The 57,135-nt window shown below is 67.1% G+C and carries 49 protein-coding genes (1 of these 49 only partly in view); 33 read left to right on the top strand and 16 right to left on the bottom strand.

What is annotated here, in order from left to right:
• Window positions 1-351, top strand: partial view of a polyphosphate kinase 1 gene (ppk1, locus tag IP92_RS19775; RefSeq protein WP_145878263.1) — the final stretch only. It extends 1,737 nt beyond the left edge of the window; only the last 351 of its 2,088 coding nucleotides appear in the window; the start codon falls outside the window, past its left edge; its stop codon occupies window positions 349-351.
• Window positions 352-374: 23 nt separating this feature from the next.
• Entirely contained in the window at window positions 375-842 is a 468-nt protein-coding gene (gene sixA, locus IP92_RS19770; protein WP_145878261.1) for a phosphohistidine phosphatase SixA, read from the top strand.
• Between the two features lie 290 nt (window positions 843-1,132).
• Here the strand turns inward: sixA and IP92_RS19765 are convergent, their stop codons facing one another.
• From IP92_RS19765 to alr, 5 genes are all read right to left on the bottom strand, one after another.
• On the bottom strand, window positions 1,133-1,612 hold the full coding sequence (locus IP92_RS19765) for a hypothetical protein (RefSeq protein ID WP_145878259.1): 480 nt from the start codon (window positions 1,610-1,612) through the stop codon (window positions 1,133-1,135).
• Window positions 1,613-1,701: 89 nt separating this feature from the next.
• Entirely contained in the window at window positions 1,702-3,081 is a 1,380-nt protein-coding gene (gene fliD / locus IP92_RS19760; RefSeq protein WP_145878256.1) for a flagellar filament capping protein FliD, read from the bottom strand.
• A gap of 90 nt (window positions 3,082-3,171) precedes the next feature.
• Window positions 3,172-3,468, bottom strand: a complete 297-nt coding sequence (locus tag IP92_RS19755) for a PilZ domain-containing protein (protein ID WP_229418866.1) — start codon at window positions 3,466-3,468, stop codon at window positions 3,172-3,174.
• 145 nt (window positions 3,469-3,613) lie between these two features.
• Window positions 3,614-4,987 carry a DNA repair protein RadA gene (gene radA / locus IP92_RS19750; protein ID WP_145878252.1) on the bottom strand — a complete coding sequence of 458 codons (1,374 nt, stop codon included), beginning with the start codon at window positions 4,985-4,987 and terminating at the stop codon, window positions 3,614-3,616.
• Window positions 4,987-6,075, bottom strand: coding sequence for an alanine racemase (gene alr, locus IP92_RS19745; protein WP_145878250.1), 1,089 nt, complete (start codon window positions 6,073-6,075; stop codon window positions 4,987-4,989). Before alr ends, radA begins: the two co-directional genes overlap by 1 nt.
• 222 nt (window positions 6,076-6,297) lie before the next feature.
• Here alr and lplT point away from each other — a divergent pair, with 222 nt between their 5' ends.
• Complete coding sequence (gene lplT / locus IP92_RS19740; protein WP_145878247.1) at window positions 6,298-7,545, top strand: lysophospholipid transporter LplT; 1,248 nt, start codon at window positions 6,298-6,300, stop codon at window positions 7,543-7,545.
• A gap of 18 nt (window positions 7,546-7,563) precedes the next feature.
• Here the strand turns inward: lplT and IP92_RS19735 are convergent, their stop codons facing one another.
• Genes IP92_RS19735 through tsaB form a run of 4 tightly spaced genes read right to left on the bottom strand, consistent with a single transcriptional unit; the run spans window position 7,564 to window position 10,691 of the window.
• The gene (locus IP92_RS19735; RefSeq protein WP_145878245.1) at window positions 7,564-8,550 is read right to left on the bottom strand and encodes a DUF1853 family protein; all 987 of its coding nucleotides are present in this window, start codon (window positions 8,548-8,550) and stop codon (window positions 7,564-7,566) included.
• Window positions 8,534-9,508: a uracil-DNA glycosylase gene (locus IP92_RS19730; protein WP_145878242.1), complete on the bottom strand. Its 975-nt coding sequence runs from the start codon at window positions 9,506-9,508 to the stop codon at window positions 8,534-8,536. The genes IP92_RS19735 and IP92_RS19730 overlap by 17 nt, the downstream gene beginning before the upstream one ends.
• A complete protein-coding gene (rimI, locus tag IP92_RS19725; protein ID WP_145878240.1) occupies window positions 9,505-9,987 on the bottom strand; it encodes a ribosomal protein S18-alanine N-acetyltransferase in 483 nt (160 codons plus the stop codon). Before rimI ends, IP92_RS19730 begins: the two co-directional genes overlap by 4 nt.
• Window positions 9,984-10,691, bottom strand: coding sequence for a tRNA (adenosine(37)-N6)-threonylcarbamoyltransferase complex dimerization subunit type 1 TsaB (gene tsaB, locus IP92_RS19720; RefSeq protein ID WP_145878238.1), 708 nt, complete (start codon window positions 10,689-10,691; stop codon window positions 9,984-9,986). The genes rimI and tsaB overlap by 4 nt, the downstream gene beginning before the upstream one ends.
• Window positions 10,692-10,799: 108 nt before the next feature.
• Here tsaB and IP92_RS19715 point away from each other — a divergent pair, with 108 nt between their 5' ends.
• Window positions 10,800-11,219: a thioredoxin family protein gene (locus tag IP92_RS19715; protein WP_145878236.1), complete on the top strand. Its 420-nt coding sequence runs from the start codon at window positions 10,800-10,802 to the stop codon at window positions 11,217-11,219.
• 1 nt (window position 11,220) lies between these two features.
• On the opposite strand, the gene IP92_RS19710 is transcribed toward IP92_RS19715, so the two are convergent.
• Window positions 11,221-11,685, bottom strand: coding sequence for a winged helix-turn-helix transcriptional regulator (locus IP92_RS19710; RefSeq protein WP_145878234.1), 465 nt, complete (start codon window positions 11,683-11,685; stop codon window positions 11,221-11,223).
• A gap of 118 nt (window positions 11,686-11,803) precedes the next feature.
• On the opposite strand from IP92_RS19710, the gene IP92_RS19705 reads away from it, so the two are divergent.
• The 6 genes from IP92_RS19705 (at window position 11,804) to IP92_RS19680 (ending at window position 19,247) form a co-directional block, all read left to right on the top strand.
• A complete protein-coding gene (locus IP92_RS19705) occupies window positions 11,804-12,997 on the top strand; it encodes an MFS transporter (RefSeq protein WP_229418865.1) in 1,194 nt (397 codons plus the stop codon).
• 92 nt (window positions 12,998-13,089) lie between these two features.
• Window positions 13,090-15,168, top strand: a complete 2,079-nt coding sequence (locus IP92_RS19700; protein ID WP_145878230.1) for a TonB-dependent receptor — start codon at window positions 13,090-13,092, stop codon at window positions 15,166-15,168.
• Window positions 15,169-15,176: 8 nt separating this feature from the next.
• Entirely contained in the window at window positions 15,177-15,914 is a 738-nt protein-coding gene (locus IP92_RS19695) for an ABC transporter ATP-binding protein (RefSeq protein ID WP_145878227.1), read from the top strand.
• Window positions 15,911-17,332, top strand: coding sequence for an ABC transporter permease (locus tag IP92_RS19690; protein ID WP_145878226.1), 1,422 nt, complete (start codon window positions 15,911-15,913; stop codon window positions 17,330-17,332). Before IP92_RS19695 ends, IP92_RS19690 begins: the two co-directional genes overlap by 4 nt.
• A complete protein-coding gene (locus tag IP92_RS19685) occupies window positions 17,329-18,714 on the top strand; it encodes a DUF3526 domain-containing protein (RefSeq protein ID WP_145878225.1) in 1,386 nt (461 codons plus the stop codon). The genes IP92_RS19690 and IP92_RS19685 overlap by 4 nt, the downstream gene beginning before the upstream one ends.
• Before the next feature lie 83 nt (window positions 18,715-18,797).
• Entirely contained in the window at window positions 18,798-19,247 is a 450-nt protein-coding gene (locus IP92_RS19680; protein ID WP_145878224.1) for a Fur family transcriptional regulator, read from the top strand.
• 27 nt (window positions 19,248-19,274) lie between these two features.
• On the opposite strand, the gene IP92_RS19675 is transcribed toward IP92_RS19680, so the two are convergent.
• Together IP92_RS19675 and IP92_RS19670 are read right to left on the bottom strand one after the other, a co-directional pair.
• Window positions 19,275-21,578, bottom strand: a complete 2,304-nt coding sequence (locus tag IP92_RS19675) for a xanthine dehydrogenase family protein molybdopterin-binding subunit (protein WP_145878726.1) — start codon at window positions 21,576-21,578, stop codon at window positions 19,275-19,277.
• Window positions 21,578-24,697 carry an EAL domain-containing protein gene (locus IP92_RS19670; protein ID WP_145878223.1) on the bottom strand — a complete coding sequence of 1,040 codons (3,120 nt, stop codon included), beginning with the start codon at window positions 24,695-24,697 and terminating at the stop codon, window positions 21,578-21,580. Before IP92_RS19670 ends, IP92_RS19675 begins: the two co-directional genes overlap by 1 nt.
• A 188-nt stretch (window positions 24,698-24,885) precedes the next feature.
• On the opposite strand from IP92_RS19670, the gene IP92_RS19665 reads away from it, so the two are divergent.
• Window positions 24,886-25,398 (top strand): DUF1993 domain-containing protein, encoded by a 513-nt coding sequence (locus IP92_RS19665; RefSeq protein ID WP_145878222.1) that lies wholly within the window; start codon window positions 24,886-24,888, stop codon window positions 25,396-25,398.
• Between the two features lie 191 nt (window positions 25,399-25,589).
• On the opposite strand, the gene IP92_RS19660 is transcribed toward IP92_RS19665, so the two are convergent.
• Complete coding sequence (locus IP92_RS19660; RefSeq protein WP_145878221.1) at window positions 25,590-25,784, bottom strand: DUF1289 domain-containing protein; 195 nt, start codon at window positions 25,782-25,784, stop codon at window positions 25,590-25,592.
• A gap of 2 nt (window positions 25,785-25,786) precedes the next feature.
• Complete coding sequence (locus tag IP92_RS19655; protein ID WP_145878220.1) at window positions 25,787-26,344, bottom strand: DUF1415 domain-containing protein; 558 nt, start codon at window positions 26,342-26,344, stop codon at window positions 25,787-25,789.
• 259 nt (window positions 26,345-26,603) lie between these two features.
• Here IP92_RS19655 and IP92_RS19650 point away from each other — a divergent pair, with 259 nt between their 5' ends.
• From IP92_RS19650 to IP92_RS19630, 5 genes are all read left to right on the top strand, one after another.
• Window positions 26,604-27,959 carry a transglycosylase SLT domain-containing protein gene (locus IP92_RS19650; protein ID WP_199271840.1) on the top strand — a complete coding sequence of 452 codons (1,356 nt, stop codon included), beginning with the start codon at window positions 26,604-26,606 and terminating at the stop codon, window positions 27,957-27,959.
• 276 nt (window positions 27,960-28,235) lie between these two features.
• Complete coding sequence (gene fabI / locus IP92_RS19645; protein WP_145878219.1) at window positions 28,236-29,027, top strand: enoyl-ACP reductase FabI; 792 nt, start codon at window positions 28,236-28,238, stop codon at window positions 29,025-29,027.
• Between the two features lie 381 nt (window positions 29,028-29,408).
• On the top strand, window positions 29,409-30,935 hold the full coding sequence (locus IP92_RS19640) for a DEAD/DEAH box helicase (RefSeq protein ID WP_145878218.1): 1,527 nt from the start codon (window positions 29,409-29,411) through the stop codon (window positions 30,933-30,935).
• Window positions 30,936-31,075: 140 nt separating this feature from the next.
• A complete protein-coding gene (locus tag IP92_RS19635) occupies window positions 31,076-32,044 on the top strand; it encodes a L,D-transpeptidase family protein (protein WP_145878217.1) in 969 nt (322 codons plus the stop codon).
• A gap of 19 nt (window positions 32,045-32,063) precedes the next feature.
• Window positions 32,064-32,801 (top strand): M23 family metallopeptidase, encoded by a 738-nt coding sequence (locus tag IP92_RS19630; RefSeq protein WP_145878216.1) that lies wholly within the window; start codon window positions 32,064-32,066, stop codon window positions 32,799-32,801.
• 131 nt (window positions 32,802-32,932) lie between these two features.
• On the opposite strand, the gene mepK is transcribed toward IP92_RS19630, so the two are convergent.
• Window positions 32,933-33,469 carry a peptidoglycan L,D-endopeptidase MepK gene (gene mepK / locus IP92_RS19625; protein WP_145878215.1) on the bottom strand — a complete coding sequence of 179 codons (537 nt, stop codon included), beginning with the start codon at window positions 33,467-33,469 and terminating at the stop codon, window positions 32,933-32,935.
• 99 nt (window positions 33,470-33,568) lie between these two features.
• Between mepK and IP92_RS19620 the strand changes: the two genes are divergently transcribed.
• The 15 genes from IP92_RS19620 to IP92_RS30730 all read left to right on the top strand — a co-directional run bounded on the left by IP92_RS19620 (window position 33,569) and on the right by IP92_RS30730 (window position 53,723).
• Entirely contained in the window at window positions 33,569-34,015 is a 447-nt protein-coding gene (locus IP92_RS19620) for a MarR family winged helix-turn-helix transcriptional regulator (protein WP_145878214.1), read from the top strand.
• On the top strand, window positions 34,012-35,295 hold the full coding sequence (locus IP92_RS19615; RefSeq protein WP_145878212.1) for an MFS transporter: 1,284 nt from the start codon (window positions 34,012-34,014) through the stop codon (window positions 35,293-35,295). The genes IP92_RS19620 and IP92_RS19615 overlap by 4 nt, the downstream gene beginning before the upstream one ends.
• Window positions 35,296-35,304: 9 nt before the next feature.
• Complete coding sequence (locus IP92_RS19610; protein ID WP_145878210.1) at window positions 35,305-36,288, top strand: LysR family transcriptional regulator; 984 nt, start codon at window positions 35,305-35,307, stop codon at window positions 36,286-36,288.
• Window positions 36,289-36,541: 253 nt separating this feature from the next.
• A complete protein-coding gene (locus IP92_RS19605; protein WP_145878208.1) occupies window positions 36,542-37,825 on the top strand; it encodes a Glu/Leu/Phe/Val family dehydrogenase in 1,284 nt (427 codons plus the stop codon).
• Between the two features lie 256 nt (window positions 37,826-38,081).
• Window positions 38,082-39,176 carry a catalase family protein gene (locus IP92_RS19600; RefSeq protein WP_145878206.1) on the top strand — a complete coding sequence of 365 codons (1,095 nt, stop codon included), beginning with the start codon at window positions 38,082-38,084 and terminating at the stop codon, window positions 39,174-39,176.
• Between the two features lie 190 nt (window positions 39,177-39,366).
• On the top strand, window positions 39,367-41,412 hold the full coding sequence (locus tag IP92_RS19595) for a S9 family peptidase (protein WP_145878204.1): 2,046 nt from the start codon (window positions 39,367-39,369) through the stop codon (window positions 41,410-41,412).
• A gap of 74 nt (window positions 41,413-41,486) precedes the next feature.
• Window positions 41,487-41,870 carry an SMU1112c/YaeR family gloxylase I-like metalloprotein gene (gene gloA2, locus IP92_RS19590; RefSeq protein WP_145878202.1) on the top strand — a complete coding sequence of 128 codons (384 nt, stop codon included), beginning with the start codon at window positions 41,487-41,489 and terminating at the stop codon, window positions 41,868-41,870.
• A 129-nt stretch (window positions 41,871-41,999) separates the two neighbouring features.
• Window positions 42,000-42,467 (top strand): type VI secretion system baseplate subunit TssE, encoded by a 468-nt coding sequence (gene tssE / locus IP92_RS19585; RefSeq protein WP_145878200.1) that lies wholly within the window; start codon window positions 42,000-42,002, stop codon window positions 42,465-42,467.
• 10 nt (window positions 42,468-42,477) lie between these two features.
• The gene (tssF, locus tag IP92_RS19580; RefSeq protein ID WP_145878198.1) at window positions 42,478-44,298 is read left to right on the top strand and encodes a type VI secretion system baseplate subunit TssF; all 1,821 of its coding nucleotides are present in this window, start codon (window positions 42,478-42,480) and stop codon (window positions 44,296-44,298) included.
• Complete coding sequence (tssG, locus tag IP92_RS19575) at window positions 44,262-45,236, top strand: type VI secretion system baseplate subunit TssG (RefSeq protein ID WP_145878195.1); 975 nt, start codon at window positions 44,262-44,264, stop codon at window positions 45,234-45,236. The genes tssF and tssG overlap by 37 nt, the downstream gene beginning before the upstream one ends.
• Window positions 45,237-45,308: 72 nt before the next feature.
• A complete protein-coding gene (locus IP92_RS19570; protein ID WP_229418864.1) occupies window positions 45,309-48,005 on the top strand; it encodes a type VI secretion system Vgr family protein in 2,697 nt (898 codons plus the stop codon).
• A 27-nt stretch (window positions 48,006-48,032) separates the two neighbouring features.
• Window positions 48,033-50,228 (top strand): T6SS effector phospholipase Tle3 domain-containing protein, encoded by a 2,196-nt coding sequence (locus IP92_RS19565; protein WP_145878191.1) that lies wholly within the window; start codon window positions 48,033-48,035, stop codon window positions 50,226-50,228.
• A 515-nt stretch (window positions 50,229-50,743) separates the two neighbouring features.
• A complete protein-coding gene (locus IP92_RS19560; RefSeq protein WP_229418863.1) occupies window positions 50,744-51,703 on the top strand; it encodes a hypothetical protein in 960 nt (319 codons plus the stop codon).
• Window positions 51,704-51,716: 13 nt separating this feature from the next.
• Window positions 51,717-51,980: a PAAR domain-containing protein gene (locus tag IP92_RS19555; protein ID WP_145878189.1), complete on the top strand. Its 264-nt coding sequence runs from the start codon at window positions 51,717-51,719 to the stop codon at window positions 51,978-51,980.
• A gap of 141 nt (window positions 51,981-52,121) precedes the next feature.
• Complete coding sequence (locus IP92_RS30730; protein ID WP_145878186.1) at window positions 52,122-53,723, top strand: methyl-accepting chemotaxis protein; 1,602 nt, start codon at window positions 52,122-52,124, stop codon at window positions 53,721-53,723.
• Window positions 53,724-53,748: 25 nt separating this feature from the next.
• Here IP92_RS30730 and senA read toward each other — a convergent pair whose 3' ends face one another.
• A complete protein-coding gene (gene senA, locus IP92_RS19545; RefSeq protein WP_229418862.1) occupies window positions 53,749-54,951 on the bottom strand; it encodes a selenoneine synthase SenA in 1,203 nt (400 codons plus the stop codon).
• A gap of 29 nt (window positions 54,952-54,980) precedes the next feature.
• Between senA and senB the strand changes: the two genes are divergently transcribed.
• Both senB and selD read left to right on the top strand, forming a co-directional pair.
• Complete coding sequence (gene senB, locus IP92_RS19540) at window positions 54,981-55,961, top strand: selenoneine biosynthesis selenosugar synthase SenB (RefSeq protein WP_145878184.1); 981 nt, start codon at window positions 54,981-54,983, stop codon at window positions 55,959-55,961.
• A 16-nt stretch (window positions 55,962-55,977) separates the two neighbouring features.
• Window positions 55,978-57,024, top strand: coding sequence for a selenide, water dikinase SelD (gene selD, locus IP92_RS19535; RefSeq protein ID WP_145878182.1), 1,047 nt, complete (start codon window positions 55,978-55,980; stop codon window positions 57,022-57,024).
• Window positions 57,025-57,135: the final 111 nt, after the last annotated feature.

The raw sequence follows: 57,135 nt of genomic DNA, 5'->3' as shown, positions 1-57,135 counted from the left end.
GTGCCGGGCCTGTCGGAAAACATCCGCGTGCGCTCGATCATCGGCCGCTTCCTGGAGCACAGCCGGATCTACTACTTCCGCAACGACCTGGCGCACGACGTCTACCTGGCCAGCGCGGACTGGATGAGCCGCAACCTGTTCCGCCGCATCGAAGTCGCCTTCCCCGTGCTCGACCGCGCCTTGAAACGCCGCGTGATGGCGGAAGGCCTGAACCCGTATTTGAAGGACAATACGAATGCCTGGGAACTGGAACCAAGCGGCCACTACCAGCGCCGCAAGCCGCGCGCCAAGCAGACGCCGTTCGGGGCCCAGCACTACCTGATGAAAACGCTCGGCACGCCGGCCGAGTGACAGCCATGGCCAAGGGAGGAAAAATGGACCTGATCTTGTGGCGCCACGCCGAAGCGGAGCCAGGCCGCGACGGCCTGCCGGACCTGGAGCGCGCGCTGACGCCGAAAGGGATCAAGCAAGCGAAGCGCATGGGCCAGTGGCTCGACTCGCAACTGCCGGAAAGCACCCGCATCCTCGTCAGCCCCGCGGTGCGCACGGTGCAGACGGCCGAGGGCCTGGGCCGCAAGTACAAGACCAATGCCGAGCTGGTGCCGGGCGCCGAGCCCGAGGCCATCCTGCAGGCGGCGAACTGGCCGGGCGGGAAGGAAACCGTCGTCATCGTCGGCCACCAGCCGACGTTGGGCCAGGTGGCCGCGCTGCTGTTGACGGGCCAGGCGCTGGACTGGGAGATGAAGAAAGCGGCCGCATGGTGGTTCGTGCAGCGCGAGGCGGACGATCCTGGCAGCCTGTACTTGAAGGCGGTGATGTCGGCGGATCTGGTCGTCAAATAAAGGCGTGCACGGGGCGAGTGCGACCCTTGCAAAGGCCATTGGGTCTGCTACAGTTTAATCGTATCAACCAAGGGAGCGGCTTCCCGCAAGGGTGGCCGAGTTATCATGCCTGCACTGCTGACGATCGGCATCTTCTTTGCAACCGTAGGGCTGATCGCGTATGAACTGTTATCGGAAGGCCGTGGTGGTCACCACAAATTGACCGATCGCTATCACGAAGAATAGCGAGTCCTGCACTTGGCAGACGAGGCTCCGCGGCAGTCCGGGTGACCGGGCTGGTGGCGGGGCCTTCAGTTTTTTGGGGACGGCATCCGGGCGCCAGGCTCTTGCATAACCGCTTCGAAGAAGAAGCCCTTCCAATACAAGACGATGCTGGTATCGTTCTTCCTCAAGACCTCGGTACACGCCAGGTCGACGACCTCCACGAACGCGGGCAAAACCAGCTTGCCGGACGCCGCATGGGCCTCTTCGCGCAGGTAGCGAACCGTATCCTCGATGTGCCGTTCGAATTCAGGCTCCTTGCAGGTCTCGCCGGCGAGAGAAATCTCATCTTGCGCGATCACGAGCGTTTCCCCGACGAGTCGGGCCGCTTCCCTGTCGTCCAGCGCGGAAATTTCGGATGAGTCCAGCACTTTGGTAAGACGCCATTTGCCCAGCAAGTCCCGGTTCCCGGCATCAGCCGCGAGCGCGGGTTGCAGCAACGCCGTCGCCAAAGAGAGTGCGATGACACGCGGACGGTTCAACGGCATCGCTATCCACAAGATGGGCATCGAGGACGCCCCCTTATACTCATCGGTATAGGGAGCGCAAATGGGCACGTCATTCCGCGAGCGCGACACGTGCTTTGGGAAGCATCGCTTTATCCTAAAAGGTCCAGCAGCGTCCCCGTCCCACCCATCTGCTCCTGCATCGTATAAAGCTGCGCCAACGCCTGCGCCTGCACCGTCAGCGACTTGGCGAGTTGCTCGCGCCGGTCGGTCAACGTGTCCAGCGAGCGGGTGACCTGGGCCTGGGCGCGCGTGACGAGGCCGCTCTGGCCCGTCAGCGCTTCCACCTTTTTCTCCAGCCGATCCGCCATTCCCCTGCCCTCGTTCGTGAACAGCTTGGCGATGCCTTCCGGGTCGGCCTTGATCGCGGCGTCGAGTTTCGTCTGGTCCAGCACCAGCTTGCCGGTGCGGTCGCGCGTCAGGCCGGCGTTGGCCAGCGTCTCGGCCGACGAGCCCGTGCTGCCGATGCGCATCAGGCCTTCGAGCTGGGTGCTCACCTGCTTCAACGCCTGGTCGTTCTTCAGCGGGCCGTCCTGCAACGCGGCCAGCTTCGCGGACAGGTCGTTATAGCCCTGCACGAACGCCGCCACGTTCTTCGAGATCTGGCTGGTGTCGTGTGCGACCGTCAAGGTCGTCGCGCCCTTGCCCGTCAACGTCAGCGTCGTGCCCGGTACGGCGTTCTCGACCTTGTTGCTGGCGCTCGTGATGCGGGTGCCGTCCACCGTCAGGATCGCGTCCTGCGCGGCCTGTGCCTGCTTCATGCCACCTGCCGTCGGCTTTTCCGGATCGAAGCCGATCGCCGCCTTCAGCGCCGCGTCGCCGGTCACGCTGATCGACAGGTTTTCCGTGGCGCCGTCCTTGCCGCGGATTTGCAGCGCGTAGCCGTTGTTGCTCTTGACGACGGAGGCGTCGACACCTGCCTTCTTCAGCTCGGCCGCGATGCCGTCCAGCGAGTTGTTGCTACTGTCGATGTTGATCGTTGCCGTACGCTTCGGGTCCGGGTCGAAGCCCTTGTCGCCGACGGCGCCCCACTGGATTTTCACCGTCGCCGCCGTGCCGCTGCCCAGCGGTGCGTCGGCCGTCAGCTGCGTGGCGCTGTTCAGGATCTGGCCCTGGGCCAGCTGCGTCACGTCCAGCTTGTACGTGCCCGCCTTGGCCGAGGCGCTCGTCGCGGCCGTCAGCACGCCGGTCGTCGATGACGTCGCGGACGTCGACATGCCCGCACCGGACAGGCTTTCCGCCAGCATCTCGAACGCGTCCAGCGCGCTTTGCAGCTGGCCCAGGCCCGACAGGCGGGTCTGGTCGCGCGTCAGGTCCGCGTTCAGCTTGTCGATATTGCCCTTCTGCCCCGCCAGCGCCTGTTGCACGCGCGCGGCGACCGTGGGCGACAGGCCCGTGCTGCTGGCCGTCAGTGCCGTCGAGCTCGCGTTACCGTAGAGCGAAGTGAGGATATTGGTGGCGTTGGTGTCCATGTGAGACCTTTCGAAGTCAGCACATTATGATCCCATCGTGCCGAAGAATCAAAAGCGCGAGTAAACCGGAACTTACCCCTTAGCTTTTTGCTACCGCATGAATTTCGTGATCGCGGCCGTGGCTTCCGGTGTCAGCGGCTGGAACACGAAGCCCACCTTGAAATGGTCGCCCGAGAAGATGCAATGGCTGACCTTGGCCTTGCACGTGATGATCTGCGGCTTGCCGTCGACCAGCATCTCGAACACCACCTGCCCCGTCTTGTTGACTTCCACCTTGTATTCCGTCGTTACCGACATCCCGGCCAGGCCGAGATCGAACGTGCGGGCGGGCATCGGTGCGCCGCCATCCATGACCAGCATTGCCCGCACGCGCAAGATCTTGCGCACACCCTGTCTTTGATCGACTAACAATTCACTACCCTCGGTCAAATGAAAACCGCCGGCATGGGCCGGCGGTCTATTTTACTGTGAGTGCGTCAATCTTGCATTGGATTACATGCTGAGCTGCAACTATTTCATTGCTACCCGGTACTTATTGCAGTTCGCGCAATCGGTTGAACGCATCGTCGATGCGGTCGACGGCGATGATCGTCATCCCTTCGATCGGCTGCTTCGGCGCATTGGCCTTCGGGATCATCGCGATCGAGAAGCCCAGCTTGGCGGCTTCGCGCAGCCTTTCCTGGCCGCGCGGGGCCGGCCGGATCTCGCCGGCCAGGCCCACCTCGCCGAACACGACGAAGCCGCGCGGCAGCGCCTTGTTGCGCATCGACGAGTTGATCGCCAGGAGCACCGCCAGGTCAGCCGCCGGCTCGGTGATCTTCACGCCACCGACGGCGTTGATGAACACATCCTGGTCGAACGCGGCGATGCCGGCATGCCGGTGCAGCACCGCGAGCAGCATCGCCAGCCGGTTCTGCTCCAGGCCGACGGACAGGCGCCGCGCGTTCGGCAGGTGGCTTGCATCGACCAGCGCCTGGATCTCGACGAGCAGCGGCCGCGTGCCTTCCTGCGTCACCATCACGCAGGAGCCGGGCACCTGGTTGTCGTGCTGCGACAGGAACAGCGCCGATGGATTCGACACGCCCTTCAAGCCCTTCTCCGTCATCGCGAACACGCCCAGCTCGTTGACGGCGCCGAAGCGGTTCTTGATCGCGCGCACCAGGCGGAAGCTGGAATGGCTGTCCCCTTCGAAGTACAGCACGGAGTCGACGATGTGCTCGAGCACGCGCGGGCCCGCCAGCGCGCCTTCCTTCGTCACGTGGCCGACGAGGATGATCGTCACGCCGCTCTGCTTGGCCACGCGGGTCAGCTGCGCGGCGCATTCGCGCACCTGCGCGACGGAACCGGGCGCCGACGTCAGCGCATCCGAATACAGGGTCTGGATCGAGTCGATCACCGCGACCTGCGGCTTCACGTCGCCCAGGGTCTGCAGGATCTTCTCCAGCTGGATCTCGGCCTGCAGCTTGAATTCCTTCGCATCGATCGCCAGGCGTTTCGCGCGCAGCGCGATCTGCGCGCCGGACTCCTCGCCCGACACGTACAGCACGCTCTTCACACGCGACATATTGGCCAGCGCCTGCAACAGCAAGGTGGATTTGCCGATGCCCGGATCGCCGCCGATCAACACGACGCCGCCGGCCACGAGGCCGCCGCCCAGCACGCGGTCGAATTCATCGATTCCGGTGCCGAAGCGCGGCACGTCCAGCGCCTCGATCTCGTGCAGCGACAGCACCGGCGCCGTCTGCGCCAGCGCCTGGTGCTGCTGCGAGTAGCGGTTCACGCCGGCGGACTCGATCGGCGTTTCCACCATCGTGTTCCACTGCCGGCAAGACGGGCACTGGCCCGTCCATTTGCTGCTGGTGCCGCCGCACTCGCTGCAGACGTATTGTGTCTTTGCCTTGGCCATCAGTCTTCCAATATCCTCACACGGGGCGCCACGGCGCACATCAGCTCATAGCCGATCGTGCCGGCGCTTGCCGCCACGTCGTCGATCGGCAAACCCTGGCCCCACAGCACGACGCGGCTGCCGACGCGGGCGCTGTCGATGCCCGTCAGGTCCACGGCCATCATGTCCATCGACACGCGACCGACGGTGCGCGTGCGCACGCCGTCCACCAGCACCGGCGTGCCGGTCGGTGCGTGGCGCGGATAGCCGTCCGCATAGCCGCAGGCGACGACGCCGATGCGCATCGCGCGATCGGCTTCGAAGCGGCTGCCGTAACCGACGAAGTCACCTGCTTCGATCCGCTGGATGCCGATCAGTTCACTCGTCAACGTCATCGCCGGCAGCAGGCCGTACTCCTCGGCGCTGCGGCCGCCCGGCGTGCCGCCATACAGCATGATGCCTGGGCGGATCCAGTCGCTGACCAGTTCTCCTTGCAGCGCCGGCATCTGGAACACGCCAGCGGAATTGGCCAGGCTGCGCGGGCCCGGCAAGCCCGCCGCGCCCAGCTCGAAGCGGCGCAGCTGCTCGCGGATCGGCACGCATGGGTGGGCCGCCTCGTCCGCATTGGCGAAGTGCGTCATCAACGTGATCTCGCGCACGTGCGGGATCGCGCGCAGCCGCGCATACGCGGCCGCGAACTGTTCAGGCTTGAAGCCGAGGCGGTTCATCCCCGTGTTCATCTTCAGGTGCACGTCGATGGGCCGCGCCAGCGGCGTGTTCTCCAGCAGCGCGATCTGCTCGTCGCAGTGCGCCGCGCCGTTCAGGCCGTGCGCCGCCATCGCATGCAGGTCGGCCGCGTCGAACCACCCTTCCAGCAGCAGCACGGGCTTGGTCCAGCCCATCTCGCGCAGCCGCACCGCGTTGTCGAACTCGATCAGCGCCAGCCCGTCCGCATCCGCGAAGCCGCGCAGCGCGCGCTGCAAGCCGTGGCCGTAGGCGTTGGCCTTGACGACGGCCCAGGCCTTCGAGCCCGGTGCGCAGGCGCGGGCGCGCGCGAGGTTGTGCCGCATGGCGGCGATGTGGACGGTGGCGGCAATGGGCCTGGGCATGGTCGACGCGGTGAAAATGTGAAGCGGGCATTTTACCTTACCCGGCACCTTAGACGGAGCTTAAGGAACCGGCCGGCGCAGCCGCCAAATATGCCCGAAAGCCCCGAACGGCGGGCGTTCCGCTGTACCGAAGGACTAGCCTAATCGTCCGGTCCTTTTCTTTGGAAAGCCTACCTTTCATGGTATAAAGCAAGCCGATATCAGTTTTCAGGCCCTTCCACAATGAATCGTGGTTTTTATACCATCATGGCAGCGCAGTTTTTTTCGTCGCTGGCGGACAATGCTTTGCTGTTCGTCGCGATCGACCTGCTGATCACGATGAAATCCCCGGCGTGGATCACGCCGCTGCTGAAATTTCTGTTCGTGCTGTTCTACGTGCTGCTGGCCGCGTTCGTGGGCGCCTTCGCGGATTCGCTGCCGAAGGGCCGCGTCATGTTCATCGCCAACCTGGTCAAGATCTTCGGCTGCGCATTGCTGTTTTATGAAGTGCATCCGCTGGCCGCGTATGCGATCGTCGGCATCGGCGCGGCGATCTATTCGCCCGCCAAATACGGCATCCTCACCGAATTGCTGCCGCCCGAAAAACTCGTTGCGGCCAATGGCTGGATCGAAGGCCTGACGATCGCCTCGATCATCCTCGGCACCGTGATGGGCGGCGCGCTTGTTTCCGACCGCGCCGAAGCGGTCATGTTGGGATGGAACATCGGCATCACCGATGCGGCGTATGGCGCGTTGATGATCGTCGGCGTGCTGTACATCGCCGCGGCGCTGTTCAACCTGCGCATCCCGCTGACGGGCTCCATCTATCCGCACCAGGAACGCAATCCGGTGCGCCTCGTCGAGGACTTCGCGAACTGCTGCACGATCCTGTGGAAGGACAAGCTGGGCCAGATCTCGCTGGCCGTCACCACGCTGCTGTGGGGTACCGCCGCGACGCTGCAATTCATCGTGCTGGAATGGGCCAAGCAATCGCTGCACATGAGTTATGAAAAGGCCACGACGATGGTGGGCCTCGTCGGGCTTGGCGTCACCGGCGGCGCGGTCCTGTCCGCGAAGCTGGTCACGCTGCGCAAGTCGCTCAGCGTCATCCCCGTCGGCGTCGTCATGGGCGTGATGGTGATGCTGATGGCGTTCGTGCATACGCCCGTCATCGCCTATCCGATGCTGATCGGGATCGGCGCGCTGTCCGGCTTCTTCGTCGTGCCGATGAACGCGCTGCTGCAGCACCGCGGCCACGTGCTGATGAGTGCCGGCCACTCGATCGCCGTGCAGAACTTCAACGAGAACCTGTCGGTGCTGACGATGCTGGCCGTGTACTCGCTGATGCTGCGCCTGCACCTGGAACTGAACACGATCATCGTGCTGTTCGGCCTGTTCCTGTCGGGGACGATGTTCTTCATCATGCGCCTGCATGCCGCCAACCAGCGCGAGCACGATTCGCTCGCGCTGATCGGCGAGCACAGACACTGACCTGCGCGTCGGGCCGGTTCAGGCGGCTGGCTTCGTGCCGGTGGCGCGCCGCAGCGCGGCAAGCTCCGGCCAGTCGTCGCGCACGATGAACGCGCGCGCCTCTTCCAGCAACCACTCCCCTTCCTGCCGCACCGACGCCACCATCACCGGTGAAGCATCGGCCGCGAACTTGTCCGTCACCTGCCCGACCAGTTCCGCCAGCGCCAGCGGCACCGCGGCGCCGTCCACGCGGCCCTTGAACGGTGCCAGCCATTGCAGCCGGGGCAGCACCACGTAGCGCTCGCCCGGCCATTGGCCCGCCGCGAGGCCGGCCAGCGTATGCCATCTGCCGCGGCAGTGGTCGGGCGCGATGCCCGGCACCGTGAACACGCCATCGGGCGGATAGAACAGCCAGCCCTTGACGAGCGCCTGCGCGACCGCCACCGGTTGCGGCAGCACGTCGCGCGCGGCCGGGTGCCACGCCAGCGCCAACTGCTGCTCGAAGATCTTGCGCATCTTGCGGCCCAGCGTGTCGCCCAGGTTCGGGCCCACCAGCAGGTCGAAGTCGCTGGTGTCGGCATGGCTGTCCAGCAGGTAGAACTTGGTGGCGAACTCGATGTGGCGCAGGCCCGCCGGCTCGTCCAGCAGGAAGTCGAATTCGCCGACGGTTTCCTTGGCGCTGCGCACCTGCAGCCCGTGCGCGGCCAGCGTGCCTTGCTGCGCGAAATAGAACGCCATCAGCTTTTCCGCATACAAGCCCAGGCGCGAATAGAACCGCGCGCCCAGCGCGGCATCGAGCGGCGCGGGGTCCGCTTCCAGTGCCGCCAGCCAGGCGGCCGTCGCGGCGGCGGCGGGGCCGAGCACGGCGATGCGGCCGTGCCAGTAAGGTGCGCTGGCGTCGAGCAGATCGGGCGCATCGAGCAGCCAGGCCAGCGCGCGCACGTGCGGGCGCGTCAGGTGCTGCCAGCGGCGCTCGAAGCGCGCCTGGTAGGAAAGATCGGCCGTGCTGTCAGCGGCGGCCGGCATGGGCGGAGCGCGCCAGGCACAGGTCGGCCCAGGCGCGGGCCTTGTCTTCCGGCTTCTTCAGCAAGTCGGCCGGGTGGAACGTCGCCACCACGGGCAGCTCGCCATAGCGCAGCACCTTGCCGCGCGCGGCCATGCCCAGCAGCCCTTTCGCGGTGACGCCGCCGACGGTCAGGGCCAGGCCCGCCCCCGTCAACGCCAGCTCGCGATCCAGGTAGGGGCGGCAGGCGGCCAGTTCGTCCGCGCTCGGCAGGCGGTCAGTGCCATCCTCGGCGACGGCGCGGCATTTCACCAAGGTCGTCACGTAGGCGCCCCGCTCCGTCGACAAGCCGACGGCGTTCAGCATATTGGCCAGCAGCTGGCCGGGCTGGCCGGACAGCGGCTGTTCCACTTCCTCGTCTTCCGCGGTCGGCGCGGTGCCCAGCACCAGCCAGCGCGCCTGCTCGTCGCCCTGGCCCGGCACGGCGGCACGGCGCGTGGCGCACAGGTCGCAGCGGGTGCAGCGGCGCACGGCGGCCTGCAAAGTAGGCCAGTCCATCGCCGCGATTTCCTCGTCGGTGGCGGCCGTGCGTGCCGGCGCGCGCTGTACCGGCGCGGCCGGCACGGCGTCGAACCACGACGTGTCCTCGGCCGTTTCCGGCTCGCTTGCCTTCGGGCGCGGCGGCGCGCTTTGTTTCAGCACCGGTGCCTTCGGCGGCGGCGCGGGGGCTTCGTCGAACCACGACATGTCGTCGTCGGACTGCGCAACCGGTTGCGCCGGCGGCGCGATCGGTGCGGGTGCAGGTGCCGGTGCCAGCGCAGGTTCGGGCGCAGGCGCAGCTTCCATCACGGGCTCGGGCGCGGCGTCGATCGCTTCCTCCTCGGCGTACTCCGGCGGCGCGGCGACGCGGTCGCGCAGCAGCCATTGCGGGCCGACGCCCATCTCCTGCAGGAACACGATGCTGCGGTGCGGCTGGCTCATAGCGCAATACGCATCACGATGGCGTCCTCGCGGGTCTGGTTGGCGGCCGGGTAATAGCCCTTGCGGCGGCCGATCTCGGTGAAGCCGTAGCGGCGGTAGATGTCGAGCGCGCGCTGGTTCGACGGCCGCACTTCCAGCAGCATCGAATCCATGCCGAGCCCGCGCGCGCAGGCGACGGACTGGTTCAGCAGGAACCGCCCCAGGCCCTTGCCCTGCCATGGCGCGGCGACCGCCACGTTCAGCAGGTGGGCTTCGTCGACGACGGCCATCACGAGGAAATAGCCGAGCAGCTCGCGCAGCGGATCGCGCAGCACCCACGCGTGGTAGCCGTTCTTCAGCGAGTCGGAAAAATTGGTGCGGGTCCAGGGATGCGGATAGACGCTGCGCTCGACGGCCACCACCTCGTCCAGGTCGGACTGCTGCATCGGTTCGTAGATCAGGCGCGCCAGGTCCCAGCCGCGGCTCGTGTCCAACGTCATGCGCCCGCCCCGTTCATCACGGCCCGCTCGGCCTTCGTGTAGGCGACCTTGTTGCGCAGGTACAGCGGCTGCGCCTCGGCCGCGGACACGCTCCGGCCGGCCTCCAGCGCAATGGCGCCAAGCCGGGCGATCTGTTCCGCGTGCGGCAGGATCGCCGTATCCGCGCCGGCGGCGAAGGCCTTGCCCGCGAACGCTTCCGGGTACGCCGTGAAGCCGTTACCGCAGGCGTGCACGCTGCCCTGCGGCGCCACGTCCGCCGGGTTCGACAGCGCCGGCGGCAGGATCGCCATCGGCACGGTCGCCGAGGCGCCGTCGAAGCGGTATTGCGCCCAGTAGACCTCGTTCATGCGCGCATCCAGCACGGCCAGCACCTCGTTGGCGCCATGCCGCTCGCGGCACGCCAGCGCCATCGCATCGAGCGTGACGACGGGCACCAGCGGCAGATTTGCGCCGAACCCCAGGCCCTGGGCGATGCCGCAGGCGGTGCGCACGCCCGTGAACGAACCGGGCCCGGCGCCGTAGGCGATCGCGTCGCAATCGGCCAGCGCAATACACGCCTCGGCCAGCAATTCCTGCACCATCGGCAACAATGCGGCCGAGTGCGTACGCACGCCGTCGGACGAACGGGAAGTCAGCCGGCCGCCGTGCAGCAGCGCGCAGGAAGCCAGTTCGGAGGACGTTTCAAGAGCAAGAATGGTACGCATAGGGCGTATTTTACCTCGCGCGGGCGCGCCGGCCCAGCCACCGGAACTGGACCGGCCCCTGCCATCCGTTCACGGACGCGCCCGCGCCGGACGCTGTACAATCGCGCCATGCACAGCACAACCCTACATGCCGACAACCGCGCCGAAGTGGCGGCCGCGCTGGCGCAGGACCACCTGATCGTGGCCTGCCTGTGCGCCGCCTGGTGCGGCACCTGCTCCAGCTACCGTACCTCATTCGAGGAGCTGGCCGCCAGGCACCCGGAAAAATACTTCCTGTGGGTGGACATCGAGGACCACGCCGACATCGTGGGCGACCTCGACGTCGAGAACTTCCCCACCCTGCTGATCCAGCGCCACGAGACGGTCGCGTTTTTCGGCACGATGCTGCCGGACCCGAACGTGGCCCACCGCCTGATCGAGACGATCGCCGCGCAGGACGACGCCGAACTGGCACGCCTCGCCGCCAGCACCGCCGAGCGGCGCCAGTGGCAACAGGAATGCAATCTGCGCAAGCTGATGGGCGAATAAACTACGAAGCCTGGCGCCCGGAGCCGACCTTCCTGACGGCCGTGCGTTCCGGCTTCACTTCGCGCCCGTCCGGCGTGCGCAGCGCCACGCCTTCCACCTTGCGGCCGGTCGCCCGGTCCACCAGTACCGAATGGGGTTCGCCGCGCGCGAACAGATGGCGCTCGCCCCAGCGGCGCAGTGCCACCACGACGCCAAACAGGTCCTCGCCCTTCGGCGTCAGCACGTATTCCTGGTAAGCGGAACCGTCCGACGCGGGCTGGCTGGCCAGGATGCCTTCCTCCACCAGCAGGCGCAGGCGGTCCGTCAGGATGTTGCGCGCCACACCCAGGCTGCGCTGGAAATCTCCGAACCGCCGCACGCCGTCGAAAGCGTCGCGCACGATCAACAGTGCCCAGCGGTCGCCAACCAGGTCCACGCTGCGCGCGACCGGGCACGGCTCCTCCCTCAAGCTTTTGCGGCCTGCCATGCTGCCCTCCCATCGTGTTTGTGGTTGCATTTTAAAACTGCTTGACGTACGCTGCAACCAGTTTTAAATCGCAACCACTTCGCGCAACTACTTCGGTATGCAACCACCTGGAGGAACCATGCCCATCCTGTCCCGCGCCACGCTGGCGCTGCTCGCGGCAGCGGCCGCGCTGTGCGTCGCCAACGTCTACTACGCGCAACCGTTGCTCGACCTGATCGCCGCCGACCTGGCGCTGGACCGTGCCGCGGCCGGCGCCATCGTCTTCGCCACCCAGCTGGGCAGCGCGCTGGCGCTGCTGTTCGTCGTGCCGCTGGGCGACCGCCATGGGCGCCGCGCCCTGCTGCTGGCGCAGCTGGCCGCGCTCGTGCTGGCGCTGGCCGCCGTCTGCGCCGCGGACCGCATCGTGCCGCTGCTGGCGGCGATGCTGCTGGCCGGCCTGCTGGGCACGGCGATGACGCAAGGCTTGATCGGCTGCGCGGCGGTGCTCGCGCTGCCTGAACAGCGCGGGCGGATGGTCGGTGCCGTGCAGGGCGGCGTCGTGCTCGGGCTGCTGGGAGCGCGCGTGGTGGCGGGCGCCGTGGCCGACGTGGCCGGATGGCGCGCCGTGTACGGCATCTCGGCCGCGCTGATGGTGCTGGTCGCGCTGCTGCTGTGGCGCATGCTGCCGCCGCTGCCGGCGCCAGGCGATCCCGTGCCTTACCGCCGGCTGATCGCATCGATGTGGACGTTGCTGCGCACCGACCGCGTATTGCACACCCGCGGCACGATCGCGCTGTTGATGTTCGCCGTGTTCAACATCTTCTGGGGCGCGCTGGCGCTGGAACTGGCCGGCCCGCCGCACGGCTTGCCGCACACGGCGATCGGCGCGTTCGGCCTGGTCGGCATTGCCGGTGCGCTGGGCGCGGCGCGCGCCGGCCGCTGGCACGACCGCGGGCACGGCGAGCGCGTCACCGGCATCGCGCTGGCGCTGTTGCTGTTCGCCTGGCTGCCGCTGGCGTTCACGCCCGCATCGCTGGCCGCGGTGGCGGCCGGCATCCTCGCGCTGGACCTTGCCGTGCAGGCGTTGCACGTGACGAACCAGGGCATGATCCTGCACGGCGGCGGCGCGGCACAGAGCCGGCTGATCGCCTGCTACATGCTGTTCTACGCGGCCGGCAGCGGCGCCGGCGCGCTGGCCGCGACATTGATGCACGCTGCATTCGGCTGGCCGGGCGTCTGCCTGCTCGGTGCGGGCGTGAGCGCGGCGGCGCTGCTGTTCTGGTGGCGCAGTCGCCTGCTCGCCAGGGCGGAGCAACACCGTATTGCAACATAGTTGCGTTAACACCTGAAGCCGGCTTAGAATTGCTTTTGCAACACAATTGCATAAGCAAGGCCGCATGGCCGCCACCACAGCCCACACTTCAGATGACCAACACCCTGCCCCGCAATACCCTTACCCGTCCCTTGTTCGCCGCCCTGCTGGCCTGGGCCGGCGGCGCCGCTGGCGACGAGCCGGATGCCGCCGCGCCCGACGTGGCCGTCGTCCACGTTCCCGGCAGCCGCGACGGCTACGGCCGCGCGCGCATCGGCAACGATGCCGCGGCGCTGCCGGCATCCGTCACGGTGCTGACGGCACAGGACCTCGAGACGATCAACGTCGGCCGCGACATCTCGAACATCTTCCGCCGCGTGCCGGGCGTCGTCGCGCACAGCCTCGACCAGGGCGACACCGGCACCGGCTTCAAGATGCGCGGCTTCGCGACCGGCGGCAGCCACGGTGCCGACACGGCGATCTACGTCGACGGCGTGCCGCAGAACGTGCCTTCCAGCGAAGCGGGCGCCGGCCACGGCCCAGCCTTCCTCGAATGGATCACGCCGGGCATGATCGCCGGTGTCGACGTGATCAAGGGGCCGGTGTCGGTGCGCCATGGCGACCAGAACCGCGCCGGCGCAGTCGACATCCATACCGTCGACGGCCCCATTCCCTCCAGCGTCGCATTCACCGCCGAATCGTACGGCGGCCGGCGCGGCACGCTGGTCTGGTCCGCGCAGGCCGGCGCGTTCGACAGCGTCGTGGTCGCCGACACCTACCGCACCGACAGCTACCGGCGCGGCGCCTGGCTCGACCGGGACAACCTGTTCTGGAAGCTGTCGCACACGCGCGGCGGCTATCGGCTCAGCCTGCGCCTGAACCACTACCGCTCCGATTACGAGGCGGCCGGCTACCTGCGCTACGACCGGCTCGCGGCCGGCCTCGTGGCGCGCGACGCGCTGGAGGAAAACGCGCTGCCCGCGTTCGGCGACGCCCGCCGCACGGCGCTGGCATTCAACGCGACGCCCGTCGACGACGGCACCGGCTGGCGCGTGACGGCCTACGCCGAGGATTTCGAACGGACCCGCGCCGCGGCGGCCGGCGGCGCCGTCAACAATGCCGGCACGGACGACCGCCACATCCGGGGCGGCCAGCTGTCCTACGACTGGCGCCCCGTCCCGCGCTTCGCACTGCTTGTCGGCGCCGACCTGCGGCGCGACCAGGGAGAAGCCATCCGGCGCCGCTACGAGAACCGCCGGCCCACCGACATCTACCTGACCGACCTCGATCTCGACTTGCTGACGTGGGGCCTGTTCACGCAGGCGCAATGGCGCCCCGCGGGTGCGCTGAAGCTGACCGGTGGCCTGCGCGCCGACCGCTTCGACTACGACATCGGCAACCGCAAGCGCCCCGCCGCCTCGACCGGCTACCGCAAATGGGTCGTCACGCCGAAAGCGGGGATGCTGTGGGACGCCGCACCGGGCGTCGCCTGGTTCGCCAACGCGGCCGAGGGCTTCCGCTCCGCCGCCGCGCAGCAGATCAGCCCCGCCGGCGCCGCCGGGCCGCTGGGCGCGCCGGGTGACCTGAACAACGCCGGGCTGCGGCCGTCGAAGGTGCGTTCCTACGACACGGGCGTCAACGTGACGCGGGCCGGCTGGTCGGTCAACGGCGCCCTGTTCCACACCACCAACGACGACGAAGTGACGATGACGGCACCCGACGTGTGGACGACGATCGGCAGCACGACCCGGCGTGGCTGGGAGATCGACGCGCGCTGGCGGCCGGCCGCCGCGTGGGCGCTGTACGCCAGCTACACAGGCCTGGTGCGGGCGCGCATCGACAATCCGCTGCCGAACACGGGCGCGCTGATCTCGGTGCCGCGTCACCAGGCCAAGGTCGGCATCGAGTACACCACGGTGCTGGCCGGCCGGCCGCTGCGCCTGAACGCGGATGCCTACGCGACCACGGGTGTGCCGTACTACACGGGCGCCGTACCGCAGCGCCGCACGGTGCCGACCTACAAGCGCTACGACCTGCGGGCGCAATACGACATTGGAAAAATGCGCCTCGCGCTGTACGCGATCCTGCAGCCGCAACTGATCAGCGAGGCGTATTACGCCAACGCTTCCGGGCTGCTGGTGGCGCCGCAACCGCGCCGCCACGGCGGCATCACCGTGCAATACCTGTTCTGAGGACCGCGATGAAGGCCACGATAGAAGCAACGATACAAGCGACGATAGCAACCCACGACCTCGCGGTGCGCTATGGCGAGCGCACCGTCATCGCCCGCCTGAACCTGGCCATCGCGTCCGGCCAGGTGCTGGCGCTGCTGGGCGGGAACGGCGCGGGCAAGACAACGACGATCCAGACCCTGCTCGGCTTCGTGCCGCCCGCCGCGGGCCGCGTGCTGATCGGCGGCCGCGACCTCGCCGCCGAGCCGGAAGCGGCGCGGCGCCTGGCCTACCTGCCGGAAAACGTCGCGCTGTATCCCTACCTGTCAGGCATCGAGAACCTGCGCTACTTCTGCGCACTGGCCGACATCGACGTCACCCCGCTCGAGGCGGGCGACATGCTGGCCGCCTGCGGCCTGCAGGAGGGCGCGCACGGCGCCCGCGTGTCGGGATACTCGAAGGGCATGCGCCAGAAGGTCGGGCTGGCGATCGCCCATGCCCGCTCGGCGTGCGGCATGCTGCTCGACGAGCCCACCTCCGGCCTCGACCCCGCCGCCGCCAACGACTTCGCGGCGCGGGTGCGCGCCGCCGCCGACCGCGGCATGGCCGTGCTGATGGCCACCCACGACCTGTTCAACGCACGCCAGGTGGCCGACCGCATCGCCATCATGCAGGCCGGCGCCATCGTTGCCGAGGTCGATGCGCACACGATCGGCCACCAGGAACTGGAAGACCTGTACCTGCACCACGCCCGGGAGCTCGCATGACTGCCGCGCACTGCATTGCCGTGCTGCGCAAGGAATGGCTCGGCCTGTGGCGCGGCGGCCGCCTGGCCTGGCCCGCCGTCGCGCTGGCCGTGCTGTTCGCACTGACGTTCCTGCTGGCGCACCAGGCCCGCGAACGCGCGGCGGCAGAGGCGCACGACGCCGCTGCGGCCGCACGCGCCCAGTGGGACAGCCAGGACGCGCGCCATCCGCACCGCGCCGCCCACTTCGGCCTGTACGTGTTTGCCGCCGCCGGCCCGCTGGCCGCCTTCGATCCGGGCATCGACCGCCACGTGGGCAAGACGCTGTGGATCGAGCCGCACCGCCGCAACATCCCGCGCGACAGCGATGCGGCCGCCGAGCCGGCGCCAGCGCCGTTCGGCCCGTTCTCGCCCGCGCTGGTGCTGACGATGCTGCTGCCGCTCGCCGTGTTCGCGCTGACGTTCGATTCCGTCAGCGCCGAGCGCGAGGCGGGCACCTTGCGGATGACGGGCGCCCTCGGCGTCGGCATGCGCGGGATCGTGCTGGGCAAGCTGGCCGTCGCGGCGGCACTGCCCGTGGCGCTCGTGCTGGGCGCGTTCGGCCTGGTGGCGGCGCTGGCGCCGGAAGATGGCAGCAGCGCCCTGCTCCGCTGCGCGGCGTTGGCCTGCGTGTATGTGCTGTACGTGCTGATCCTCGCCTGCGTGGGCCTGACGGTATCCGCGCTGTGCCGCAGCAGCCGCGCCGCACTGGCGGTGCTGCTGGCGCTGTGGCTCGCGTGGCTGTTCGTGATTCCGCGCGCGGCCGGGCTGCTTGCCGAACACGCCGAACCGCTGCCGACGCGCGACGCATTCTGGAGCGCGATCCGATACGACTACGAGAACGGCCTGCCCGGCGACGGCGACCTGGCCGCGCGCGGCCGCGCGTTCGACGCGGCGCTGCTGGCGCGCCATGGCGTGCGCCGCGCCGAGGACTTGCCGTTCGGCGCCTACGCGGCCCGCCGGCTGGCGCGCGACGCCTATGCGGACAAGGTGCATGCGCTGCATTTCGATGCGCTGTGGGACGGCTTCGCGCACCAGCAGGATGTGCTGCGCCAGGCCGCGCTGGCCAGCCCCGCCGTCGCGTTGCAGCTCGCGTCGATGACGCTGGCCGGCACGGACCTGGCGCACCGCCGCCACTTCGAGGACGCGGCCGAGCGCTACCGGCGCGCGTTCAACACGCACATCGACCGCTGGGACATGACGCAAACGCGGGGCCTGACGTCGTTCGACGAGCGCTATGGCGGCCGGACGCTGTGGCAATCGGTGCCGCGCTTCGACTATCGGCCGCCGCAGGCGCCGGCCGGCATCGGCTGGGCGCTGCGCGACATGGCTGCCCTGGCCGCGTGGGCAGCGGCCGCGCTGTCAGTGCTGCTGGCTGTCGCGGGGAGGATCAAGCCATGAAGCGCCTCTTACTGGCCGAATGGCGCCGCCTGCTGGGCAATCCCGTCAACCGGATACTGCTGGGCGTTGCGGCACTGCTGCTGGGCGCAGCCGCCGCCTTGTCCGGCCTCGAGGCCGCGCGTTATCGCGCTGTCGCCGCGGGCGCCGTGGCCGACTGGGAACGGGGCGTGGCCGAGGCGGCACTCGCGCTGCCCGCCACGGCGCCGCCACCATCGCCCGGCCAGGCGAAGGATGCATTCGAGTTCGCACGGCGCATGGCGCCGCCGGCGCAACGGCAGCCGGGCGGCGGCCTGGTGCTGGCGGCCGGCAGCTTCGCGCAGCGCACCCCGGCGATCCAGGTCTCCGTCGAACCGCGCCACGTGGACGGGCGGCGCAGCGATCCGATCGCCAACCCGCTGCTGCGCTCACTCGGCATGCCGGACTTCGGCGCCGTGACGGCGTTGCTGCTGCCGCTGCTCGTCATCGCGCTGTCGTATGGCATGGTGCACGAGGCGCGCGAACTGGGCATCTGGCGTGTCGTCTGCGCCCAGGCTCGCCAGCCATGGCGCGTGGCCGCTGCGGCGCTGCTGGTGCGCCTGACGGCCGCGTGGAGCGTGGCGGCACTGGCATCCACGCTGGCGTTCGCCCTCGATCCCGGCGCCACCTGGCAGGCCTGGGCGGCGTGGCTGCTGGCGCTTGCCGCGGCCGCGCTGGCATGGACGGCGCTCGCCGGCCTCGTCAACCACCTGCGCATGCCGCCGGCGGCCGCTGCCGGCGTGCTGCTCGCCGCCTGGATCGCCGGCATGTTCGTCGCCCCGGCGGCACTGGGCGCGCTGGCGGCGGCGCGGCACCCGGCACCGATGCCGCACACGGTGATCCTGCGGACGCGCGCCGCCCAAGACACGGCGGAACAGCAGGAGGCCGCACTGCTGGCGCGCTGGTTCGACGCGCACCCGGACCAGCGCTCGGCCATCACCGCGCATACCTGGCCCGTGTCGTTCATGCCCCGCTTCGTGGCGCAGGATGCCGCCGTCGCGCCGCTGCTGCGCCGCGTGGCGGACGCGCGCGCCGCGCAGGCGGACATGGTGGCGGCCGTCGCGTGGCTGTCGCCGTCGCTGGCGTTGACGGTGGCCGCCGAGCGGCTGGCGGACGCGGACGCGGCGCACCACGCGGCATTCCTGCGCGACGTCGACCGCTACGAACAGCGCTGGCGCGACTGGGCGACGCCGCCGATCATGGGCTACCGCGGACTGGTGCGCGCCGACGTGGACAGCCTGCCCCGCTTCGTGCCAGGTCCGGCCGGTGCGGGCTTTCCCGCCGCGCCGATCCTCGGCACACTGGCCGCGGCGGCCGCACTGCTGGCTTGCTGGTGGCGCCTGCGGCACGGTGCGGCGCGGCCGTAGCCGCCTGCCGGCGCCGTGGGCGGGAGGTATAATCACGGCGCCGGAGCGAACGATCGTCCGGCCGCATCGACACCGGATACACCATGGCCACCCCGACCGCAAGCACGCGCAATCACACCAGTACCGAGCAGGCCGAAAGCCTGATCCGCGCCACCGGCGCGCGGCTCACGCAGCCGCGCGTGCGCGTGCTGGCGTTCCTGCTCGCGCAGCACGAACCGCTGACGCATCACGACATCCTGGCCCGCCTGCCGGGAGAAGGATTCGATGCCGTCACGCTGTACCGCGTGCTCGAATGGCTGACGGAACAGGGACTGGCACACCGCATCGCCGGCGCCGACCAGGTGTGGCGCTTTTCCGCCAATCCGGACAAGGATGCGCACGATCACGCGCACTTCCAGTGCACCCGCTGCGAAGCGGTGACGTGCGTGCCGGACGTGCCGCTGCCGCGCAAGCTGAAGCTGCCGGACGGCTTTACCAGCGATGAAGTGGATGTGCTGATCAAGGGCCGCTGCCCGCGCTGCGCCGGCGAATAATGGGCTGAAGCGGCCGAAGCGGCCGGATCAGGTCAGGCGCAGCGGCAGGCTGCGCAGGCGCCGGCCCGTCAGCTTGAACACGGCGTTGGCGACGGCCGGCGCGACCGGCGGCACGCCCGGCTCGCCCACGCCCTCGGGCGGCTCGGCCGACAGCACGATGATCGTGTCCACCCGCGGCACCTGCGGCATCCGCAACACCGGGTAGTCGCCGAAGTTCGATTGCACCACCTTGCCGTCCTTGACCGTGATCGCGCCGCCCAGCGCCGCGGACAGGCCGAACACGACGGCCGATTCCATCTGCTGCGCGACGAGGTTCGGGTTGACGGCGATGCCGCAATCGATCGCGCAGACGACGCGGTGCACGCGGATCTCGCCTTCATGCACGGACACCTCCGCCACCTGCGCAACGATGCTGCCATAGCTCTGGTGCAGCGCCACGCCATGGGCGCGGCCGGCAGGTGGCTCGCCGGCGCGGCGGACCGCGGCATCCAGCGCGGCCAGGTGGCGGGGCCGGTCGATCAGCAGCGCGCGGCGGAACGCCACCGGGTCCTTGCCGGCCGCATGGGCCATCTCGTCGACGAAGCTCTCCTTGAAGAACGCGTTGTACGAGTGGCCGACCGAGCGCCAGTTCCCCAGCGGGACCAGGCTGTCGACGGCCACGTGGGCGATGCGCTGGTGCGGAATGGCGTACTGCATGTCGTAAGCGCCTTCGACCGTCGTCTTGTCCGGCCCGGCCGCCGGCAGGCCCAGGTTGCGGCGCATGAACTGCGGCGTCAACGCGCCGCCCGCCCCCTTCATGTCCCAGCTCTTGATCGAGCCGGCGGCATCCAGCGTGGCCGTGAAGCGCGCCAGCGCGGCCGGGCGGTAGACGTCGTGCATGATGTCCTGCTCGCGGGTCCAGATCACCTGCACGGGGCGGCCCTGGCACTGGCGCGCGATCGCGACGGCCACCGCCACCATGTCCGTCTCCAGGCGCCGGCCGAAGCCGCCGCCCAGCAGCAGCTCGTGCAGCTCGACCTGCCCGGGATCGACGCCGCCGACCCGCGCGGCCACCTGCACCGCCAGGGTCGGCACCTGCGTCGACACCCACAGGCGCACCTTGCCGTCGGCCACCTGCGCCGTGCAGTTCAGCGGCTCCATCGCCGCGTGGGCCAGCAGCGGCACCCGGTAGTGCGCACGGATCAGGTGCGCCTGCTCGTGCGCTTGCGCGATGTCGCCCTGGCTGTGGTAGACGTGGCCTTCCTCCTCGTCCAGCGCAATCGCCAGCTGCGCGTCGATCTGCTCGCTCGACAGGTCGGCATGCGGGCCGGCCTCCCAGCGGATCGCCAGCGCGTCGGCGGCCTGCCGTGCCGGCCAATAGGCGTTGGCGACGACCGCGACGCCGGATTGTGCGCCCGTCTGCCCCGCCAGCGCGCCGGAAAAATCGATCACCGCCAGCACGCCGTGGCGCGCCAGCACCTCGGCCGGGTTGATGCCGGCGATCGTGCCGCCGATCGTCGGCGCCATTCGCAGCGCCGCATAGACGAGGCCCGGCGGCCGCGCATCGATACCGAAGCGCGCGCTGCCATCGGCCTTCTGGCGGCTGTCGCGGCGCGGCACCTCATGGCCGATCAGCCGGAACTGGTGCGGGTCCTTCAACGTCACGTCGCCCGGGGTTTCCTTCGCCGCGGCGCCGGCAAAGTCTCCATACGGCGCGCGCCGGCCGCCCGCCGCATCGATCAGGTAGCCGTTCTCCGTGCGGATGCGCGCCGCCGGCACGTTCCACGCGCGGCTCGCGGCAGCCACCAGCAGCGCGCGGGCCGCGGCGCCCGCCTCGCGCATCGGCAGCCATGCATCCTTGACGGACGACGAACCGCCCGTCAGGCTGATGCCCAGCTCGCGCGCCACCTTCGCCAGCGTCCAGCGCGCCAACGCCTGCGTGGCGCCCGTGTCGTCCGGGTGGAACGGCAGCGTGTCGCGCATCACGGCGACGTTCGCGTAGATCTTGTCGGGCGGCGCCTGCACCACGCGCACCTGGGCCAGCGGCATGTCCAACTCCTCGGCCACCAGCATCGGCAGCGCCGTCGTGACGCCCTGCCCCATCTCGGCGCGCGGCACGACGACGGACACCGTGTTGTCCGGCGCGAGGGCGACCCAGCCGTTCAGCGTGACGGCACCATCCTCGACGGGCAGCGCGGCATCGGCCCGCAGCCGCTGGCGCGGCGGCAGCGCGCCCCAGCCGACCACCAGCGCACCGGCCGCGGCGCCGCCGGCCAGCAGGAAGCGGCGGCGCGTGAAGCGCGCCCGCCTGGTCGGCTGATCCGGTTGGCCGGGCTGGTCGTCCTGGTCCATCATGGCAGCCACCGCCGCTGCAGGTCGTCCGGCATCACGGGGCGGCTGTAGAAATAGCCCTGCGCCTGGTTGCAGCCGTGGCGCAGCAGGAACGTGGCCTGCTCGTCCGTCTCGACACCTTCGGCGATGACGGCCAGGTTCATGCTCTTGCCGAGCTGGATGATGGCGATCGCGATCGCCTCGTCGTTGACGTCTTCATGGATGTCCTGGATGAACGAGCGGTCGATCTTCAGTGTCTGCACCGGCATCTGCTTCAGGTAGGCCAGCGACGAATAGCCGGTGCCGAAATCGTCGATCGCCAGCGACACGCCCAGTGCGTGCAGGCCGTTGATGTGGGCCAGCGCATCGCCCGTGTTCATGATCAGCGATTCGGTGACCTCGAGCTGCAGGCGGTGGGGTTCGAGGCCCGTCTCGCGCAGGATGTCGGCCACGGTGGCCACGATCGTGCCGCGCTCGAACTGCCGTACCGACAGGTTGACGGCGATCTTCGGCACCACCAGCCCGGCCTCCTGCCAGCGCACCATCTGCCGGCACGCCTCGCGCAGCACCCACTGGCCCAGCTGGCTGATGAAGCCCGTGTCCTCGGCCAGCGGCACGAAGCGGCCCGGCGGCACCAGGCCCAGTTCCGGGTGGTTCCAGCGCACCAGCGCCTCGACGCCGATCAGGCGCCCCGTGTCGATCTCGACCTGCGGCTGGTAGTTCAGGAACATCTCGTCCTTCTCCAGCGAGCGGCGCAGGTAGGCTTCCAGGCGCAGGCGCTGCACGCCCTCGCCCGTCATCGACGGCGCGTAGAAGCGGTAGCCGTTGCGGCCGCGCGCCTTGGCCTGGTACATCGCCACGTCGGCATTGCGGATCAACATGTTCAGGTCCGTCGCATCCGACGGGTACAGGCTGATGCCGACGCTGCACGTGACGAACAGCTCGTGGCCGGCAACCGTGAACGGCTGCTCGAACATCGTCACGAGCTTTTCCGCGACCAGCGTGACGGCGTACTCGCCGGCGACGCCTTCGAGCAGCACGACGAATTCGTCGCCGCCCAGCCGCGCCAGCGTGTCGCCGTCGCGCAGCCGCGCCGCCAGCGCATCGGCCACCTGTTTCAGCAGCTCGTCGCCGATGTGGTGGCCCAGCGTGTCGTTGACGTTCTTGAAGCGGTCCAGGTCGATGAACAGCAGCGCCAGCTGCTCCTGCGAGCGCTGGGCGCGGTCGATCGCGTGCTGCAGGCGGTCGTTGAACAGCAGCCGGTTCGGCAGCGCCGTCAGCGGATCGTGGTGGGCCAGGTGGTCGAGCTTCCTCTCGTTTTCCTTGACCAGCGTGATGTCGCGGAACACGCCCACGTAATGCGTCGTGGTGCCGTGCGTGTCGCGCACCGCCGTGATCGTCAGCGCTTCGACGAACTGCTCGCCGTTCTTGCGCAGGCACCACAGCTCGCCCTGCCAGTGGCCCGTGTCGACGAGCTCCTGCCACAGCGTGTCGTGGAATGCGTCGTCATGGCGGCCCGAGCGCATCAGCCAGATGTCGCGGCCCAGCGCCTCGTCTTCCGCGTAGCCCGTGATCTGCGTGAAGGCCGTGTTGACGGCCACGATGCGACGCTGCGTGTCGACGACGAGCACGCCGTCGGCGATGTGCTCGAGCACCGTGGCGGACAGCCGCAGTTTTTCCTCCGCCTCCTTGCGCGCGGTGATGTCGGCGTACACCCAGATGCTGCCTTCATAGGGGCGGTTCTGGTCGATCGCGCAGCCGCTGACCATGCACCAGAACAGCGTGCCGTCACGCCGGCGGTAGTGGCGCTCCTCGCTGAAGTACTCGCCCTGGCCCAGGGTCGGATACTGGCGCACGCCGGCCGCCTCGAAGTCGAACGACGTGGGGAACACGATCGCCGTCGACTTGCCCACCATTTCGCCCGGCTCGTAGCCGAACAGCTCTTCGCAGCGGCGGTTGACGGACATGATGGTGCGGTGGCGCACGAACATCACGCCGAACATCACGTTGTCCAGGATCGCGCCCTGCTCGGCCAGCAGCGCCTCGATGCGCATCTCGTTGTCCTTGCGCTCGCTGATGTCGGACAGGATGCCGTCCACCCACGGCTCGCCGCCTTCGGGCGGCACCTGCGGCTGGCCGATCTCCAGCACCCAGCGCTCGGTGCCGGTGGCGTCGACGATGCGGTATTCGGTTTCGTAGGCGCGGCCTTCGGCGATCGCATCGCGCACCGTGCGCCGCTGCATGCGCCGGTCTTCCGGCGTGATCAGGTTGACCCAGGAATGCGTGGTACCGCGCATCAGCTGCGCGGCCGTGTAGCCGGAGATGTCTTCGATCGCGTCGCTGACGAATTCGATCGGGCCGTCCGGCCGGTAGCGGAACACGGCGCCCGGCACCTGCGTGACGATGGTGCGGAAGCGTTCTTCGCGCTGGCGCACGTCGTCGAACAGGCGGCGGATCGCCACGCGGGTCTGTTCCAGCTGGCGCGCCAGGCGGCCCAGCTCGTCGCGGCTGGCGCGCAGGTCCAGGCCCGTCTCGAAGTCGCCCTGCGACAGGCGCTCGGAAAAGCGCATCAGCCGGCGCAGCGGGCGGATCACGCGCTTGTTCAGCAGCAGGACGATCAGCAGCAGCGACACGGACAGCTGGCCGGCCAGCACGAAGATGTAGGCGCGGCGCTTTTCGCGCAGGTCCTGGCGGGTGCGGGCATCGTCCATCGCGACGAGCACGTGGCCGATGCGCTCGCCGCGCACGACGACGTCGCGCTGCGCCTCGACGACGTTGCCGCGGCGCGGCGCCGGCGACTTCAGGTCGATGAACTGGGCCTCGGCCTGCCCCGTCACCTGCACGCGGACGATGGAACGGTCGCGCATCACGGCCTGGGCCAGCGAGCGGGCCGCGTCGGCATTCATGTTCCACAGCGATTCCTGCATGCCGAGGGCGAGGATGTCGGCATTGCGTTGCAGCGTTTCGTTCAGCGCCGTGTGCGCGGCCTGCTGTTCGCGCAGGCCGACGATCAGGTAGCCGCCGACGAGCGCGGGCACGACGAGGCCGCCCAGCACGACGAGCAGCAGCGACCCATAGATCGACTGGCCATACAACGCGCCCAGGCGGGCACGCAGGCTGCGAAATGGCGGGTGCGTCATGCAGTGGCCGCGGCCTGGATAGTGAGGAGCATCTCGCGCAACGCGTTAGGTTAGTTATCGTGGTGCAATTATGCACGTAAAAACCTGGCGAAGTCACGATCGCCGTACCGTGCTCGAGCACGGCGGCAACGCTTTCGGCGGATGGTGGCCGAACTTGCTATGATGGCCTCCCTTTGACAGGAGTCCTTATGAGCTTTTCGATGTACGCCGCCGCCGTTCCCGTGTTCCGCCAGATCCTGACCAGCCTGCTGGATATCCTCGACAAGGCCGAACAACACGTGGAAACGAAGAAGATCGATCCGAACGCGCTGCTGCAATACCGGCTGTTCCCCGACATGCTGCCGTTCACGCGCCAGATCCAGATCGCCAGCGATTTCGCCAAGGGTGCCGGCGCGCGCCTGGCCGGGCAGGACGTGCCGGCATGGGAAGACACGGAAAAAACCTTCGCCGACCTGAAGCTGCGCATCAAGAAAACGCTGACGTTCCTCGACAGCCTGCCGGAACAAGCGTTCGACGACGCGGCCACCCGCGCGATCACGACCGGCAGCGGCGAAAAGACCCGCCACTTCACCGGCCACAACTACCTGCTGCACTACGCGCTGCCGCATTTCTTCTTCCACGCGACGACCGCGTACGACATCCTGCGCCATAACGGGCTGGACATCGGCAAGAAGGATTTTATTGGGGTGATTCCGCAGTAAAAGAATTACGCCAAAAATGGTGACAGGCCTTAATGCCGTTCAGTCAAGGCAAACCCGAGACTCGAAACCCCGGGGTCAGACCCGGCGGGTCTGACCCCAGCCTTTGCCGTTGGGGTGAAAGCAAGCGTCTTCAGCGCACGCAGCTTGCTAACTTAACGGCATTGTGGGCAGACCGCATTTTCCGCGAAACTTCAGCCGTTCCGCCGCGGATACCCCTGCGCCAGAATCCGCTGCCACACCTTTTCCTTTTCCTCGGCCGACATCGACACCCAGTGCGCCACCTCGATATAGGTGCGGCCGCAGCCGCGGCAGATGTCGTCGAACGTCGTCGAGCACACGGCCACGCACGGCGTGTCCGGGCGCTCCGGCAGATCCTGGTCCGCCATCCTCAGCTCCGGGCGAACAGCTTGGCCCAGCCGGCGTGGCCCAGCTGTTCCATCGTCTCGATGTTCTTTTCGAAGATCGCCTCGGCCTCCGGGAACGCCTCGACGGCGCGCTCGACGCTGTCTTCGCGCAGCAGGTGCAGGGTCGGGTACGGCGAGCGGTTCGTGTAATTGCCGATGTCGTCCTTCGCCGTATCGGCGAACTGGTAGTCCGGGTGGAAGCTGGCGACTTGCAATTCGCCGTCGAGGCCCATGTCTTCCAGCGCCGCGTCGGCAACATCGAGGAACTCATTGTAGTCCTCGAAGTCACTCAATACGTGAGGGTGGATGATCAGGGTCGTGTCGACCTGCTCGGCCGGGGTGTCGGACAGCAGTTGCAGCTCGTCCATCAGCTGCTCCAGCAGCTCTTCGGGAGTGGTGGCGTCCGACACGACATAGCGGATCTGCTTCTTCACATGGACCGCCTTCGCGAACGGGCACAGGTTCAGGCCGATCACCGCTTTCTCGAGCCATTCCTCGGTGCGGGCAATGGCGGTGGCGTGGTCCACGGGGGAGGTGCTCATGATGAATTCCTTGGTGCAAACAGCTGGGGGATACCATTGTACGCACCGGATGTCGTTTACGCCATCTTCGGCGATTTTCACTGGATTCAACGCGATCTTGCCATTATTTTTTACGATGCCGCACCTCAAGTTTTTTGTAACCGGGCCGACATATTTCTTGACGGCGCCCCAGCAACATCCTTACACTCCACCTTTAAATTGGTAGTCCGTCCGGCCGGGGCTTGCCTCGGTTAATTCGACGACAACACAATGGAACGCTATGCGACGACTTAAGTACACTCCCCTGCTGGCGGCACTGCTCGCCGCGGCACCGGTAATCAGCCATGCGGTCGAATCCGCCGGCAATAACATGCCGCTGATTCCGCTGTCGCCCGCCGCCAAGGCTCCTGCACCCGATCTCGCCTCCCCTTCCAAAAATCTTGTCAAGGCAGCACCCTCCGAAGACGCCTTCCGTGAAACGGACGTCTGGAACCGCATCCGCTCCGGCTACGCGATCCCCGACCTGAACAACTCGCTTGTGGCGAAGCACGTCAACTGGTATGCCGAGCGGCCCGACCACATGGCCCGCACGTCGGCCCGCGCGTCGTTGTACCTGTTCCACGTCGTGTCCGAACTGGAAAAGCGCGGCATGCCGACGGAACTGGCACTGCTGCCGTTCATCGAATCCGCCTTCAACCCGACCGCCGTCTCCAGCGCGAACGCGGGCGGCATGTGGCAGTTCATGCCCGGCACCGGCCGCGATTTCAACCTGAAGCAGAACGCGTTCAAGGACGACCGCCGCTCCGTGCTGGCATCGACCGACGCGGCGCTGACCTACCTGCAACGCCTGTACGACATGTTCGGCGACTGGCAACTCGCGCTGGCCGCCTATAACTGGGGCGAAGGCTCGGTGCAGAAGGCGATCGCGAAGAACCGCGCCGCCGGCAAGCCGACCGATTTCGACAGCCTGTCCGAACTGATGCCGGCCGAGACGCGCAACTACGTGCCGAAGCTGCAAGCTGTGAAGAACATCGTCGCGAACCCGGGCCGCTACGGCCTGTCGCTGCCGCTGATCCAGAACGAGCCGTACTTCACCGCCGTCGACAAGACGAGCGACATCGACCTGACCGTGGCCGCCCAGCTGGCCGAATTGTCGGTCGACGAATTCAAGGCGCTGAACCCGCAGTTCAAGCGCCCCGTGATCACCGGCGGCGAGCAGACCCAGATCCTGCTGCCGAAGGAAAACGCGGAGAAGTTCCACCTGAACCTGGCCCAGTGGGGCCGTGCGCTGTCCACCTGGTCGACGCACAAGGTGACGAGCGCGCGTGAATCGATCGCATCGCTGGCCTCGAAGTTCCGCACGACGCCGGAAGTGATCCGCCAGGCCAACAACCTGCCGTCGCGCGGCGTGCTGAAGGCCGGCTCGACGATCCTGGTGCCGAAGATCTCGGCCAGCGCCGGCGACATCCCCACGGAAATCGCCGAGAACGCGACGATCAACGTCGCCGACGAACCCGTCGCCAAGCGCAGCAACTACCGCCAGGCGAAAGCGACCAGCAGCAAGACGAAGTCGCCGATCAAGCTGGTGAAGGCGCGCGTGTCGCGCGACGACGCGGGCAAGAAGCGCCGCAACTGATACGCCTGCTCCGATAGCGAAGGCTGCGCGACCGCCAGGTCCCGCAGCCTTTTTTTTGTTGCCGAGCTCGTGTCCCTCTGGGGTCTGACCCCAGAGGGACACCAGAGGGACACGAACCCAGCCGTTATGCGGCCGCCAACGACTTGCCAAGCTTGCAGTGGCAAGCCCCAAGCCATACAATCTCGATCTTGCGGTAACAAGCACCACCTGCGGTCTGTCACCACTCAGAACAACATCCCCCTGCTGCGCCAGGCGCAACAGGCAATTGGAGTAAACATGGCTTTCTTGCAAGGCAAAAAAATCCTCATCACCGGCGTGCTGTCCAACCGTTCGATCGCCTACGGCATCGCGCAGGCCTGCCACCGCGAAGGCGCCGAGCTGGCCTTCACCTACGTGGGCGAACGGTTCAAGGACCGTATCACCGACTTCGCCGCCGAATTCGGCAGCAAGCTGGTGTTCGATTGCGACGTGGCGAGCGATGAGCAGATCGAGGCGCTGTTCCGCGACCTGGGCCAGAGCTGGGACCGCCTGGACGGCTTCGTCCACGCGATCGGCTTTGCGCCGCGCGAGGCGATCGCCGGCGAGTTCCTCGACGGCCTGACCCGCGAGAACTACCGCGTCGCCCACGACATCTCGGCCTACAGCTTCCCGGCCATGGTGAAGGCGGCACTGCCGCTGCTGAAGCCCGGCTCGTCCGTGCTGACGCTGTCGTACCTGGGCGCCGTGCGCGCTATTCCCTACTACAACACGATGGGCCTGGCAAAGGCATCGCTGGAAGCATCGGTGCGCTACCTGGCCGAGAACCTGGGCCAGCACGGCATCCGCTCGAACGGCATCTCGGCCGGCCCGATCAAGACGCTGGCCGCGTCCGGCATCAAGGACTTCTCGAAGCTCTTGGGCTTTGCCGCCAGCCATGCGCCGCTGCGCCGCAACGTGACGATCGAGGAAGTGGGCAATACGGCGGCGTTCATGCTGTCCGACCTGTCCTCCGGCATCACCGGCGACATCATCTACGTCGACGGCGGCTTCTCCCACGTGATGGGCCTGAACGCCACCGATTACCAGTAAGCCGCCTTTACACGGCGCCCACGACGCGGGGCGCCGCGTCTCACCGCCCGCACGGTTCAGACAGCCGTGCAGGGTCGGCCAAAATCGGGTATGATGTTGTTTGTGCGTTGCAACAGCCAACGTATAGTAACAACGACAGAAGAAAAATTCCGGGCTGATGCCCATTACCAGCTTCGCAAGCCTTCGCGCATTCCGGCCCTCGAGCCTGACGCGCTTATAAAAAGCCCCCCGCCCTTGTGTGTCGCATCCTGACACCGTCCCGGCGCAAAGCTTTTGTGCCGAAATTTCTATTCTTGCAGTTTAGAGTCATTTCGTTTGGTTGGCGTAGCGATGTTGCGTTCTGCGGTTGTGCAGGAACGCGCAATTTTACGAAAGATATACATGAGTTTTGAAACACTTGGCCTGAATCCGTCCATTCTGAAAGCCCTCACCGACGCCGGCTACACCAAGCCGACGCCCGTGCAGGAGCAGGCCGTTCCGGCCGCGATCGCCGGCAAGGATTTGCTGGTATCGTCCCAGACGGGTTCCGGCAAGACGGCGGCTTTCATGCTGCCTTCGCTGCACCGCCTGGCTGAACTGACGCCAGAGGCGGCAGCGTCCGGCCGCACGCCGAACCAGGAAAAGCAGGCTGCGTTCGCACGCGGCGAGCGTCCTCGTTTCAAGCCGGCCCAGCCGAAAATGCTGGTGCTGACCCCGACCCGCGAGCTCGCGCTGCAGGTCACCACGAACACCGACAAGTACAGCGTCAACCTGCGCCGCCTGAAGGCCGTCGCGATCCTCGGCGGCATGCCTTACCCGAAGCAGATGCAACTGCTGTCGCGCAATCCGGAAATCCTGGTGGCGACGCCGGGCCGCCTGATCGACCATATGGAGTCGGGCAAGATCGACTTCTCGCAGCTGCAGATCCTCGTGCTGGACGAAGCGGACCGCATGCTGGACATGGGCTTCATCGACGACATCGAAAAGATCGTCGCCGCGACGCCGTCCACGCGCCAGACGATGCTGTTCTCCGCCACGCTCGACGGCGTGGTGGGCAATATGGCTCGCCGCATCACGAAGGACCCGCTGACGATCGAGATCAAGCAGGCCGCCAACAAGCACGAGAACATCACGCAGCGCGTGCACTTCGTCGACGACCTGTCGCACAAGAACCGCCTGCTGGACCACCTGCTGCGCGACGAGTCGCTGGATCAGGCCGTGGTGTTCACCGCCACCAAGCGCGACGCCGACACGATCGCCGACCGCCTGAACATCGCCGGCTTCGCGGCTGCCGCACTGCATGGCGACATGCACCAGGGCGCCCGCAACCGTACCCTGGACGGCATGCGCCGCGGTAACGTGAAAGTGCTGGTCGCCACCGACGTGGCGGCGCGCGGCATCGACGTGCCGACGATCACGCACGTGTTCAACTACGACCTGCCGAAGTTCCCGGAAGATTACGTGCACCGTATCGGCCGTACGGGCCGCGCCGGCCGTAACGGCCTGGCGATCTCGCTGGTGAACCACGCCGAAGGCATGCACGTGCGCCGTATCGAGCGCTTCACGAAGCAGAGCATTCCGGTCGACGTCGTCGAAGGCTTCGAGCCGAAGAAGGCGGCGGCACCGCGTTCCGCGGCGCGTCCGGGCTGGAAGCCTGGCGAAGGCCGCAAGCCGGGCCAGCGCAGCTTCTCGAAGCCGGCCTACCCGCGTGAAGGCGGCCACCCGCGCGACGGCGGCCACCAGCGCGACGGCGGCTTTGCCCGCGACAGCAGCCACTATCGCAGCGAAGCGAGCCCGTTCCGCGGCGAAGCGCGTCCGGAAGGCGGTTTCCGCCGCGAAGGCGCACCGGTCCGCAAGGAAGGCGGCGGCTTCCGCCGCGACAGCGCACCGCGTTCCGATGCACCGCGCCGTCCGTGGGGCGAGCGTTGATCGCTTGAGGTAACCGCACTGAAGTAACAAGACGCCGGGTTCGCCCGGCGTTTTTTTTTGCTGTCGCGTTTTTCCGCGCCGCTGCGCACGTGTACGCTGCCGTACAGAGCGCGGCCATGCCCGCGCGGCACACTGGCGGCATGAAAACGCTACTCATCACGCTACTCGCTGCCGCGCCGCTGGCGCATGCCCAACCACCCCAGCCGGTGCCGCCGGCACCAACCGCGCCCGCACCGGCAGCGCAGCCACAACAACCTCAAACTCCCGACCAGGTCGCGCCCGACCTGCGCGCCCAGGTGCTGCTTGACCGTGCCCACTTCTCGCCCGGCGAGATCGACGGCAAATACGGCAGCAATATGCGCCATGCCATCGCCGGCTTCCAGAAGGCGCGCGGCCTGCCCGTCACGGGCAAGGTCGATCAGGCGACGTGGGATGCGCTGGACGACCGCCAGCCCGTGCTCGGCACGTACACGATCACGGACGCCGACGTGCAAGGCCCGTTCGTGCGCGTGCCCGAAGACATGGCCGCCAAAGCCAAGCTGCCGGCGCTCGGCTACGCCAGCATCGAAGAGGCGCTGGGCGAACGCTTCCACGCCAGCCCGGAACTGCTCAAAGAGCTCAATCCCGGCAAGAACTTCCTGCAACCGGGCGAACGTATCCTCGTGCCGAATACGGGCGCGGCCGGCCCGCTGCCGGCGGCCGCGAAAATCGTCGTCGACAATTCGGATCGCACGCTGTCGCTCGTCGACGATGCCGGCAAGGTCGTCGCCCAATTCCCCGCCAGCACGGGCAGCGAACACGATCCGCTGCCAGTCGGCGAGTGGAAGATCAACGGCGTGGGCCGCAATCCCCACTACAACTACAACCCGAAACTGTTCTGGGATGCGAAGCCGGGCGAAGGCAAGGCGCGCATCCAGCCGGGGCCGAACAACCCGGTGGGCGTCGTGTGGCTCGACCTGTCGAAGGAACATTACGGCATCCACGGCACGCCCGAGCCGGGCAAGATCGGCAAGACGGAATCGCACGGCTGCATCCGGCTGACGAACTGGGACGCCGCCCTGGTGGCGAACGTCGTGTCGCCCGGCTTCCCCGTGATCCTGCAGGAGTGACTACGAACGGAGGCAACGCATGAAATGGCTGCTGACTTTGCTGCTGGGCGCCGCGCTGGGCGTCGTTGGAACCGTGTTGTGGCTGGGGCGTGACGTGCCCAGCGCCGGCACGCCGGGCCCTGGTCCCGCCGTGACGCCGGCGCCGACCGCGCAGCCGGCGGGCCCGCCGCCTCCGCCACCCGGCCAGGGTCAACCGCCCGGCCAGGGTCAGCCGCCCGCGGCCGGCGTGCCGCTGCCGGCGAACTCGCTGCCGGAAGTGCCGACGCCGGCCCCCGTGCCGCCGAACGCGACCAGCGTGGACATCGACGTCAAGCCCGCGCTGGGCCCGCTGCTGGTGCCCGTGGCCGGCGTGTCCGCGAAGGACCTGACTGACACGTTCAACCAGGCCCGCCCCGGCGAGCGCCGCCACGAAGCGCTGGACATCCTCGCGCCGAAGGGCACGCCCGTGCTGGCCGTGGCCGACGGCAAGGTTGCCAAGCTGTTCAACAGCAAGCCGGGCGGCCTGACCGTCTACCAGTTCGACCCGTCCGAAAAATACGCGTACTACTATGCCCACCTGGACAGCTATGCGCCCGAGCTGAAGGAAGGCATGACGATCCGGCGCGGCCAGATGGTCGGCTACGTGGGCACGACGGGCAATGCCGATCCCGGCACGCCGCACCTGCACTTCGCCATCTTCGAACTCGGGCCGGACAAGAAATGGTGGGAAGGCACGCCCGTCAATCCGTACCCGTACCTGACGGCGCAGGGCCGCTGAAAGCCGGGCCCGGTTCCTCGCGCCGCTGCCGCCGTGGTATGTGGACGGCACGCGGCTGTCCGTCGGGGGATACGAGCCTGGTCCAGGTGACCCGGCCGCAAGCGCTTGGATCTACCCGTGCTTACCTGCGATTACCAGTGCCGCACGCGCCCCGTATCCATGTGCACGAACTGCGAACTTTGGTAATAGCCGACGCCGCCGGATTGCAGCGCGAGCGCAGCCTTGTGCACCTGTTTCAGGTCCACACCCGGGATGCGCAGGTCGATCGCCTTGCCTTCCATGTGCAGGCTGTGCTTCGCGACACCGCCGCTGGCCTCGGCCAGCTTCTGATTCGTTTCCGGCGAGCGGTAGCCCGAGATGATGTGGATCACGTTGTTGCTGCCGAATTGCCGGCTGACCTTGTCGACAAGGACGAGCAGCGCCGGATCGATGTCCGCGATCGTGTTGCTGCGGAAATCACGCAGCAGCTTGTTGATGTCCTGCAGCGCTTCCGGGATGAACTCCCCTTCCGCCCAGAACACGCTCTTCAGCGACTCGCCCGTGTGCGTGTTATGGAAGCGCAGGATGCGCTCGTGCGGTGCCGCCACGGCGGCGCGCGCCAATGCGGGCATGCTCAAGGCCGAGGCAACGGCCACCGATTTCTTGAGGAATGATCTGCGTTGGTTCATGAGTTCGATGATACGCCTGTTGGCGTAGCGGTGCAGATATGGTGCGCGGCAATTTATTGCGATATACTTGACCACTCAAGTATTTATCAAGGATCGGCCATGACTGACGAATACCAGGGCGCGGACGCGCTCGAATTCTGCCTGCGGCTGGCGCGGGCCCATGCGGCCATCGTGCGCCGGCTCGACGCGGTGCTGGGCGGCCACCATGGCCTGTCGTTCGGCGACCTGATGCTGCTGCACAACCTGGCGCGGGCACCGGGCGGCAAGCTGCGCCGCGTTGACCTGGCCGACCGCCAGGGGCTGACGGCGTCCGGCGTCACCCGCACCCTGCTGCCGATGGAAAAGACGGGCTGGGTGGCGCGGCTGACCGACGAGCGCGACGCCCGCGTCGGGTTCGCCGCCATCACGCCGGCCGGCAACGACCTGCTGGACAATGCGCTGCGCACGGCCCGCGAAACCTGCGCCGACCTGCTGCGGCACGCACCGCCGGACCAGCTCGCGACACTGACCGCCGTGCTCGGCAACATCCTGGGGCCGGCCGCATGAGCGCCCCGCAGGCCACCCGCGCGGCGCTGTGGGCCGAGCCGAATTTCCGCTGGCTCCTCGGCGGCGGCATGCTGTCGATGATCGGCGACCAGTTCACGCTGATCGCCCTGCCCTGGCTGGTGCTGAAACTGACCGGGGATCCGCTGGCGCTGGGCGTCGTGATCGCGTTGATGAGCATCCCGCGCGCCGTGTTCATCCTGGTCGGCGGCGCGCTGGTCGACCGTTACTCGCCGCTGCGGGTGATGATGCTGTCCAAGCACGCCAGCGCGCTGCTGTTGTTCGCGCTGGCCGCGCTGACGCTGTCCGGCAGCGCGACACTGCCGCTCGTCTACGCACTGGCGCTGGGGATCGGCCTGGCGCAGGCGTTCGCCATCCCGTCCGGCACGGCGATGCTGCCGCAAACGGTGCCGGCCCCGCTGCTGCAGGCGGCCAACGGCACGATGATGGGCATGCGCCAGCTGTCGATGCTGGCAGGCCCGCTGCTGGCCGCGCTGCTGCTCGCGCTGGCCGGTGGCGGCGCTACCGTGACGGACGCGCGCCCGCTCGGCCTCGCGTTCGCCGTCGACTGCGCCAGCTTCGTGATCTCGGCGTTCACGCTGGCGCGCGTGCGCCCGCTGGCCGACGCGCCGCGCGCGGCGGAGACGCACGTTCTGCGCGCGGTCGGCGCGGGCCTGGCGATGGTCTGGCGCGATACGGCGCTGCGCACCTGCTTCCTGTACTGGGGGCTGGTGGCGTTCTGCGTCGGCGGTGCGATGCAGGTGGCGCTGCCGCTGCTGGCGCGCGACGTGCTGCATGGCGCGTCCAGCCTTGGTGTGCTGATGGGCGCGCACGGCGCCGGCACCTTGCTGGGCATGGTGCTGGCGGCGCGCGCCCCCAGACTCGGGCTGCCGTTCGGCGCCATGCTGCTGCTCGGCGACGCGCTGGCCGGCCTGCTGCTGGTGCCGCTGGGTGCCGTGGGCGCGCTGTGGCAAGCCATCCTGCTGCTGCTCGCGCTCGGCGTGCTGGCGGGTTACCTGCAGGTGGCGATCTTCACGTGGATCGGCCGGCGCGTCGCGCCGCAGATGCTGGGGCGGGCGATGAGCATCTTCCTGTTCATCTTCATGGGCCTGGCGCCGCTGTCGGCCGCGTTCACGGGCGCGATCCTGCAATACGTGAGCCTGGCAACGCTGTACGCCGCCGGCGGCGCGCTGCTGACCGGCTGCGCGGCGTTCGCGTGGCTGTTCACGCCGATGCGGACGATCACCGCGGCGGGCCGTTACAATGCGCCGTCCCGGGAATGAGGAAACACGATGGAAACAAAATGGCTGGAAGACTTTATTTCGCTGGTCGAGACCAGTAACTTCAGCCGCTCCGCGCAGCTGCGTCACGTGACGCAGCCGGCGTTCTCGCGCCGTATCCAGTCGCTGGAAAACTGGCTCGGCACGGACCTGATCGACCGCACCACGTTCCCCACCCGCCTGACGCCGGCCGGCCACGTGTTCTACGAGCAGGCGCTGGAGATGCTGGGCCAGATCAACGGCGTGCGCGAGATGCTGCGCCACAAGCGCGCCGCCACGCAGACGACGATCGACCTCGCCGTGCCGCACACGCTGTCGCTGACGTTCGTGCCGAAGTGGCTGACGCAACTGGAGGAAGGCTTCGGCGCGGAAGTGGGCCCGCTGCACAGCCGCCTGATGGCGCTGAACGTGCACGACGCCGTGCTGCAACTGGTGGACGGCGGCTGCGACCTGCTGCTGTGCTACCACCATCCGCGCCAACCGGTGCAGCTGGACCCGGGCCGCTACGACATGCTGGTGATGGGCCGCGAAGCGCTGCGCGCCTACGCCCGCTGCAAGCCGGGCAAGCAGCAGGCGCGCCAGCCCGAGTTCCAGCTGCCGGGCCGGAAGAACGCGCCGCTGCCCTTCCTGTCGTACACGCCGAACGCGTACCTGGGCCGGATGGTCGACCTGATCCTGGCCGACGCGAAACCAGCGCTGCACCTGGACAAACGCTACGAGACCGACATGGCCGAGGGCCTCAAAATGATGGCGCTGGAAGGCCGCGGTATCGCGTTCCTGCCCGAATCGGCCGTCACGCGCGAGGTCAAGCAGAAGCTGCTGGCGCGCGCCGACGAAGGCGGCACCTGGGAGATCGAGATGGAGATCCGGCTGTACCGCGAGCGGCCATCCGCGGCGCGGCCCGGCAAGGCTGTCGTTGGGGCGCTGTGGGAGTACCTCGAGGAGCAGTTGCAGCCGGCCCGCTCGCGCCGTCGCTTGCAGGCGTCCGAACGATGACGCGCGAGGACACCGCGCTCGCGCTGTTCAGCTCGTGTCACTGGTTCAGCTCGCATCACTGGTTCAGCTCGCGTCACCGGTGCCTGGCACCAGTGACACGAGCTGAACAGTTACGTTATGCATTTTTTGCATAACCGGATGCGCACTCAGCATTGGCCCTGATTCGCGGCCCGGACCTATGATTCGCCTCGCCCGGCCAGCCCCACGAGGGAGGCCGCAACCAACACAAAACGCGAATCAGGAGTCACAACCAATGACGAACCACGCACTGCCTTCGTACCTCAACCCCGACGACCTCGGCCCCTGGGGCCAATACCTGCAACAGATCGACCGCGTGACGCCCCACCTGGGCAGCCTGTCGCGCTGGGTCGAGACGCTGAAGCGCCCGAAGCGCATCCTGACCGTGGACGTCCCCATCGAGCGTGACGACGGCAGCATCGCCCACTTCGAGGGTTATCGCGTGCAGCACAATATGTCGCGCGGCCCGGGTAAAGGCGGCGTGCGCTTCCACCAGGACGTGACGCTGTCGGAAGTGATGGCGCTGTCAGCCTGGATGACCGTCAAGAACGCGGCCGTCAACGTGCCGTACGGCGGTGCCAAGGGCGGCATCCGCGTCGATCCGAAGACGCTGTCGCGCGGCGAGCTGCAGCGCCTGACGCGCCGCTACACGAGCGAGATCAGCATGATCATCGGCCCGACCAAGGACATCCCCGCACCGGACGTGAACACGAACGAACAGGTGATGGCGTGGATGATGGACTCCTACTCCATGATCGAAGGTAACCTGTCGACCGGCGTCGTCACCGGCAAGCCGATCTCGCTGGGCGGCTCGCTGGGCCGCCGCGAAGCGACGGGCCGCGGCGTGTACGTCGTCGGCGTCGAAGCGGCCCGCCAGCGTGGCGTGGCGATCGCCGGCGCCCGTGTCGCCGTGCAGGGCTTCGGCAACGTGGGTGGTGTCGCCGCCTCGATGTTCTTTGACGCCGGCGCGAAGGTCGTCGCCGTGCAGGACCACACCGGCACGATCGTCAACGAGGGCGGCCTGGACGTCCCGCAACTGCACAAGCACGTGGCCGAAACGGGCGGCGTGAAGGGCTTCCCGGGCGCCGAGGCACAGCTGGACCGCGACGCGTTCTGGGACGTGCACTCGGACATCCTGATCCCGGCCGCGCTGGAACAGCAGATCACCGCGCAGAACGCGAACCGCATCCGCACCAAGATCATCCTGGAAGGCGCCAACGGCCCGACCACGCCTGAAGCGGACGACATCCTGACGGACAAGGACGTGCTGATCGTGCCGGACGTGCTGGCCAATGCCGGCGGCGTGACCGTCTCCTACTTCGAGTGGGTGCAGGACTTCTCCAGCTTCTTCTGGAGCGAAGAAGAGATCAACGCCCGCCTGACCCGCATCATGCAGGACGCGTTCAACGCCGTGTGGGCCGTGGCGCAGGAGAAGAAGGTGTCGCTGCGTACCGCGACCTTCATCCTCGCATGCACCCGCGTGCTGCAGGCGCGCGAAGTGCGCGGCCTGTATCCGTAACCAACGTAGCAAGCAAAGAGTCCCGACAATTCCCGGAAAGGGTGATGGCGCGCCGCCTGGCTGGCGCGCCAATCAATGGGGGAGACACGGGCGCGGCGGCAACGTCGCGCCCTTTTTGCGTTTGGAGCGCGTGGTTAAGGCTGAGCCGCGAACGCGCATCCTGGCGCACTTTGTTTGCTGGTTCACAGACAACCGTAGCTGCGCGCGCGAAAATCGATGGCACTGTCCAGTTCATCAAGAAGAACAAGGAAACGCCATGCGACCCCCGATCGACTACGACCCGCGCTACGAGGTGCCTGAAGACGGCGAAGGCGACACGCAAGCCGACTTGCTCGACGTGCTGCACGACATCGCGGACACGACCTTCCGCGATACCGGCCAGCCGCTGCGCAGCGTGCACGCGAAGAGCCACGGCCTGCTGCGCGCCGAGCTGCGCGTGCTGCCGGATTTGCCGCACGCGCTGGCCCAGGGCCTGTTCGCGACGCCGGCCGATTACCCGGTCGTGATGCGGCTGTCGACGACGCCCGGCGACGTGCTGGCCGACGCCGTCTCGACGCCGCGCGGCATGGCGCTGAAGGTGATCGGCGTTTCGGGCGATCGCTTGCCCGGCAGCGAAAACGATGTCACGCAAGACTTCGTGCTCGTGAACGCGACGACGTTCCTGAACGCCGGCCCGAAAGCGTTCCTGCACGGCCTGACGATGCTGGCCGCGACGACGGACAAGGCGCCCGCGTTGAAGAGCGTGCTGTCCGCGGCGTTGCGCAGCGTCGAGGCGGCCGTGGAGAAAGGCACCGGCACCGGCAGCGCCGCGCTGAAGGCGCTGGGCGGCCATCCGGCCACGCATCCGCTGGGCGACAGCTACTACAGCCAGGTGCCGATCCTGTACGGCCGCTACATGGCCAAGGTGGCGCTGGTGCCGACGGCGGCCGGCCTGACGGCGCTGCACGGCGCGCCGGTGGACGTCTCGTCCGCCCCGGACGTGCTGCGCCACCTGGTACGCGAGCACTTCGCCCAGCAAGGCGGCGAATGGGACCTGCGCGTGCAGCTGTGCACGAACATCGAGGAGATGCCGATCGAGGACGCGTCGGCCGAATGGCGCGAGGACCTCAGTCCCTACGTGACGGTGGCGCGCCTCGTCGCCCCGCCGCAGGCCGGCTGGAGCGACGCGCTGTCGCGGGCGATCGACGAAGGCATGAGCTTCTCGCCATGGCACGGCATCGCGGCGCACCGCCCCATCGGCTCGGTGAACCGGGTGCGCAAGGCGGCCTACGAGATGTCCGCCAAACTGCGCGCCCGGCGCCGCGGCGCACCGATCGTCGAACCCACGTCGCTGGACGGGCTGCCGTTCTAGCCGACAGCAGAGGCCGTGTCCCCTGGTGCCAGGCACGAAGGGACATCGCTGTTGAGCTCGTGTCTCCTCGTGCCTGGCACCAGGGGACACGGGCTGAGCCGTCATTCGCCGTTGTGGCTTGCTGTTTGTTATCATGCGCGCCTTGGCCGGCGCGCGCCGGCCTCCCCTTTTCACGATCGGAGAGACGGAAATGACCTTACGCCTGCTGGTAACCGGCGTTGCGCTTGCAACCGCCACCAGTGCCTTTGCCGCGCCGCGCGGCCTCACCATCGAAGACCTCGCGAGCATGGACCGCGTCGCCAGCCCCGTGCTGTCGCCGGACGGTACGCGCGTCGTCTACACGGTGCGCAGCACGAACATGGAGAAGAACCGCGGCATCACGCAGCTGTGGATGATCGACCTGCGCGCCGCCAAGCCGGCGCCGCAGCAGCTGACGTCGCACGATTCCTCCAGCTTCGACCCGGAATGGTCGGCCAGCGGCGACGCGATCTACTTCCTGTCCGGCCGCTCCGGTTCGTCGCAGGTGTGGCGCCTGCCCATCGGCGGCGGTGAAGCCGTCAAGGTCACCAACCTGCCGCTCGACGTCGACAGCTTCCACGTCTCGCCGAAGGGCGACCGCCTGGCCGTCACGCTGGCCGTGTTCCGCGATTGCGCGGACCTGGCGTGCACGCAGAAGCGCAACGACGCAAAGGCCAAGGACAAGGCCACGGGCAAGCTGTACGACCAGCTGTTCGTGCGCCACTGGGATACGTGGGCCGACGGCAAGCGCAACGTGCTGTACTCCGTCCCGCTGGGCACGATGCCGGCGACGACGGCCGTCAGCCTGTCCGGCGCACTGGATGGCGACATCACCAGCAAGCCGTTCGGCGACCGCGGCGAATACACGTTCAGCCCGGACGGCCAGCGCATCGTGTTCTCCGTGCGCGTGGCAGGCAAGTCCGAATCGTGGTCGACCAACTTCGACCTGTATGACGTGCCTGCCGCCGGCGGTACCGCGCCGCGCAACCTGACGGCCGACAACCCGGCCTGGGACACCAAGCCGCAGTTCTCCCCCGACGGCAAGACGCTCGCCTACCTGGCGATGAAGCGCCCCGGCTTCGAGGCCGACCGCTACCACATGATCCTGCAGGACGTCGCGACCGGCAAGAAGCGCGTGCTGGCCGAGAGCTGGGACCGCTCGATCGCCGACTACCGCTGGCGCCCGGACGGCAAGGCGCTGCTGGCGAACGCGGACGACATCGGCAACCACAAGCTGTTCTCGCTCGACGTCGCATCCGGCAAGGTGACGGCGCTGACGGACAAGGGCTACGTGGCCGAGTTCGACGCGAAGCGCGACACCGTCGTGTACGCGCAAAACAGCCTGGCCGACGGCGCCCAGCTGTACAAGCTGGCCGGCGGCAAGGCCGTGCAACTGACGCAGGCGAACCGCGAACGCCTGGCGGACGTGAAGATGGGCGAGTACGAGCAGTTCTCGTTCACGGGTGCCAACGGCGAGACCGTGTATGGCCACGTGATGAAGCCGTGGAACGCGGTGCCGGGTCAAAAATACCCGGTGGCCTTCCTCGTGCATGGCGGCCCGCAGGGCAGCTTCGGCAATTCGTGGAGCTACCGCTGGAACCCGCAGGTATATGCCGGCGCCGGCTATGCGACCGTATTCATCGACTTCCACGGCTCGACCGGCTACGGCCAGGCGTTCACGGATTCGATCAGCGGCGACTGGGGCGGCAAGCCGCTCGAAGACCTGAAGAAGGGTCTCGCGGCGGCAGGCCAGAAATACCCATGGCTGGACACGTCGAACGCCTGCGCGCTGGGCGCCTCGTACGGCGGCTACATGATGAACTGGATCCAGGGTAACTGGAGCGACGGCTTCAAGTGCATCGTCAACCACGACGGCGTGTTCGACCAGCGCGGCATGGGTTACTCGACCGAGGAACTGTGGTTCACCGAATGGGAAAACGGCGGCACGTATTACGCGAACCCGGAAGGCTACGAGAAGTTCAACCCGGTGCACCACGTGACGAAGTGGAAGACGCCGATGCTGGTGATCCAGGGCGACCTGGACTTCCGCATCCCCACCGCGCAGGCGCTGGGCGCGTTCACGGCGCTGCAACGCCGGGGCATCGAATCGAAGCTGCTCGTCTTCCCGGACGAGAACCACTGGGTGCTGAAGCCCGCCAACTCGATCCTGTGGCACCACACGGTGATCGGCTGGCTCGATGACCACCTGAAGAAGTAAGCACCGCCACGCATCGGCTGGATGGCCCACGCCATCAGCCGATGCCTTCCCTCCTCCCGCAAGCAAGGACGCCGATGTTCAAGAGAATCCACCACGCGGCCATCATCTGCTCGGACTACGCCCGCTCGAAACGCTTCTACAGCGAGATCCTCGGCCTGCCCGCGATCGCGGAACATTACCGGGCCGAACGCCAGTCCTACAAGCTGGACCTGCAGCTGCCGGACGGCTCCCAGATCGAGTTGTTCTCGTTCCCGAACGCCCCGGCGCGGCCTTCGTACCCCGAAGCGCGCGGCCTGCGCCACCTGGCGTTCGCCGTCGACGATGCCGAGGCATGCAAGGCTTACCTGGAGCAGCAAGGCATTGCCGTCGAGCCGATCCGGATCGACGAACATACCGGACGGCGCTTCACGTTCTTTGCCGATCCGGATGACTTGCCGCTGGAGGTGTATGAGGGGTAGGTGCCTCGGGCGGCGGCGCCGCGCAGCCACGCCATCGAACGGCCCAACAGCATAAACTTGCGCTAGCGCAACTTCCTTTCCGCCCGGCGGCGGCAGAATCTCCCAGCTCAACGGAGCATGGGAGAAGCGATGACCAAAGCCGGCACTACAGTATTCACATCCAGCATCTGGGACCGCCTGACGGGCCCGGGTGGCCAGCCTGCCGGGCTGACCGCCGAACAGCTCAAGCGCGCGATCACGCGCGATCTCGAGAACCTGCTCAATACGCGCACGGCGATTCCTGACACCGACCTGGCCGGCCTGCCGCTATGCAGGAAGTCAGTCGCCAATTTCGGCCTGGCCGATTTCGCGCAACTGTCCCTGTCCAGCAGCGACGACCAGAAGGAGGTGTGCGACCGGCTCGAGGCGGCGATCGTCCGCCATGAACCCCGGCTGGCGCGCGTGCGCGTACAGCTTGTCCACCAGCCCGGGTCGGTCAACCGGCTCAGCCTCCTCATAACCGGCCAACTGCGCGCGCTGTCGCACAGGGCGGACAACGAGCGGGTCCGGTTCGACGTGATGCTCGAACCATCGAGCCTCCATTACTCGATCCGCTGACGGAGGGCCGATGAAGAAACTGCGCGAGTACTACGAACGCGAACTGGGCTTCCTGCAAGGTTATGCGCGGGAGTTCGCAGCAACCTATCCGGCGCAAGCGACGCAGCTGGGGATGGCGGACGGCGCCGCCGGAGATCCGCATATCGAGAGGCTGATACAGGCCACCGCGCTATCGAACGCGCGCACGGCGCGGCTGATCGACGATAACGACGGCAAGCTGACCGAGGCACTCCTGAACGTCAACTATCCGCACTACCTGCGACCGTTCCCGTCGACCGCCAATGTCCGGGTCGAGGCAGGGCCCGCTATAGCCGCCGGCAAGGTCTTCACGCTCCCGCGCGGCACGATGATGAGCGCCCATCCGGACAATGGCGTGACCTGCCGGTTCCGCACTACCCAGGACGTGCACGTCACACCGTTGCAGCTGGCGGACGTGGCGTTCCATTCGATCTTCCACTTTCCACCCGCGATGCGAGGTCACGCCGACGTCGTTTCCGCGCTCAGCATAAAGATCGAGTGGGGCACAACCGATGCATGCTCACCCGGTCTGCCGGCCCTGCGGCTGCTGATCACCGGCGAACCGTCGTTGTGTGCCACGCTGCGGGACGCGCTGTTCCTGAACGCCCGCGGCGCCTGCATCGAGCTGGACGATGGTAGCTGGCGCGGCCTGGAGACGGTGCCGCTCGCAGCCGCGGGCTTCGGCGCCGACGAAGCACTGCTGCCCGCACCAGCGTCGGCGCACCCGGCCTACCGTCTGCTGGCCGAGTACTTTGCGTTCCCCGCAAAATTCGATTACATCGACGTGGACTGGCAGGCGCTGGCCCGCTGCATTCCTCGCTCTTGCCGGCACCTGACGCTTCATCTGGGCCTGGATGTGCAGCCCGATTCCGCGGTGTCGCTGCGGCTGGCCTGCGTGTCCCCGGCGAACCTCCTCACGGGCTGTACACCGGCAGTCAACCTGTTTGCGCGCGCCGCCTGTCCGATCGACATGAGCCTTGCCGCCCCTGACTACGAGCTCGCACCGGAAGGCTCCCCCGCCAGCGCATACGATGTGTACAGCGTGGACAAGGTCACCGTGCTGCGCGAGTCGCCAGGGACACCGTCGATCACCGAGTTCCGGCCATACTACGCGCTGCGCCACGGTGAGCAGCAAGGCCGCGGCCAATACTACCTGGTGCGGCGCGACCCGCTCCGCGCCGTGACGCATCCCGGCCATGAGATGCGGATCGCGCTGGTGGACCGCGCATTCGACCCGCTTGCATCGGCGAACGCCAGCGTCTCGGCCGATCTCACCTGCACGAACCGCGATCTGCCCAACACGCTGCGCCACGGCCGTGTCGAAGGAGACCTGATGCTGGAGCAGGCCATGGGGGGATCGGTCGTACGGTTGTTGCACCGCCCTACTCCGACCTACCGCTTCAGCGACGACGCCCGGTGGCGGTTGATATCGCAGCTGGCCCTCAGCCATTCGGCGATCGTGCAACAGGGCGTGGCGGGATTGCGCGAAGCGCTGGCGCTGCACGATCCACGGCAGTCGCCGGTCACGCAACGGCAGATCGGCGCCATCGTGGCCCTCGCCCATCGCCGCGCGCGGCTGTGGATGCGGAACGACGGCCACCGCACGCTGGTGCATGGTGTCGAGGTCACGGTGACCGTCGACGACGAAGCCTTCGTCGGCACCGGCTTGCATTTGTTCGCACAGGTGCTCGATCACTTCTTCGGGCTGTCCGTCCACATCAACAGCTTCACCCAGCTGACGGTGGTGTCGCTCGCAAATGGAAAGGAGCTGGTACGATGCAAGCCCCGGCATGGCGCCATCCAACTGGCTTGATCCGCGCGCTGTTCGACCGGCCGCACAGCTTCGCCTTCTTCCAGGCCGTGCGCCTGCTTGACGCATGGTTGCGGCCCTCTCCCCTGGAACACGCGCTACGGTTCCGCAACAGCGTGTCGCTCGGGTTCCCGGCGGGACAGATCGAAACCCTCGTGTCCGACGGCACGCGGATCCACCTGACGCCGGCCTTCATCGGCTTCCTCGGCATCAAAGGCGCGCTGCCCTACTTCTACACGGAAGCCATCGCCGCCCAGGTCCACGGCGAAAGGAGCGACGCTAGCCGCGCCTTCCTCGACTGCTTCTCCCAACGCTCAGTGCTGCTGTTCTACCGTGCCTGGGAAAAGTGCCATGTCGAATACCGCCTGGGCAAGGATGGCCGCGCTGCGCTGCTCACGATGCAGCTGTGCCTGGCCGGACTGCCGCGTCACGCCGGAACCGCGGCGTTGCCTGTGGAGGTCGCGGCGCATCATGCACCGTCGATTGGCCAGCAGCCCGTCTGCGCGGAACTGCTGACGGCGATCCTGCGCGAGCATTTCCGCGTGCCGATCCGACTGGAGCCTTTTGTCGACGTGTGGGAAACGCTCGCGCCTAGCGAATTGAGCGTGCTGGGTGAGCGCAATTGCCGGCTCGGCGACGTCGTCCTCGGCTCACGCTACCGCACTCGCAGCTCGTGCGTGCGGCTTTGGCTGGGCCCCTTGTCGCGCATCGAACTCGATCACTTCCTTCCCGAAGCACCGGGTGGAGAAGCGCTGGCCGCCATGCTGGCCCTGTTCGCCGTACCTGCGCTGCGTTACGAGATCCGGCTGATCCTGCGCGCACAGGACGTGAAACCGATCGTGCTCGACCGCTCATGGCGGCTGGGCTATGCCAGCTTTCTCGTGACGTCAAGGTCGGCCAACGACCGGCACGAGACGCGCTACCTCATCGAGCTGTTATAGCGAACGGAGATCATCTTGGACCACGAAGCCTCACTGGAAGCGTATCTATCGGCGCGCCACCGGCCCATCAGAATGACGCTGGCCCTGCCGGACGGGATGGCGGACGGCGTGCTGCTGCCGCAGCGCGTCACGTGCACGGAAGCGGTCTGCGGCGGCATCGAACTACGCGTGTACTGCGTATCGCTCGACGTCGGCCTGCCGCTCAAGGAGCTGATCGGCATTGCCGGCGCCGTACACATCGTGACGGACGTCGGTGAACTGCGCAGCATCTGCGGGATCGTGACGGAGGTCAGCCAGGGGGAAAGCGACGGCGGCCTGGCAACGTATCAGCTTGTACTGCGCGACGCGCTGGCGATTCTCGACCTGACGGCCGGCACCCGCATCTTCCTGGACAAGACGGAGCTGGAAGTCGTGCGCATCCTCCTCACCGAAGCACGCCGCGACAACCCGGCGTTGGCGGCGGCATTCGAGTTCTGCGTCGACGCTGCGCTCGCAGCGCGCAACTTTCCGCGACGCCGACAGATCATGCAATACAACGAAAGCACGGCCGGCTTCGTGCGCCGCCTGTTGCGGCGGCGCGGCATCAGCTGGTATTTCCGTCCGGGCCATGCCGAATCATCCGACACGGAAGGCGACGACGACGCGCCCATCCACACGATGGTGCTGTTCGCCGATGGCAAGCGCCTCGTGCGAAGTCCTGCCGGGCGGGTGCGCTTCCATCGCGATAACGCGACCGAAGAGCGCGACACGATCACCGCATGGTGCGGAGTACGCACGCTGCAGCCCGGCCGCCAGACGAACTTCAGCTGGGACTATGCCAACCCACGTGGAACGGGCTTCATGACCGCCGGCGCCAGTTCGGAAGCGGATCAGGGGGCCAGGGGCAACAGGCTGGCGGCGCAGCTGGAACGCTACGTGATCGAAGCGCCGCACGTCAGGGACAGCGCGGACGACCTCGGGTCATTGGCTCAACAGACGATCGCACGATCGGACTTCGAAGCGAAGTGCTATTACGCGGAAGGCGGCGTACGCGCATGCCGCGCCGGCGAGTATTTCACGCTGGACGATCACCCGGACCTGACCGACGCACCTGACGAGCAGCGCGAATTCATCGTCCTGTCCCAGCAGATCGTGGCGCAGAACAACCTGCCGAAGACCTTCGATGCGCGCGTCGAACGCCTGTTCGCGCGCAACCGCTGGGACAGCGATGGCCCCGCCCTGCCTCTCGCCGCCCGCAACTGGTTCGACGCCGGCGAGATGCGCTTCTTCATCCGCATGCACTGTGTACGGCGCGACATCCGCTTCGTCCCGTCCTACGATCCGCGCTCCGATCGGCCGCGCGCGGAGATGCAAAGCGCGATCGTCGTCGGCCCGGCTGGCGAGGAGGTGCATTGCGATGAACTCGGGCGAATCAAGGTACGTTTCGGCGGTATGCGCGAATGCGATCACGCACACGCTGACGGTGCCGGCGCGTCCGGCACGGATGCCGACTCCGCCTGGGTGCGGCTCGCCACGAACTGGGCAGGCAGCACGTCCGGTGCCGGATCGCACGTTGGCGCCCTGTCGCTGCCGCGCGCGGGAACGGAGGTGTTGATCGCCTTCCTGGGGGGCGATCCGGACAAGCCGGTCGTGATCGGGCAACTGTACAACGCCGCCGCCCACCCGCCACACCTCGGCACCGATGGACTGCCGGGCAATCGTTATGTGTCGGGCTTGCAGTCCCGCGAAGTCAAGGGCAGCCGCGTGAACCAGCTGCGGCTGGACGACACGCCGGGCGAGATCAGCGCCCAGCTGGCGAGCGAGCATGGCCGCAGCGAACTGAATCTGGGATTTCTTACGCAGCCGCGCACCGGCGGCACCGCCGCGGGTCGCGGTGAAGGCGCCGAGCTGACCACCGACCAGCAGATGGCGCTGCGCGCCGGGAAAGGCATGCTGCTGTCGGCATGGCGGCGGCTCGGGGGCGGCGGCAAGCAGCTCGACCGATCCGACTGCCTGGCGCTGATGGAGGAATGCGTGCAGCTGTTCCGGTCACTGGGCGACTATGCGGCGTCCCATGAAGGCTTGCCCGTCGACGGCCAGGAGCAGGCCGCGCTGCAGGCGTCCCTCAAGGAGTGGGATAAGGGCGGCGCCCCTGCAATCGCCGTGACCGCACCAGACGGCATCAGCTTCGCGACGTCGAAGGCGATCGTCTCCTATGCGGCCACGAACGTCGACACGGTCGCGCAGCAGCACCTGCAACTGACGGCTGGCCAGCGCTACAACGTCAATGCCGGCAAGGGCATTTCGCTGTTTTCGCACGCGGACGGGCTGCACGCCATCGCGCACCACGGGCCGCTCGTCATGCAGAGCCAGCACGATACGACACAGATCGATTCGGGCAAGGACGTGAAGATCAGCGCCAGGGGGCGCGTCATCATCATGGCCGAGGAGGTCGTGCTGGTCAACAAGGACGGTGCCTACCTGGCGCTGAAAGGCGGCGGGCCGGAGATCGGCGGACCTGGCGCAATGACGGTCAAGACGAATGGGCACAACTGGAACGGCTCCGCGAGCCGCAAAGCGGAGCTGCCGTCGTTCGGTGAGGGGCAGTTCGTTCGCACACCGCGCGTGGTGCGCAGCAGCGACGGCGAGCCGGTCAAGGACTTCGAGCTCAATCTCGACGTCGGCGGGGCGCGACGCACCGTCAAGACCAACAGCGCCGGCGAAGGCGAAAAGATCACGGCCGATCACGTGCAAGTGATCAAGGCGCTTGCCGATCCCGAACAGTTCTGACCAACGTTTCGACATGGGAGTCATTCGATGACCAGAATCAGTGCATCGCACACAGCAGATAAAGCAAGGACAAAGGAGCTCGACGTCGCGCAGCAGGCCGTCATCTGCGATACCGGCGGCGTGACGCTGTTGAAGGACTCCTACCTTCGCATCGTCACGCAGCTGCCGCTGCCCGGCATCGTGATCTTCGTGCATGGCGTGAACTCCGATGGGGAGTGGTATGACCAGGCCGAGGAAGGACTGTGCCGCGGATTGAACGAGCGGCTCAAGCGCAAGGACGAGCAGATGGCGTTCCCTTGTCCGGAGGGTGGACAGCTGACGCCGGCCAAGTACATGGGCGAGCTGACGCGTGACGGCTACGTCAACCCGGACCGCCAGCCCGACAACTTCATCGAGGAAGGCAGTCACTTCTCCCCCGTCATTCGCTTCCGTTGGGGGTACAAGGCGAGCTCGGAGGAACTGCAGCAATTCGGCGAAGGCATTTTCCTCAATGAACACAACTACTGGGGCGGCGGACCGTTTGCCAACGGCTGCACGTCGCTGCCGGACCTGTGGAGCGAAGGGGTATCCCAGTCGATGTTCCTGTGGTGGAACATCGGGCACTTCAACCCGGTGGACGACCGCCCCGTATTCTCTTGCCCGGCACGCGCCTATTTCGTCCTTGCCGCACTGCGCCTGGCGAAACTCATCGAAGCGATCCGCAAGCAGCAGGCCAACACGCCGATCACGATCGTCTGCCACAGCCAGGGGAACATGGTGGCGATCGCCGCGGCCTTTCTGGGCGACCAGATGTCCGCGCAGCGCGAAGGGAATACCGCGCGCTGCGTCGCCGACACCTACGTGCTGTGCAACCCGCCCTACAGCCTGCAGACGGCCGAGTTCATCGATAACTGGAGCGAAAGGCATATGAAGGACCGCGATGGCGGGACCGGCCGGCAAACGGCTGAAGCACGGATCGCGACAATGAAGAACTTCTTCGACATCATTAGACAGCCGACATCGTCCATGCCGCAGCAAGCCGACGAGATCAACGTGGCGATGGCAAACAAGCTGCATCAGTTCGATGCCACAACCGACCGCAATACGTTCGGCTACGGCACCCCGCAGCGTACCTGCGGTCGCGTAACGCTGTACTGCAATCCTCACGACCAGGTGATTTCGTCGACCACGATCCGCGGCATCGGCTGGCTCGGCATGAGCGAGAAGGAGATCGACGCGACGAATGGGCATGGCGTCTTCTGCCAGCGGGTATTCGCGCAAGGGTTCACCGTTGGCGTGCGCGGACACTACCGCTACTGGGGCGACCACTACCGCAAGATCGACGAAGGAAGCAGCCGCTTCTGGATGCCGCCCTCGCCGGTCGTCAGCTATAAGCTCTCCTCCAGCCCGAACGATGGCTGGGTCGGCACCATCGTGAGCTTCGTCGCCGCGCCGCTGATGATCCTGGCAACGAAGACAACCGGAATCCCCATCAACGCGGTGCCCCCGAAAGGATGGACGATCCCGCTGCAAGCGCCCGATCTCCCGCAGCCATTCAAGCCTGGAACGCAGCCGGATGGCCAACAGGCCCCATTCGACCAGGGCCGCACCGCCCCCGGCGAGGAACGCGACCCCACCCGCGCCCGCGAGGAGGACGATCCATACGCCGGCGACCGCAAGATCGCACGGCGCAAGGGGGAACCCGAGCGCCCTGCCACGGATGCGGGCAGAGGAGATGCTCGCAGCGAGGCGCAGCTGCGCTATGAACATCATGCACGGCTGCGGATGGAAGCGCGGCAGGAGAAGCTGGTCAAGAAGGATGCACCGCACGTAACGGCTGAAGACGAACCCGACAAGGCAAGCGATGAGTACAAGACGTGGCGCAACCAGAAAATCAAGGGCTACCTCGCCAACAACGTCGACAGCAATGCCACGGATCACTCGACGATCATGACCGATCCGGAAAATGCAAGGAAGGCGCTGGCGTATGACGTGGCGGTGGGGGTGTGCAGGATCCCTTTGCGTGAAATGCGCGTTCTCAGACTGGCTGCGGACTGGCGACTTACTAAAGGGTCGCAAGGTCCGCTCGCAAATTTTAACCAGTATTTCAAGTATGGCCTTCTGGACGACCTGTCACTTCAAGAGTGGTGCAGAACTCCCAACGGCGAGGGTGAGATGCCTCATGGCATTGTCGACCGAAGAGAAAACCAGTCGCGACAATCCACGAAACCAAATGGGGGATGACAGTGAGAAATGCTTCCTCAACAACCTATAAAATATTCATCGCGTGCATGAGCTTCTCTGCAGCGGCCGCCGCATCATTATTCTATACAGCGGCAACAGTTCCATATTTCGCCAACGGACTCGGCTTAGGAGAGGCTATGACCCGCTTTATGTTAATTCCTGCTGTAGTCGCCGTGCTTACCGCTGCGTTGCCGGCCTCTTGCCGGACAAAACAAGATTTATCGAGCTCCACTGCACCTTTAGTCACAAATAGAGTGCTTCCGGGGCGCACATTTGCCGCACAAGTGGTCGGAGTGCAATGGCTCAATCCATTGCAGAGACGAGACTACCCAACCGAATGGCAGCTGCTATGGACACTTGGGTTAACAAAACCGAATCAGGGCGACGATATGGTTAACACTAAGCCAGAGAAATATTCCAAACTTGGAGTTGTTGGCTCAATAGCTATCGGTTGGGATGGAGAGACTAGCTTCAAAGACTATCACGAGCAATACTTCGACATGATAACTCTACATATGCACGACATCTACTTTGCGAGCCCTACCTACTTTTACAATGTGCACTCGCTAAAGGACAGGTCGGGCTGGCGGGAACTGGCCGGGATTCGTGTGGAATACGCGCTGCCAGAAAATACTATAAACGCCATTGAGGCGGCGGATTTTGCACGCAACAATATCCGTCAGTGCTTCCAGATCGGCAATCCCCACTTCCCGAAGTCCTGGTCAAAAGATTCGCTGCCAGATGTCCGGGTTACTCAGGGCGGGCCCAATGCCGGCTTTACCTCCCTCACCGCTGCCCTCGACTACCTGCAAGCCCACCCGGACGAAACCGTATGGGCGATGAACTGGGACGCCCCCAGCCGCCCGAAGGACAAGCAGATCAACGAGAATATGGTCCTGCTCGTCCTGGCCGGTCCCAACTACAAGACCGGGCGCGCGCCGCTGGCCTGGATCGGCTATCCGGCCAGCGCCGACGTGGCAGACTTCGAAACCAGGCCCGAGCAGCCCCGCACGATCCAGGCGTGGAAGGCGGCACTCGACAAGGCCGTCGAGAACGCCAGTAAGAAGCCAACGGACATCGGCTACGTCATCCACGACGCCAACAATACCCACGCCGCCTCACCCGAGCGCCTGGGTAACCTCGCGCGCACCCTCGCGACCGAAGTCGCCGAGTTCGACTTCGCCAAGCAAACCTTCAACACGCCTGCCCTGCTAGGCGAGATGGGCGCGGGTACGGCACTGACCAACGTCGCGCTGGGCATCGCCTACGCCAATCACATTGGCAAGAATGTGCTCGTGGCAGGCACCACCGACAGTACGAAGCCGACAGCAGTCCTCGTCGTCCCGCCCGAGAGGGTGCGTCCAATCGATCACGACAAGCCCTGGTTCCGCGCACGGGGCGAAAACAATGTGTTCCTGATGTGGTGGGGGCTGCGCCACGATGCGCCGCCCGCATCGCAGGGGTATTCGAAATGACGGGGAGCATGCCATGAAGGGCGTAATCAGACTGAACGATCCCACCACGCATGGCGGCCGCGTGGTGTCGGCCGCGCCGAAGACGAACGTCATGGGCGTGGCCGTCGCGCGCCAGGGTGACCGCTGCATGTGTCCCCTGCCCGGCCATACGGTTTGCATCATTACCGAAGGCGATCCGAACGTAACCATCGATGGCGTGCCCGTAGCATTCGAGGGGCATAAGACGAGTTGCGGTGCAAGCCTGATTTCAACGATGCCGAAGAGCGGGCGCGGTTGAGGCCAGTCACATGTAGCCCAACAACACAAAACAAAGTAGTTGCAACTACACAACCAGAATTAACGTCTTTCATGTTTATACGGACCAGTTTCCGATAGCTGCCTTATGCTCGTCTGTAACAGCCACTCCAGCGAGCCAGCCATGAAATCCCTGACCTTCAAGCAGAAACTGTGGATTCCCCTGATCTGCAGCCTGCTTTGCATCACAGCGATCTTCTTGTTCGAAGCCATCCAGATCCGCCAGACCCGCATTGACGAGCGCAAGCAGGACCTGACCAACATCGTCGAGACGGCGCTGTCCGGCGTGAAGATGTATGCGGATCAGGCACAAGCCGGCAAGATCAGCCAGGACGAAGCAAAGAAGCTCGCCATCGACCTGCTGCGCCACCAGCGCTACGGCAAGGACGGCTACCTGTCCATCGTCAGCGGCGATGGGGTGTCGGTGATGAACCCGACCAAGCCGGAAGCCGAGGGCAAGAACGTGCTTGATTTCCAGGACAAGAAAGGCAACTACCTGTACCGCGACATCGTCGCCGCCGGGCACAGCGCGGCGGGTGCCGGCTTTGCCGAATACTGGTGGGCGCGTCCCGGCGGCAGCGAAACGGTACCGAAACTCAGCCGCGCGGCCGCGTATCGGCCGTGGGACTGGATCGTCATCACCGGCGTCTACATGGACGACATCGATGCGGCATTCCGCGTCACCCTGGCAAAGTCGGCTGGCGTGCTGCTGGTCGTCTGCGCCATCCTCGCGGCCATCGTCGGCGTCATCAACCGCAGCCTGCAACGCACGATCGGCGGCGACCCTGGCTATGCCGAGGCGATCGTCACCAGCATCGCGGCCGGGGATCTGTCGGTGCACGTGGACACGGCCGCCAACGATCGCGGCAGCGTCCTGTATGGCATGAAGACGATGCAGGAAAACCTGGCACGCACCATCGGCGAGATCCGTCGCAGCGCGGAAACGATCGCTACCGCGTCGGCGCAGATCGCCACCGGCAATATGGACCTGTCGGCGCGCACCGAGTCGCAGGCTTCCGCGCTGGAAGAGACTGCGGCGTCGATGGAGGAGCTGACGTCCACCGTCAACCAGAACGCCCAGAATGCGCGCGAGGCCAATTCGCTGGTGCAGCACGCTTCCTCGGTCGCGCAGCAAGGCGGCCAGGTCGTGTCGCAGGTCGTGTCGACGATGGAGACGATCAGCGCGTCGTCGAAGAAGGTCGTCGATATCATTTCCGTCATCGACTCGATCGCGTTCCAGACCAATATCCTGGCGCTGAACGCGGCCGTCGAGGCAGCCCGCGCCGGCGAGCAGGGGCGTGGTTTCGCGGTCGTCGCCGCCGAAGTGCGCAACCTCGCCCAGCGCAGCGCCGCAGCGGCCAAGGAGATCAAGGAGCTGATCAACAATTCGGTCGACAGCATCAGCGCTGGCAGCACGCTCGTCGCACAGGCCGGCAGCACGATGAACGACGTCGTCGACAGCGTGGCGCGCGTCACGCAGATCATGGCGTCGATCGCCGACGCGTCGTCGGAACAAAGCACCGGCATCGGCCACGTCAACGAAGCCATCACGTCGATGGACACCGTCACGCAGCAGAACGCCGCGCTGGTGGAGGAAGCGGCAGCGGCCGCCGCGAGCATGCAGGAACAGGCCGCGCGTCTGGCGGAACTGGTCGCCAGCTTCACGCTGGACGAGGCGCCCGCGCAGCCCCGTGTGGGTGGAGCGCTGCGCCGGCTCGCCGCCTGACGCTACCCGCCCCGAAGCTGAAGCTCTACTCCCAGGCGCAGGTGCGGAAGCCGCAGAAGATGTCGTCCCGCTCCGGCATGTAGAAGTTGCGGAACTTCGCCGAGCCCAGGCGCGACGGCGTCGCGAACGATGCGCCGCGCAGCACCTGGTGCGTGGCGAACCACGGCTCGGAGTATTCGCGGTAGCGGTCCGGCGCGAAGCCGGGATACGGTTCGAACGGCGACGCGGTCCACTCCCACAACTGGCCCCAGCGGAATGCCGGGTGGCCGTACAGCGCCGCGTATTCCCATTCGGCCTCGGTCGGCAGCCGCCGGTTGGCCCAGGCGCAGTAGGCCTGTGCCTCGTACAGGTTCACGTGGCGCACCGGCTCGTGGGGGTTCAGCGTGGCGGCACGGCCGAAGCGCACCGTGCGCCAGTCGCCGCCGTCGCGCTCCCAGTAGCGCGGCGCGCAGCGGTCCTGGTGCATCAGCCAGTTCGCACCGGCCGTGCTCCAGAACTGGCGGTTGTCGTAGCCGCCGTCGCCGATGAAGTCCATGTACTGGCCGTTCGTCACGAGCGCCGCATCCATCCGGAACGGCGCCACGTAGACGGGGTGCACGGCGCGCTCGTTGTCGAACGTGAAGCCTGCGGTGTCGGCGGCGCAGCCCAGTTGCAGCGTGCCGCCGGGGAAGCGGATGTCGCCGGGGCTCACATATGCACTGTCGTCGTGCGTCAGCTGGGGCGGCGCTTCCAGGCCCAGCGTCTGCAGCGTGTACAGGAACGCTTCGCCGTGCATGTCCTCGTGCGCGAGCGCGAGACGGTACGGGTACAGCGCCTCGTCCACGCTGGCCTCGCGCGACAGCTTGTCGAGCACGCGGTCGAGCACCTCGTGGCAATAGGTCTTCACGCCGCCCGGCGTCGGCAGGTCGAGGTTCCAGCGGCTGCGGTGCGAGACGTTGGCCGAGTCGAACCAGTCGTCGCCCTTCGTCAGCAGCGACGGCGACTGGGCATCGGCCGGGTGGCTCGACAGCGCCTCGCGCAGGATGAACCATTCGGCGAACCAGGCGGTGTGGCCCAGTTCCCATAGCGGCGGGTTCACGATGCGCAGGTAAGGCACGTTGCGCGGCACGTCCATGCCGGCGGCGGCAAAGCAGTCGAACAGCGCCAGCGTATAATGCCGCGCATTCTGCAAGGCCTCGGCCAGTTGCTGTGTGCGCGCGGTGCGGAAGGAAGCGGTAATGGAATTCATTGCGAGATTGTAAACCCAAGCGATTTGACATGGCAGCCACTGGTAACTCCGCAGGCAAGCACACGATCCGCATCGTCAGCCCCGGTACCGCGCGGGACAACAACGGCAACTGGCACACGGCGGTGCGCTGGGCCGCCTTCCTGGCGCCCCACGACGTGACGATCGCCGCCGATTGGACAAACGGCGATCCCGCGCCGGACCTGCTGATCGCACTGCACGCACGCCGCTCGGCCGCCGCGCTGGCCGCGTTCCGCGCCCGCCATCCCGGCCGCCCCGCCCTGCTCGTCCTGACAGGCACGGACCTGTACCGCGACATCCATGACGATGCCGCCGCTGCGGCCTCGCTGCGCAGCGCGGACGCATTGGTGCTGCTGCAGCCGGCCGGCCTGGCCGAGCTGCCGGACGACGTGCGCGGCAAGGCCCACGTGATCTACCAGTCCGCGCCCGCGCTGCCGCCGTCGGCCTGCGCGGTGGGCAGCGGCACGATCGTGATGGCGGGCCACCTGCGCGACGAGAAGGACCCGGCCACGTTCATCCGTGCGGCCAGCCTCGTGACGAGCCCCCGCGCGCGGCTGCTGCACATCGGCGGCGCGCTCGATCCGGCGCTGGGCGCGCTGGCGCAGGACACGGCGGCGCGGCTGCCGCGCTACCGCTGGCTGGGCGCACTGCCGCAGGCCGAGGTGCGCGAACACCTGCGGCACAGCCATGCGATGGCGATCTGCTCGAAGATGGAGGGCGGCGCCAACGTCATCATCGAGGCCGTGACGGCCGGCGTGCCCGTACTGGCCAGCGACATCGACGGCAACCGCGGCATGCTGGGCAGTGACTATGCCGGCTACTTCCCCGCCGGCGACGCGGCCGCGCTGGCCCGGCTGATCGACCGCGCCATCGAGGACGAGGCCTTTGCCGCGCTGCTGCGCGCCCAGTGCGCCGCCCGGGCGCCGCTGTTCGCGCCCGCGGCCGAGCAAGCAGCTTTGCTCCACCTGGTGGATAATCTGCTCAATCCCTAATCTGGTACTACACATCATGACGACTGAACCGATCAAACTGACTTCCTTCTCCCACGGCGGCGGCTGCGGCTGCAAGATCGCCCCCGGTGTGCTGTCCGAGATCCTGAAGAATTCGAGCGGCTTCCCCGTGCCGAAGGAACTGCTGGTCGGCATCGAGACGGCCGACGACGCGGCCGTCTACAAGCTGAACGACGAGCAGGCGCTGATCGCCACAACGGACTTCTTCATGCCGATCGTCGACGACCCGTTCGACTTCGGCCGCATCGCCGCCACCAACGCGATCTCGGACGTGTACGCGATGGGCGGCACGCCGATCATGGCGCTGGCCCTCGTCGGCATGCCGATCAACAAGCTGCCGATCGAGACGATCGGGCAAATCATCAAGGGCGGCGAGTCGATCTGCGCGGAAGCGGGCATTCCGATCGCCGGCGGCCACACGATCGATTCCGTCGAGCCGATCTACGGCCTCGTCGTGATGGGTCTCGTCCACCCGTCGAAGGTCAAGCGCAATGCCGACGCCAAGGCCGGCGACGTACTCGTGCTGGGCAAGCCGCTCGGCGTGGGCGTGCTGTCCGCGGCGCTGAAGAAGAACGTGCTGGGTGCCGACGGCTATGCCGCGATGGTGGCGAGCACCACGAAACTGAACAAGCCGGGCAAGGCGCTGTCCGAACTGCCGGGCGTGCACGCGCTGACGGACGTCACCGGCTTTGGCCTCTTGGGCCACCTGCTGGAACTGGCGCGCGGCGCTAAGCTGGCGGCGCACCTGGACATGGCGAAGATTCCGCTGCTGCCAGGCGTCGAACAGCTGGCGCACGACGGCTTCTTCACGGGAGCCTCGGGCCGCAACTGGGATGCGTACGGCAAGGATGTGACGCTGGCGCCCACCGTCACACCGGCCCAGCACACGCTGCTGACGGACCCGCAGACGTCCGGGGGCCTGCTGGTCTCGTGCGATCCGTCCGCCGTCGACGACGTGCTGGCGACTTTCCGCGCCGGCGGCTTCGAGGCCGCCGCCGTCATCGGCCGCATGGCAGCAGGCGACGCGCGGGTGCACGTCGCGTGAAAAAAAGGGTGTCAGACCAGTAGTGTCCCAACGTTTTTCATAGGAGGGTGAGCTGAGTTTGCTCACCTCCGGTGTCCTGTGGAGGGGTAAGTAGTTGATTTAGCGGTGTTG

The sequence above is a fragment of the Pseudoduganella flava genome (genome assembly GCF_007830495.1).
In the GTDB taxonomy this organism is placed as follows: domain Bacteria; phylum Pseudomonadota; class Gammaproteobacteria; order Burkholderiales; family Burkholderiaceae_D; genus Rugamonas; species Rugamonas flava.
The sequence above is the reverse complement of the archived record's forward strand: the minus strand, read 5'-3'. Positions and strand labels throughout refer to the sequence as shown.

What these genes read in the sequence shown, in the direction of transcription:
- lplT (WP_145878247.1), top strand. Translation starts at nt 6,298, where the DNA reads ATGAATCGTGGTTTTTATACCATCATGGCAGCGCAGTTTTTTTCGTCG.
- IP92_RS19680 (WP_145878224.1), top strand. Translation starts at nt 18,798, where the DNA reads ATGGCCACCCCGACCGCAAGCACGCGCAATCACACCAGTACCGAGCAG.
- senB (WP_145878184.1), top strand. Translation starts at nt 54,981, where the DNA reads ATGGCAGCCACTGGTAACTCCGCAGGCAAGCACACGATCCGCATCGTC.
- radA (WP_145878252.1), bottom strand. Translation starts at nt 4,987, where the DNA reads ATGGCCAAGGCAAAGACACAATACGTCTGCAGCGAGTGCGGCGGCACC.
- IP92_RS19765 (WP_145878259.1), bottom strand. Translation starts at nt 1,612, where the DNA reads ATGCCCATCTTGTGGATAGCGATGCCGTTGAACCGTCCGCGTGTCATC.
- rimI (WP_145878240.1), bottom strand. Translation starts at nt 9,987, where the DNA reads ATGACGTTGGACACGAGCCGCGGCTGGGACCTGGCGCGCCTGATCTAC.
- IP92_RS19670 (WP_145878223.1), bottom strand. Translation starts at nt 24,697, where the DNA reads ATGACGCACCCGCCATTTCGCAGCCTGCGTGCCCGCCTGGGCGCGTTG.
- IP92_RS19565 (WP_145878191.1), top strand. Translation starts at nt 48,033, where the DNA reads ATGACCAGAATCAGTGCATCGCACACAGCAGATAAAGCAAGGACAAAG.
- IP92_RS19700 (WP_145878230.1), top strand. Translation starts at nt 13,090, where the DNA reads ATGACCAACACCCTGCCCCGCAATACCCTTACCCGTCCCTTGTTCGCC.
- IP92_RS19710 (WP_145878234.1), bottom strand. Translation starts at nt 11,685, where the DNA reads ATGGCAGGCCGCAAAAGCTTGAGGGAGGAGCCGTGCCCGGTCGCGCGC.
- fliD (WP_145878256.1), bottom strand. Translation starts at nt 3,081, where the DNA reads ATGGACACCAACGCCACCAATATCCTCACTTCGCTCTACGGTAACGCG.
- alr (WP_145878250.1), bottom strand. Translation starts at nt 6,075, where the DNA reads ATGCCCAGGCCCATTGCCGCCACCGTCCACATCGCCGCCATGCGGCAC.
- IP92_RS19635 (WP_145878217.1), top strand. Translation starts at nt 31,076, where the DNA reads ATGAAAACGCTACTCATCACGCTACTCGCTGCCGCGCCGCTGGCGCAT.
- IP92_RS19630 (WP_145878216.1), top strand. Translation starts at nt 32,064, where the DNA reads ATGAAATGGCTGCTGACTTTGCTGCTGGGCGCCGCGCTGGGCGTCGTT.
- IP92_RS30730 (WP_145878186.1), top strand. Translation starts at nt 52,122, where the DNA reads ATGAAATCCCTGACCTTCAAGCAGAAACTGTGGATTCCCCTGATCTGC.
- IP92_RS19620 (WP_145878214.1), top strand. Translation starts at nt 33,569, where the DNA reads ATGACTGACGAATACCAGGGCGCGGACGCGCTCGAATTCTGCCTGCGG.
- IP92_RS19735 (WP_145878245.1), bottom strand. Translation starts at nt 8,550, where the DNA reads ATGCCGGCCGCCGCTGACAGCACGGCCGATCTTTCCTACCAGGCGCGC.
- tssE (WP_145878200.1), top strand. Translation starts at nt 42,000, where the DNA reads ATGACCAAAGCCGGCACTACAGTATTCACATCCAGCATCTGGGACCGC.
- IP92_RS19685 (WP_145878225.1), top strand. Translation starts at nt 17,329, where the DNA reads ATGAAGCGCCTCTTACTGGCCGAATGGCGCCGCCTGCTGGGCAATCCC.
- IP92_RS19675 (WP_145878726.1), bottom strand. Translation starts at nt 21,578, where the DNA reads ATGGACCAGGACGACCAGCCCGGCCAACCGGATCAGCCGACCAGGCGG.
- IP92_RS19665 (WP_145878222.1), top strand. Translation starts at nt 24,886, where the DNA reads ATGAGCTTTTCGATGTACGCCGCCGCCGTTCCCGTGTTCCGCCAGATC.
- sixA (WP_145878261.1), top strand. Translation starts at nt 375, where the DNA reads ATGGACCTGATCTTGTGGCGCCACGCCGAAGCGGAGCCAGGCCGCGAC.
- fabI (WP_145878219.1), top strand. Translation starts at nt 28,236, where the DNA reads ATGGCTTTCTTGCAAGGCAAAAAAATCCTCATCACCGGCGTGCTGTCC.
- selD (WP_145878182.1), top strand. Translation starts at nt 55,978, where the DNA reads ATGACGACTGAACCGATCAAACTGACTTCCTTCTCCCACGGCGGCGGC.
- mepK (WP_145878215.1), bottom strand. Translation starts at nt 33,469, where the DNA reads ATGAACCAACGCAGATCATTCCTCAAGAAATCGGTGGCCGTTGCCTCG.
- IP92_RS19715 (WP_145878236.1), top strand. Translation starts at nt 10,800, where the DNA reads ATGCACAGCACAACCCTACATGCCGACAACCGCGCCGAAGTGGCGGCC.
- IP92_RS19570 (WP_229418864.1), top strand. Translation starts at nt 45,309, where the DNA reads ATGACGCTGGCCCTGCCGGACGGGATGGCGGACGGCGTGCTGCTGCCG.
- gloA2 (WP_145878202.1), top strand. Translation starts at nt 41,487, where the DNA reads ATGTTCAAGAGAATCCACCACGCGGCCATCATCTGCTCGGACTACGCC.
- IP92_RS19600 (WP_145878206.1), top strand. Translation starts at nt 38,082, where the DNA reads ATGCGACCCCCGATCGACTACGACCCGCGCTACGAGGTGCCTGAAGAC.
- IP92_RS19730 (WP_145878242.1), bottom strand. Translation starts at nt 9,508, where the DNA reads ATGAGCCAGCCGCACCGCAGCATCGTGTTCCTGCAGGAGATGGGCGTC.
- IP92_RS19655 (WP_145878220.1), bottom strand. Translation starts at nt 26,344, where the DNA reads ATGAGCACCTCCCCCGTGGACCACGCCACCGCCATTGCCCGCACCGAG.
- IP92_RS19615 (WP_145878212.1), top strand. Translation starts at nt 34,012, where the DNA reads ATGAGCGCCCCGCAGGCCACCCGCGCGGCGCTGTGGGCCGAGCCGAAT.
- IP92_RS19650 (WP_199271840.1), top strand. Translation starts at nt 26,604, where the DNA reads ATGCGACGACTTAAGTACACTCCCCTGCTGGCGGCACTGCTCGCCGCG.
- IP92_RS19695 (WP_145878227.1), top strand. Translation starts at nt 15,177, where the DNA reads ATGAAGGCCACGATAGAAGCAACGATACAAGCGACGATAGCAACCCAC.
- IP92_RS19705 (WP_229418865.1), top strand. Translation starts at nt 11,804, where the DNA reads ATGCCCATCCTGTCCCGCGCCACGCTGGCGCTGCTCGCGGCAGCGGCC.
- IP92_RS19560 (WP_229418863.1), top strand. Translation starts at nt 50,744, where the DNA reads ATGCACGACATCTACTTTGCGAGCCCTACCTACTTTTACAATGTGCAC.
- tssG (WP_145878195.1), top strand. Translation starts at nt 44,262, where the DNA reads ATGCAAGCCCCGGCATGGCGCCATCCAACTGGCTTGATCCGCGCGCTG.
- IP92_RS19595 (WP_145878204.1), top strand. Translation starts at nt 39,367, where the DNA reads ATGACCTTACGCCTGCTGGTAACCGGCGTTGCGCTTGCAACCGCCACC.
- IP92_RS19660 (WP_145878221.1), bottom strand. Translation starts at nt 25,784, where the DNA reads ATGGCGGACCAGGATCTGCCGGAGCGCCCGGACACGCCGTGCGTGGCC.
- IP92_RS19555 (WP_145878189.1), top strand. Translation starts at nt 51,717, where the DNA reads ATGAAGGGCGTAATCAGACTGAACGATCCCACCACGCATGGCGGCCGC.
- senA (WP_229418862.1), bottom strand. Translation starts at nt 54,951, where the DNA reads ATGAATTCCATTACCGCTTCCTTCCGCACCGCGCGCACACAGCAACTG.
- tssF (WP_145878198.1), top strand. Translation starts at nt 42,478, where the DNA reads ATGAAGAAACTGCGCGAGTACTACGAACGCGAACTGGGCTTCCTGCAA.
- IP92_RS19690 (WP_145878226.1), top strand. Translation starts at nt 15,911, where the DNA reads ATGACTGCCGCGCACTGCATTGCCGTGCTGCGCAAGGAATGGCTCGGC.
- IP92_RS19605 (WP_145878208.1), top strand. Translation starts at nt 36,542, where the DNA reads ATGACGAACCACGCACTGCCTTCGTACCTCAACCCCGACGACCTCGGC.
- tsaB (WP_145878238.1), bottom strand. Translation starts at nt 10,691, where the DNA reads ATGCGTACCATTCTTGCTCTTGAAACGTCCTCCGAACTGGCTTCCTGC.
- IP92_RS19640 (WP_145878218.1), top strand. Translation starts at nt 29,409, where the DNA reads ATGAGTTTTGAAACACTTGGCCTGAATCCGTCCATTCTGAAAGCCCTC.
- IP92_RS19610 (WP_145878210.1), top strand. Translation starts at nt 35,305, where the DNA reads ATGGAAACAAAATGGCTGGAAGACTTTATTTCGCTGGTCGAGACCAGT.